44 protein-coding genes and 1 pseudogene are annotated in these 41,906 nt (G+C 60.7%); 20 read left to right on the top strand and 25 right to left on the bottom strand.

Annotated elements, in window-relative coordinates:
* Positions 1 to 59: 59 nt before the first annotated feature.
* A complete protein-coding gene (locus HX855_RS09805; RefSeq protein ID WP_177089320.1) occupies positions 60 to 815 on the bottom strand; it encodes a spermidine synthase in 756 nt (251 codons plus the stop codon).
* A 118-nt stretch (positions 816 to 933) separates the two neighbouring features.
* On the opposite strand from HX855_RS09805, the gene HX855_RS09810 reads away from it, so the two are divergent.
* On the top strand, positions 934 to 2,280 hold the full coding sequence (locus HX855_RS09810) for a class II 3-deoxy-7-phosphoheptulonate synthase (protein WP_177089319.1): 1,347 nt from the start codon (positions 934 to 936) through the stop codon (positions 2,278 to 2,280).
* On the opposite strand, the gene HX855_RS09815 is transcribed toward HX855_RS09810, so the two are convergent.
* Both HX855_RS09815 and HX855_RS09820 read right to left on the bottom strand, forming a co-directional pair.
* Positions 2,260 to 3,489 carry a winged helix-turn-helix domain-containing protein gene (locus tag HX855_RS09815; RefSeq protein WP_177089318.1) on the bottom strand — a complete coding sequence of 410 codons (1,230 nt, stop codon included), beginning with the start codon at positions 3,487 to 3,489 and terminating at the stop codon, positions 2,260 to 2,262. The genes HX855_RS09810 and HX855_RS09815 overlap by 21 nt on opposite strands.
* A 45-nt stretch (positions 3,490 to 3,534) precedes the next feature.
* A complete protein-coding gene (locus tag HX855_RS09820; RefSeq protein ID WP_177089317.1) occupies positions 3,535 to 3,741 on the bottom strand; it encodes a DUF1127 domain-containing protein in 207 nt (68 codons plus the stop codon).
* Between the two features lie 70 nt (positions 3,742 to 3,811).
* Between HX855_RS09820 and HX855_RS09825 the strand changes: the two genes are divergently transcribed.
* Positions 3,812 to 4,693, top strand: coding sequence for a LysR family transcriptional regulator (locus HX855_RS09825; protein ID WP_177089316.1), 882 nt, complete (start codon positions 3,812 to 3,814; stop codon positions 4,691 to 4,693).
* Here the strand turns inward: HX855_RS09825 and HX855_RS09830 are convergent.
* Complete coding sequence (locus HX855_RS09830; RefSeq protein WP_177089315.1) at positions 4,683 to 5,432, bottom strand: sulfite exporter TauE/SafE family protein; 750 nt, start codon at positions 5,430 to 5,432, stop codon at positions 4,683 to 4,685. The genes HX855_RS09825 and HX855_RS09830 overlap by 11 nt on opposite strands.
* A gap of 108 nt (positions 5,433 to 5,540) precedes the next feature.
* On the opposite strand from HX855_RS09830, the gene HX855_RS09835 reads away from it, so the two are divergent.
* The 4 genes from HX855_RS09835 to HX855_RS09850 all read left to right on the top strand — a co-directional run bounded on the left by HX855_RS09835 (position 5,541) and on the right by HX855_RS09850 (position 8,741).
* On the top strand, positions 5,541 to 6,491 hold the full coding sequence (locus tag HX855_RS09835; RefSeq protein WP_177089314.1) for a LysR family transcriptional regulator: 951 nt from the start codon (positions 5,541 to 5,543) through the stop codon (positions 6,489 to 6,491).
* A 77-nt stretch (positions 6,492 to 6,568) separates the two neighbouring features.
* Complete coding sequence (locus HX855_RS09840; protein ID WP_177089313.1) at positions 6,569 to 7,021, top strand: MarR family winged helix-turn-helix transcriptional regulator; 453 nt, start codon at positions 6,569 to 6,571, stop codon at positions 7,019 to 7,021.
* A 253-nt stretch (positions 7,022 to 7,274) separates the two neighbouring features.
* Positions 7,275 to 7,694 carry an organic hydroperoxide resistance protein gene (locus HX855_RS09845; protein WP_177089312.1) on the top strand — a complete coding sequence of 140 codons (420 nt, stop codon included), beginning with the start codon at positions 7,275 to 7,277 and terminating at the stop codon, positions 7,692 to 7,694.
* Positions 7,695 to 7,724: 30 nt separating this feature from the next.
* A complete protein-coding gene (locus HX855_RS09850; protein ID WP_177089311.1) occupies positions 7,725 to 8,741 on the top strand; it encodes an alpha/beta hydrolase in 1,017 nt (338 codons plus the stop codon).
* 159 nt (positions 8,742 to 8,900) lie between these two features.
* On the opposite strand, the gene HX855_RS09855 is transcribed toward HX855_RS09850, so the two are convergent.
* The gene (locus HX855_RS09855) at positions 8,901 to 9,473 is read right to left on the bottom strand and encodes an elongation factor P (protein WP_154743130.1); all 573 of its coding nucleotides are present in this window, start codon (positions 9,471 to 9,473) and stop codon (positions 8,901 to 8,903) included.
* A gap of 49 nt (positions 9,474 to 9,522) precedes the next feature.
* On the bottom strand, positions 9,523 to 10,656 hold the full coding sequence (gene earP, locus HX855_RS09860; RefSeq protein WP_177089310.1) for an elongation factor P maturation arginine rhamnosyltransferase EarP: 1,134 nt from the start codon (positions 10,654 to 10,656) through the stop codon (positions 9,523 to 9,525).
* 131 nt (positions 10,657 to 10,787) lie between these two features.
* Here earP and HX855_RS09865 point away from each other — a divergent pair, with 131 nt between their 5' ends.
* Both HX855_RS09865 and HX855_RS09870 read left to right on the top strand, forming a co-directional pair.
* Positions 10,788 to 11,156: a hypothetical protein gene (locus tag HX855_RS09865; RefSeq protein WP_177089309.1), complete on the top strand. Its 369-nt coding sequence runs from the start codon at positions 10,788 to 10,790 to the stop codon at positions 11,154 to 11,156.
* Positions 11,157 to 11,171: 15 nt separating this feature from the next.
* Positions 11,172 to 11,654, top strand: a complete 483-nt coding sequence (locus HX855_RS09870) for a GreA/GreB family elongation factor (RefSeq protein WP_177026766.1) — start codon at positions 11,172 to 11,174, stop codon at positions 11,652 to 11,654.
* 5 nt (positions 11,655 to 11,659) lie between these two features.
* On the opposite strand, the gene cysB is transcribed toward HX855_RS09870, so the two are convergent.
* From cysB to HX855_RS09895, 5 genes are all read right to left on the bottom strand, one after another.
* Positions 11,660 to 12,634 (bottom strand): HTH-type transcriptional regulator CysB, encoded by a 975-nt coding sequence (gene cysB, locus HX855_RS09875; protein WP_177089308.1) that lies wholly within the window; start codon positions 12,632 to 12,634, stop codon positions 11,660 to 11,662.
* A gap of 104 nt (positions 12,635 to 12,738) precedes the next feature.
* A complete protein-coding gene (locus tag HX855_RS09880; protein ID WP_177089307.1) occupies positions 12,739 to 13,239 on the bottom strand; it encodes a universal stress protein in 501 nt (166 codons plus the stop codon).
* A gap of 63 nt (positions 13,240 to 13,302) precedes the next feature.
* Positions 13,303 to 14,220 (bottom strand): 5'-nucleotidase, encoded by a 918-nt coding sequence (locus tag HX855_RS09885; RefSeq protein ID WP_177089306.1) that lies wholly within the window; start codon positions 14,218 to 14,220, stop codon positions 13,303 to 13,305.
* 15 nt (positions 14,221 to 14,235) lie between these two features.
* Positions 14,236 to 15,198, bottom strand: coding sequence for a putative 2-dehydropantoate 2-reductase (locus HX855_RS09890; RefSeq protein ID WP_177089305.1), 963 nt, complete (start codon positions 15,196 to 15,198; stop codon positions 14,236 to 14,238).
* On the bottom strand, positions 15,195 to 15,587 hold the full coding sequence (locus HX855_RS09895; RefSeq protein ID WP_177089304.1) for a thioredoxin: 393 nt from the start codon (positions 15,585 to 15,587) through the stop codon (positions 15,195 to 15,197). The genes HX855_RS09890 and HX855_RS09895 overlap by 4 nt, the downstream gene beginning before the upstream one ends.
* Between HX855_RS09895 and HX855_RS09900 the strand changes: the two genes are divergently transcribed.
* Both HX855_RS09900 and HX855_RS09905 read left to right on the top strand, forming a co-directional pair.
* Positions 15,586 to 16,020 carry a PilZ domain-containing protein gene (locus HX855_RS09900; RefSeq protein ID WP_177089303.1) on the top strand — a complete coding sequence of 145 codons (435 nt, stop codon included), beginning with the start codon at positions 15,586 to 15,588 and terminating at the stop codon, positions 16,018 to 16,020. The genes HX855_RS09895 and HX855_RS09900 overlap by 2 nt on opposite strands.
* Positions 16,021 to 16,153: 133 nt before the next feature.
* A complete protein-coding gene (locus HX855_RS09905) occupies positions 16,154 to 17,230 on the top strand; it encodes a 3-deoxy-7-phosphoheptulonate synthase (RefSeq protein WP_003218719.1) in 1,077 nt (358 codons plus the stop codon).
* A gap of 113 nt (positions 17,231 to 17,343) precedes the next feature.
* On the opposite strand, the gene HX855_RS09910 is transcribed toward HX855_RS09905, so the two are convergent.
* On the bottom strand, positions 17,344 to 17,625 hold the full coding sequence (locus HX855_RS09910; RefSeq protein ID WP_003189869.1) for a GNAT family N-acetyltransferase: 282 nt from the start codon (positions 17,623 to 17,625) through the stop codon (positions 17,344 to 17,346).
* Positions 17,626 to 18,241: 616 nt separating this feature from the next.
* Between HX855_RS09910 and oprI the strand changes: the two genes are divergently transcribed.
* Positions 18,242 to 18,493: an outer membrane lipoprotei OprI gene (oprI, locus tag HX855_RS09915; RefSeq protein WP_003172710.1), complete on the top strand. Its 252-nt coding sequence runs from the start codon at positions 18,242 to 18,244 to the stop codon at positions 18,491 to 18,493.
* Between the two features lie 132 nt (positions 18,494 to 18,625).
* Here oprI and HX855_RS09920 read toward each other — a convergent pair whose 3' ends face one another.
* The 3 genes from HX855_RS09920 to HX855_RS09930 all read right to left on the bottom strand — a co-directional run bounded on the left by HX855_RS09920 (position 18,626) and on the right by HX855_RS09930 (position 20,624).
* Positions 18,626 to 19,594: a L,D-transpeptidase family protein gene (locus HX855_RS09920; RefSeq protein WP_177089302.1), complete on the bottom strand. Its 969-nt coding sequence runs from the start codon at positions 19,592 to 19,594 to the stop codon at positions 18,626 to 18,628.
* Between the two features lie 72 nt (positions 19,595 to 19,666).
* On the bottom strand, positions 19,667 to 19,960 hold the full coding sequence (locus tag HX855_RS09925; RefSeq protein ID WP_003218723.1) for a hypothetical protein: 294 nt from the start codon (positions 19,958 to 19,960) through the stop codon (positions 19,667 to 19,669).
* A 58-nt stretch (positions 19,961 to 20,018) separates the two neighbouring features.
* Entirely contained in the window at positions 20,019 to 20,624 is a 606-nt protein-coding gene (locus HX855_RS09930) for an arylesterase (protein ID WP_177089301.1), read from the bottom strand.
* Positions 20,625 to 20,634: 10 nt separating this feature from the next.
* Between HX855_RS09930 and HX855_RS09935 the strand changes: the two genes are divergently transcribed.
* Both HX855_RS09935 and HX855_RS09940 read left to right on the top strand, forming a co-directional pair.
* Positions 20,635 to 21,318: an ABC transporter ATP-binding protein gene (locus HX855_RS09935; protein WP_177089300.1), complete on the top strand. Its 684-nt coding sequence runs from the start codon at positions 20,635 to 20,637 to the stop codon at positions 21,316 to 21,318.
* Positions 21,318 to 23,828, top strand: coding sequence for an ABC transporter permease (locus tag HX855_RS09940; protein ID WP_177089299.1), 2,511 nt, complete (start codon positions 21,318 to 21,320; stop codon positions 23,826 to 23,828). Before HX855_RS09935 ends, HX855_RS09940 begins: the two co-directional genes overlap by 1 nt.
* A gap of 46 nt (positions 23,829 to 23,874) precedes the next feature.
* Here HX855_RS09940 and greB read toward each other — a convergent pair whose 3' ends face one another.
* The gene (gene greB / locus HX855_RS09945) at positions 23,875 to 24,348 is read right to left on the bottom strand and encodes a transcription elongation factor GreB (protein ID WP_008437752.1); all 474 of its coding nucleotides are present in this window, start codon (positions 24,346 to 24,348) and stop codon (positions 23,875 to 23,877) included.
* 154 nt (positions 24,349 to 24,502) lie between these two features.
* Complete coding sequence (locus HX855_RS09950) at positions 24,503 to 25,726, bottom strand: hypothetical protein (RefSeq protein WP_177089298.1); 1,224 nt, start codon at positions 25,724 to 25,726, stop codon at positions 24,503 to 24,505.
* A gap of 321 nt (positions 25,727 to 26,047) precedes the next feature.
* Here HX855_RS09950 and HX855_RS09955 point away from each other — a divergent pair, with 321 nt between their 5' ends.
* The 3 genes from HX855_RS09955 to HX855_RS09965 are packed head-to-tail and all read left to right on the top strand — an operon-like array spanning position 26,048 to position 29,517.
* Positions 26,048 to 26,974, top strand: a complete 927-nt coding sequence (locus HX855_RS09955) for an ABC transporter ATP-binding protein (protein WP_177089297.1) — start codon at positions 26,048 to 26,050, stop codon at positions 26,972 to 26,974.
* Positions 26,971 to 27,696, top strand: coding sequence for an ABC transporter permease (locus HX855_RS09960; protein WP_177089296.1), 726 nt, complete (start codon positions 26,971 to 26,973; stop codon positions 27,694 to 27,696). The genes HX855_RS09955 and HX855_RS09960 overlap by 4 nt, the downstream gene beginning before the upstream one ends.
* A gap of 15 nt (positions 27,697 to 27,711) precedes the next feature.
* Positions 27,712 to 29,517 (top strand): Gldg family protein, encoded by a 1,806-nt coding sequence (locus HX855_RS09965; protein ID WP_177089295.1) that lies wholly within the window; start codon positions 27,712 to 27,714, stop codon positions 29,515 to 29,517.
* Between the two features lie 4 nt (positions 29,518 to 29,521).
* Here the strand turns inward: HX855_RS09965 and HX855_RS09970 are convergent, their stop codons facing one another.
* From HX855_RS09970 to HX855_RS09980, 3 genes are all read right to left on the bottom strand, one after another.
* Positions 29,522 to 29,830: a class I SAM-dependent methyltransferase gene (locus tag HX855_RS09970; protein WP_177089294.1), complete on the bottom strand. Its 309-nt coding sequence runs from the start codon at positions 29,828 to 29,830 to the stop codon at positions 29,522 to 29,524.
* A gap of 256 nt (positions 29,831 to 30,086) precedes the next feature.
* Positions 30,087 to 30,521, bottom strand: coding sequence for a DoxX family protein (locus HX855_RS09975; RefSeq protein ID WP_003218737.1), 435 nt, complete (start codon positions 30,519 to 30,521; stop codon positions 30,087 to 30,089).
* Positions 30,522 to 30,624: 103 nt separating this feature from the next.
* A complete protein-coding gene (locus tag HX855_RS09980) occupies positions 30,625 to 32,046 on the bottom strand; it encodes a transglycosylase SLT domain-containing protein (protein ID WP_177089293.1) in 1,422 nt (473 codons plus the stop codon).
* Positions 32,047 to 32,284: 238 nt separating this feature from the next.
* Between HX855_RS09980 and HX855_RS09985 the strand changes: the two genes are divergently transcribed.
* The 3 genes and pseudogenes from HX855_RS09985 to HX855_RS09995 all read left to right on the top strand — a co-directional run.
* Complete coding sequence (locus HX855_RS09985) at positions 32,285 to 33,091, top strand: TatD family hydrolase (RefSeq protein ID WP_177089292.1); 807 nt, start codon at positions 32,285 to 32,287, stop codon at positions 33,089 to 33,091.
* A 96-nt stretch (positions 33,092 to 33,187) separates the two neighbouring features.
* Positions 33,188 to 34,669 (top strand): methyl-accepting chemotaxis protein, encoded by a 1,482-nt coding sequence (locus HX855_RS09990; protein WP_177089291.1) that lies wholly within the window; start codon positions 33,188 to 33,190, stop codon positions 34,667 to 34,669.
* 109 nt (positions 34,670 to 34,778) lie between these two features.
* Positions 34,779 to 35,036, top strand: a pseudogene (locus HX855_RS09995) (terminase); the annotation flags it as partial.
* A 19-nt stretch (positions 35,037 to 35,055) separates the two neighbouring features.
* Here HX855_RS09995 and HX855_RS10000 read toward each other — a convergent pair.
* The 3 genes from HX855_RS10000 to HX855_RS10010 form a co-directional block, all read right to left on the bottom strand.
* Positions 35,056 to 35,853, bottom strand: coding sequence for an acyl-CoA thioesterase II (locus tag HX855_RS10000; protein WP_177089289.1), 798 nt, complete (start codon positions 35,851 to 35,853; stop codon positions 35,056 to 35,058).
* A 100-nt stretch (positions 35,854 to 35,953) separates the two neighbouring features.
* Positions 35,954 to 36,718, bottom strand: a complete 765-nt coding sequence (locus HX855_RS10005; RefSeq protein WP_177089288.1) for a CHAD domain-containing protein — start codon at positions 36,716 to 36,718, stop codon at positions 35,954 to 35,956.
* A gap of 79 nt (positions 36,719 to 36,797) precedes the next feature.
* Positions 36,798 to 37,076 carry a hypothetical protein gene (locus HX855_RS10010; RefSeq protein ID WP_010176194.1) on the bottom strand — a complete coding sequence of 93 codons (279 nt, stop codon included), beginning with the start codon at positions 37,074 to 37,076 and terminating at the stop codon, positions 36,798 to 36,800.
* Between the two features lie 217 nt (positions 37,077 to 37,293).
* On the opposite strand from HX855_RS10010, the gene HX855_RS10015 reads away from it, so the two are divergent.
* Positions 37,294 to 38,331 (top strand): patatin-like phospholipase family protein, encoded by a 1,038-nt coding sequence (locus HX855_RS10015; protein WP_177089287.1) that lies wholly within the window; start codon positions 37,294 to 37,296, stop codon positions 38,329 to 38,331.
* Positions 38,332 to 38,460: 129 nt separating this feature from the next.
* Here HX855_RS10015 and HX855_RS10020 read toward each other — a convergent pair whose 3' ends face one another.
* Together HX855_RS10020 and HX855_RS10025 are read right to left on the bottom strand one after the other, a co-directional pair.
* A complete protein-coding gene (locus tag HX855_RS10020; protein ID WP_177089286.1) occupies positions 38,461 to 39,156 on the bottom strand; it encodes a response regulator in 696 nt (231 codons plus the stop codon).
* Positions 39,157 to 39,193: 37 nt separating this feature from the next.
* Entirely contained in the window at positions 39,194 to 41,845 is a 2,652-nt protein-coding gene (locus HX855_RS10025) for a sensor histidine kinase KdpD (protein ID WP_177089285.1), read from the bottom strand.
* Positions 41,846 to 41,906: the final 61 nt, after the last annotated feature.

Here is a 41,906-nt window from a genome sequence, read left to right on the forward strand (position 1 = left end):
TAAGAGCGGAACCCTAAGCGGCCGTTACCTAAATAACGGATATGTACACCACCAAAAACCTACGTAGCCGGCCGAATCACCTTGATCAACGCCTGCAGCGAATACCCCAACCGCGGCGCCAAAACCTCAGCCCGAGCCGACAACGCAGCCACATCCAAATCCTGATCCAAATCCGCAGGCACCAAAAGAATCACATTCCCCTCCTTCACCGGCAGCTCCCAGTAATGCCGGTGATACAACCCACGCAACAACGCAGCACCCAACGGTTTGCCATCATCCGTAGCCCACTGATTGATCACCAACCAGCCCCCAGGATTCAGCTTCTTCTGGCAATTCTCCAGAAACGTCCAGGCCAGATGCCCCGCCCCCGGCCCGACATCCGTATACAGGTCGACAAAAATCAGATCCGCCGACTCCGCAGTCGGCAACAACTCCAAGGCATCCCCAACGCGAATGTACAGCCGGGGATCATCATCCAGCCCCAGAAACTCAATGGCCAGGCGCGGCACATCAGGCCGCAACTCAATGGCTTCAACATCGTCCAAAGGCAAAAACCTGAGGCACGCCTGGGTCAACGTCCCAGCCCCCAACCCAAGAAACAACGCACTCTCCGGCTGCTCATGGCACAACGCCCCAATCAGCATCGCGCGGGTGTAGTCATACTCCAGCCAACTCGGGTCGGCAGTAAACACGCAACTCTGCTCAATGGCATCGCCGAACTCGAGAAAGCGGTAATCCGCCACTTCCAGCACACGGATCATGCCGAAGTCATCATGGACCTCGGCCAGCAGGCGCTCGACGCGCTCCTCAGACATTGCAACTCCTAACGGCGAGCCAACGGGAAAGGCGGGATTGTGGGCGAACCGGCGGCTGCAGGTCACGTACTAATTGCTGATAACATGGCGCCCCGACCGCCAATCACTCGAGTTCATGATGAGCCAACCCTGGAGCCCCGACAGCTGGCGCGCCCTGCCGATCCAGCAACAACCCCAGTACCCTGACGCCGCGCACTTGTCGCAGGTCGAGCAAAACCTGGCGAGTTATCCGCCGCTGGTGTTTGCCGGTGAGGCCCGGGAGTTGCGCCGTCAGTTTGCCGAGGTGACCCAGGGTCGCGCGTTCCTGTTGCAAGGCGGCGATTGCGCCGAGAGTTTTGCCGAGTTCTCGGCGGCAAAAATCCGCGACACCTTCAAGGTGCTGCTGCAGATGGCAATTGTGATGACCTTCGCCGCCGGCTGCCCGGTGGTCAAGGTCGGGCGCATGGCCGGCCAGTTCGCCAAGCCGCGCTCTTCCAACGATGAAACCATCGACGGCATCACCCTGCCCGCCTACCGCGGCGATATCGTCAACGGCATCGGTTTCGACGAAAAGAGCCGCGTACCGGACCCGGACCGCCTGCTGCAGTCCTACCACCAGTCCACCGCCACCCTGAACCTGCTGCGGGCGTTCGCCCAAGGCGGTTTTGCCGACCTGCACCAAGTGCACAAGTGGAACCTGGACTTCATCGCCAACTCGGCCCTGGCCGAAAAGTACAGCCAACTGGCCGACCGTATCGATGAAACCCTGGCCTTTATGCGCGCCTGCGGCATGGACAGCTCGCCGCAACTGCGCGAGACCAGTTTCTTCACCGCCCACGAGGCGTTGCTGCTCAACTACGAGCAAGCGTTCGTGCGCCGCGACAGCCTGACCAATGACTACTACGACTGCTCGGCCCACATGCTGTGGATCGGTGATCGCACCCGCCAACTGGACGGTGCCCACGTCGAGTTCCTGCGCGGGGTGAACAACCCGATCGGGGTCAAGGTCGGCCCGAGCATGAACCCCGACGACCTGATCCGCCTGATCGACATCCTCAACCCGGACAACGACCCGGGCCGCCTGAACCTGATTGCGCGCATGGGCGCCAACAAGGTCGGCGACCACCTGCCGAACCTGATCCGCGCCGTACAGCGCGAAGGCAAGCAGGTGCTGTGGAGTTCCGACCCGATGCACGGCAACACCATCAAGGCCAGCAGCGGCTACAAGACCCGGGACTTCGCGCAGATCCTCAGTGAGGTGAAGGAATTCTTCCAGGTGCATGCAGCCGAAGGCACTTACGCCGGCGGGATTCATATCGAGATGACCGGGCAGAACGTCACCGAGTGCATCGGCGGCGCGCGTCCGATTACCGAGGACGGGCTGTCGGACCGCTACCACACCCACTGCGACCCGCGGATGAATGCCGATCAGTCCCTGGAACTGGCGTTCCTGATTGCCGAGACGCTAAAACAGGTCAAGCGCTAACAGTGCCACCCGCAACCGCGCTGCACTGGCCCGCTGGCAATTGAGCTGTATCTGCTCAAGCCCGAGCCAGTCGGCCATCTGCCGCAGATTCAGGGCCAGCGCCTGCATGCCCTGCTCGTCCAGCCCCGGTTCTTCCTCGTGAACGGCATGCACCGCCAGGCGTCCGGCCGCCCGCTCCGCGCGTAAATCCACCCGCGCCGCGATCCGCTCATGGTGCAGGAACGGCAACACGTAATAGCCGTACACCCGCTTGTCCTGAGGGGTGTAGATCTCCAGCCGATAGCGGAAATCGAACAAACGCTCGGTACGACTGCGCTCCCAGATCAGCGAATCAAAAGGTGATAACAGCGCACTGGCAGGCACCTTGCGCGGGACTTTAGGCTCGGGCAGGCAATAGGCCGGCTGTTTCCAGCCCTGAACCTCGCACGTGATCAATTGCCCGTCCTCGACTAACTCCGACAGGCGTCCACGGCTGTCGACCGGGTCCAGGCGGAAGTAATCGCGAAGGTCTTTTTCAGTGCCCACCCCCAACGCCGCGGCGCTGTGCAGCAGCAGGCCACGCTGGGCCTCGGCCTCGCCCAAGGGGGCTTGCTGGAGAATGTCGGCCGGGATTACTCGCTCCGGCAAGTCATACAACCGCTCAAAACCACGCCGCCCGGCAACGGTCACTAAGCCTGCGGCGAACAACCATTCGAGGGCGTGCTTTTCATCACTCCAGTCCCACCAGGGGCCGGCACGCTCCTCGCGGGTCGACAAACTGCCCGCACCCAAGGCGCCCTGCTGCTCGACGATGCCCAACACCCGGGCGATGGTGGCCTGCTGCTCGCGACCGAACCGCGCCATTTGCTGATAGATCCCCTGCCCCTGGGCCGCCCGCGCCATGCGCCAGCGCATCAACGGATACAGCGCCATCGGCAACAGCGAGGCCTCATGGCCCCAATACTCAAACAGCGAGCGGCGCCGGCCCGAGCTCCAGGCGGCCTGCTCAAGAATCTGCGGAGCGTAATTGCCCAGGCGGGAAAACAGCGGCAGGTAGTGCGAGCGCACCACCGCATTTACTGAATCAATCTGCAACACGCCCAAACGCTCAACCAGGCGATTGACCTGCGCGGCCTTGATCAACGCCGGCGGCTGGCGCCCGGAAAAACCTTGGGCGGCCAGCGCCAGGCGTCGCGCCTGCTTGAGGGAAAAGGACAGTTCTGCGGGCATGGGCATCTCCTTATGTGCTCGCGAACCACCCTACTGCATCCCGAGTCATTTCCGCAGCGGGTCTTCCCAAAAATGCCGGCGGCTTTCCTGCTCGACATCACCCCGGTTGAGCCCGATATCCTTGAGCGCATCATCGCTCATGCCCATCAACAGTTGGCGTTCACGGTGCACGGCCAGCCACCGGGAACCCAGTTGGAACAGCCCGGAAAGCGGCCGTTTCGCCATCAGCACAAAACCTCTTTGACCTTTCATCATCTCGCCCTCCAGTGGGGATGACTGAAGTCTGTGCCTGGGACTATGATCAATCCAACGAATGTTTCTTATGCAATACATCTCGGAGATTGATCGATTGTCCAGCTACCCGAGTATCGACACCGAAGTCCTGCGCACCTTCGTCGCCATCGCCGATCAGGGTGGCTTCACCCGCGCTGGCGAGCAGGTCAACCGCACCCAGTCGGCGGTGAGCATGCAGATGAAACGCCTGGAAGAAGATGTGTTGCAGCGCAAGTTGTTCGAGCGTGATGGCCGGCAGGTACGGCTGACGCCCGAAGGCCAGGTGCTATTGGGCTATGCCCGCAGGATTTTGAAGCTGCACAGCGAAGTGTTTAATACCCTGCGCGAGCCGCACATGGTCGGGCTGGTGCGCATCGGCACCCCGGACGATTACGTGATGCGCTACCTGCCGGGGATTCTCAAGCGCTTTTCCAAGGCGTACCCGCTGATCCAGATTGAGATGCACTGCGAGTCGTCGCTGGTGCTGATGCAGCGCCGGGACCTCGACCTGACCGTGATCAGCCGCGAACCGGGAAATGAAATCGGCGAACTGCTGCGCCATGAACCCATGGTCTGGGTGGCAGCGCCGTGCTTTTGCTTGGACGAGCACAGCGCCCTGCCCCTGGCCATTTCCGGCCTCGACAGCTTTTGCACGCAGTGGGCACGCGCCGCGCTGGATGCACAAGGGCAGGAGTATCGACTGGCGTATCACAGCTCCAACGGCGCCGCGATCCTGGCGGTGGTGGGCGCAGGCCTGGCCGTCACGATCAACATGGAAAGCCTGGTGACCGAAGACCTGCGCATATTGGGCGCAGCGGACGGTTTCCCGCCGCTGCCGTCGGTCAATCTGCGGCTGTTGCGCAACCCGCGCACCACCTCGCCGATCACCGAATGCCTCGCCGAATACATCCTCGAAGGCTTCAAACTTTAAAGGTCAGCATCACCGCACAAATCGCCAGGAACCCGCAGAACAGCCCGCGCAACAGGCGCTCCGGCATGGCGTGGGCAACTTTCACGCCCCAACTGATGCTGAGCAGGCCGCCGACGGCCAGGGGCACGCCGATCAGCCAGTCCACTTCCTGGTGCCAGGCGTAGGTCACCAGGGTCACGCTGGTGCTCGGCAGGGCCAGGGCCAGTGACAGCCCTTGGGCCACCACCTGGCTGGTGCCGAAAAGGCTGGTCAGCACCGGCGTGGCCACCACCGCGCCGCCCACCCCGAACAAACCGCCCATGGACCCGGACGCCGCGCCCAGTACCCCCAGCCACGGCCAGGAATAGCGCATCTGTGCCGAAGGCGGTGCGTTATGGGTAAACATTCGCAGCAGGTTGTAGGACGCCAACACCAACAGGAACGCGATAAACCCCACCCGCATCACGCCCGCATCAATGCCCACCGCCCAGATCGAGCCCAGCCATGCAAAGGAGAACCCCATCACCCCCAGCGGCAATGCATGGCGCAATTCGATGCGGTTGCGCTGGTGGTAACGCCACAACGCGAGCATCACGTTCGGCACCACCATCACCAGGGCCGTGCCTTGGGCGATCTGTTGGTCCAGGCCGCAAAACACGCCCAACACGGGAATCGCAATCAACCCACCGCCAATCCCGAACAAGCCGCCGACGGTGCCCAACGCCACACCCATGACCAAATACAACGCTAAATCTGCCACCACTTCGCTCCTGCCAATCCCAAGCCTTGCATGCTACGCAGTCCACTCTGGCGCGGAAACGCACAGCAACGCACAATGGCTGTGCCCACTTCGCATAAGCAGCCGCTGATGAACCCCAATCACTTGACCGATCAACTGAGCCTGTTTCTCGATGTGCTGGAAGCCGGCAGCTTTTCTGCCGCTGCGCGCCGTCATCCGCTCACGCCTTCGGCCGTGGCGCGACGCATCGACAGCCTCGAAAGCTCGGTGGGCAGCCGGCTGTTTCAACGCAGCACCCATGCCGTGGTGCCAACGCCTGCCGGGCTGGCGTTTGCCGAGCGCGCCCGGCGGATCGTCAGCGAACTGCAACTGGCCCGGGCCGAAGCAGTGTCACTGAGCCATGCACCTGAAGGGCTGATCCGCGTGGACGCGCCCGCGGCCTTCGGTCGACGGCACTTGGCGCCCGCCATCGCCGATTTTCTGAATGTATACCCGGGCCTCGACGTACACCTGCACCTGATAGACAGCTTTGTCGACATGCAGGGTGAGCATTTGGGCAAGGTCGACCTGGTGCTGCGAGCCGGGCATATCGTCGACACCCGGCTGATTGCCACGCCTCTGGCCAGTATCGTGCGCATTGCCTGCGCCAGCCCTGCTTACCTGAAAAGCCGTGGCACACCCACCCATCCCAGCCAGTTAAACGAGCACGATGGCCTGGATTGGGAAGGCCTGGCACCGATGTTCGCCTGGCGCTTTGAGCTGGACGGGCGCAAAGCCACCTACCGACCGCAACGCATCCGCATCAGTGCCAACAACGCTGAAGCCCTGCTTTCAGGCGCCCTGGCGGGACTGGGCATTGCGCACCTGCCCACCTGGCTCGCCAGTGAATACCTGGTGCGCGGCGAACTGGTACCGCTGTTCTGCGAGAACGGCCTGCCAACACCTGAAACCGCCGGCATCTACGCCCTGCGTCTGGAACAACACGCCAACGCCCGCAGCCGGCTACTGCTGGAATACCTCAAGGCTCGTTTCAGCCCCGTCCCGCCTTGGGACCTGGCCCTGCAAAGTGCCTTTGGTTGACCGACAGGACAGAATTACCTGGCGCGTTAAAGATTTGCCCGCTAGATTTCAGGTCAAACACGTTTTAAGGCGCCCTCATGACCCAGTCCCTCGATACTTGCGAATCTCTGTTGCTCGACAACCAGCTGTGCTTTGCCCTGCATTCCACTTCATTGTTGATGACCAAGGTCTACAAACCCCTGCTGCAAGCCCTCGGCCTGACGTACCCGCAGTACCTGGCCATGATGGTGTTATGGGAAGAAGACGGTTTGACCGTAGGCGAGATCAGCACTCGCCTGCTGACGGATCCCGGCTCCCTGACGCCACTGCTCAAGCGCCTGGAAGCCGAAGGCCTGCTCAGCCGCACCCGCAGCCGTGAAGATGAACGCGTCGTGGTGGTTGAATTGACCGATGCCGGACGTGCCCTGCGGGACAAGGCGATGGATATTCCACAGTGCATTCTGGGCGCCAGTGGGCTGGACATGGAACAACTGCGCAAGCTGCAGGGCGATTTGCTGCAATTGCGAAGCAACCTGCAGGGTGCTATCTAAGGCACCAAAGCAGCAAAAATGTGGGAGCGGGCTTGCTCGCGAATGCGGTGCGTCAGTCAATGTATCTTGCGACTGACACACCGCATTCGCGAGCAAGCCCGCTCCCACATTTGCTTAGTAGCGTCCGCTATCGAGCTCGGCAAAAAATTATTTTGTATATTTATCTTGCGCGCTAATTATTAGCGCGATACATTCATCTCGCCACTTACTTAGCGCGCAAACAATTAGCGCAAATACTGACAAGGAAACCACCATGCAAACGCTCTATACCGCAGTAGCCACCGCCACCGGCGGCCGTGATGGTCGCGCTGTTTCCAGCGACAACATCCTTGATGTAAAGCTCTCCACGCCAAAAGAACTGGGCGGCGCAGGTGGCCAGGCCACCAACCCGGAACAACTGTTCGCCGCCGGTTACTCCGCCTGCTTTATCGGTGCCCTGAAATTCGTCGCCAGCCAGACCAAACGCAAAATCCCGGATGACGCTTCGATCACTGCCCACGTCGGCATCGGTCAAATCCCCGGCGGTTTCGGCCTGGACATCGACCTGCACATCAGCCTGCCCGGTCTCGCCCAGGACGACGCACAAAGCCTGGTCGACGCGGCCCACCAAGTTTGCCCGTACTCCAACGCCACCCGTGGCAACGTCGACGTGCGTTTGCACGTAGCGGTTTAACCCCCAACCCGTCTGCTCCAGGAGAACAACATGAACACATTTGGTAAAGCACTCACCGGTACCCTGCTCGCGCTGTCCGTCACCAATGCCTTCGCCGCCACCGGCGATGTCGAGCACACCACCCAGGCTTTTCTGGATGTGTTGAACGCCGGGACCGGCAAGCCGATGGAACAACTGACGCCGAAGGAGGCCCGTGCGGTGTTGACTGGCGCCCAGGCCGGCGTCAAGTTGACCCTGCCCAAGGCCGACGTCAGCCAGAAGACCATTCAGGTCGATGGCAAGCCGCTGGAGCTGACCATCGTGCGTCCGGCCGGGGTCAAGGGGACATTGCCCGTGTTCATGTTCTTCCACGGTGGCGGCTGGGTGCTGGGTGATTACCCGACCCATGAACGCCTGGTGCGAGACCTGGTGGTGGGTTCGGGGGCCGTAGCGGTGTTCGTCAACTACACGCCCTCCCCAGAAGCGCACTACCCGGTGGCGATCAACCAGGCCTATGGTGCGACCCAATGGGTGGCCGAACACGGCAAAGAGATCAACGTCGATAGCAAACGCCTGGCCGTTGCCGGTAACAGTGTCGGTGGCAACATGGCGGCCGTGGTCAGTTTGATGGCCAAGGACAAGGGCACCCCGGCGATCAAGTTCCAACTGCTGCTGTGGCCGGTAACTGACGCCAACTTCGACACGGGTTCCTACAACCAGTTTGCCGAGGGTCACTTCCTCACCCGAAACATGATGAAGTGGTTCTGGGACAACTACACCACCGATGCCAAGCAACGCGCCGAGATCTATGCGTCACCGCTACGGGCCACCACCGCACAGCTCAAGGGTTTGCCACCTGCGTTGATTCAGACCGCCGGCTCCGATGTGCTGCGTGATGAAGGCGAGGCGTATGCCCGCAAACTGGATGAGGCCGGCGTGCCGGTGACCACCGTGCGCTACAACGGCATGATCCACGACTACGGTTTGCTGAACGTCATCAGCCAGGTACCGGAAGTTCGCTCGGCCTTGCTACAAGCCTCGGATGAGCTCAAGCAACACCTGAAGTAAAACCTAACGCCCAATAAAAAGCCCACTTGTAGGAGCGAACTTGCTCGCGAAGAACTCATAGGCACCGCGTATATCCAGGATATACGCGTTATCGTTGAAGTTTTTCGCGAGCAAGCTCGCTCCTACAGCGGGCTTTTTGTTGTACCGGTGTCGCCAGAATTACTTCTTGGCGCGACCTTTGTACGAACCACCTTCACGGGTGTCGATCTCGATCATGTCGCCGATTTCAATGAAATCTGCAACTTGCAGTTCGGTACCGTTGCTCAGTTTGGCAGGCTTCATTACCTTGCCCGACGTGTCGCCGCGAGCGGAACCTTCGGTGTAGTCGACCTTACGCACGATGGTGGTCGGCAGCTCTACGGAAACCAGGCGCTCTTCGAAGAAGATAGCTTCGCAGACGTCTTCCATGCCTTCTTCAATGAACGGCAGAACGGCTTCGATGTCTTCGGCGTTCAGCTCGTACATGGTGTAGTCGGTGGTGTCCATGAACGTGTAGGTGTCGCCGCTGATGAAGGACAGGGTCGCTTCTTTGCGGTCGAGGATCACGTCGTCCAGTTTGTCATCGGCGCTGTAGACGATCTCGGTCTTGTAACCGGTCAGCAGGTTCTTCAGCTTGGTCTTCATGATTGCGCTGTTACGACCAGACTTGGTGAACTCAGCTTTCTGAACCAGCCAAGGGTCGTTTTCGAGACGGATCACTGTACCGGGTTTCAGTTCTTTACCAGTTTTCATTGCGAATATCCGAAATTTGGATGGGATTTACAAAAATCAAGGTCGCGTATCATATCCAATTTACATAAAACTGTACCAGCGCCGTCGCAAGATCGGTCCGCGAGCCTTGTTCCAGAGCCCATTTTTCGGCATGCGCGGTCACTTCTGGCCAGTGTTCGAGCAGCATTTTCCAACTTTGTGCCATATCGCCATCAGCGTTCCAGGCTTGCCAAAGGGTGACCAACGCAGTTTTTGCGGCGGGGGACAGGCCTTCGGTATACAGCTCAAGGAAAGCATCCAGCTTGTCCAGGTGAATGTCTTCGTCCTGACGATAGATGTGCCACAGCAAAGGTCGCCCGGCCCATTGCGCCCGCACGAACGAGTCTTCGCCGCGCACGGCGTTGAAGTCGCAGCACCACAACAGGCGGTCGTATTGCTCCTGGCGCACGAACGGCAGCACTTGCACGGTCAAGGCATCGCGCTGTTGCACATCGCCCACGCTCAGAGAGTCGACACCCAGCCAGCGCTGCACATCACCCAGGATCCGCCCTTCCGGCACCAACAAATGGGTGGCGCGCCCGTCGGCGGCCAGCACGTCGAGCCAACTGGCCAACCTGGCGTTTTCATAGGCAAACAACGAGATCATTCGCGCGCCGGCTGCCGGAAAAACCCCAAGGGCTTGCAAAAATTGCTGACGGGCAGCGGCGTCTCGCTGGAAGGTATCGCGCTGTTCCAGCAGCCCCGCTTCACGCAGCAACCCGCCGGTGCCAGGACGAAACCCGGGAAAAAAGAAGTACTTTTGCACGCCCTTGAATTTCACCGATGGCAGGCCGTGGCAGCCGACGACCCAGTCTTCGGCGCTCAGGTAGTCCAGGTTCATCCACAACGGCGTGCGTTCGCATGCGGCCATCGCTTCCATATAGTCAGGCGGCAATTGGCAGGCGAATGCAGCGATCACCACGTCTGCCGCTTCGGTCGCCGGCCAGTCGCCAGGCCAGTAGCGCACGTCAACGCCCTCTTGCCACTGCTGGTGCACCTGCACATCAATGTCGGGGCACATGCGCTCGAACGCCCGCAGGTCGTCGACCCACAGGCGCACCGCGCAACCTTGTTCAGCCACCAATTGCCGGGCCAGGCGCCAGGTCACGCCGATGTCGCCGTAGTTATCGACGACGCTGCAAAAAATATCCCAGCGGGCTTTCATTCCGGGCTCCAACGCTCAAAGGCTCGATTGTCCGTATAAATGCCTTGAATGCGAAGGGTTGATCGCGATTATTCTGCACGCGGCTGTGGGACAATCGGCGCCATGCCGCACGTGCCTGCCAGGAGGCCACCATGTCTGATCGTTCGTTCTCGCTGTTCAAGCTCAGTATCGCCGTAGCGTTCGGCCTGTGGTTGGGGTTTATCGCCATTGTGCTGAGCCTGTGGCTGGCGTCCCGCTATTTGCCTGAACAAACCGTGGCACCGGTGGCCCGGGTCGTGCAGCAGTTGGGCAAACCGGCGGAGGTGGTACCGGAGCCGCCGAATCGCATGTTCGAGCAGTACCAGGAGAACCTGCGCAAGCAAGAGCAACAACAGACCCTGGACCAGGCCCGCAACAACCCGCGCAACCTGTCCAACCCCAAATGTCAGTTCTGGTTGCAACAGGACCAGAACGCTCCCAACGACAAGAGCCGGGCCAACGTCCTGCAATTTTGCGATTGATCACCAAAGCCGCCCATGAATAAGCACGCCGTTCACCAACTGGTCCTGGACAAGCTCGCGGTCGATCTCGATATCGCCCAGCGCGCTGCGCAAACTGCCTACGAAACCGCGACCCACGAAGAAAACATCGCCGAGAACAAGTACGACACCCTCGGGCTGGAGGCGTCCTATCTCGCAGCCGGCCAGGCGCGGCGCGTTGAGGAGATCAAGCAGGCGCTGACCCTCTGCCAGAACATGCAGCTGCGTGCCTACGACGACCAGCGCGGTATCGAAGTGGGTGCATTGCTGGGGCTGGTGGATGAAAACGATCGCCAGCAGTGGTTATTCCTGGCGCCGGACGGCGCAGGTTTGAAAGTCGATGTGGTGGGACAACCGGTGACCGTCATCACCCCACGCTCGCCCCTGGGCAAAAGCCTGCTGGGCAAGTTCGAAGGGGATGAGGTGGAGATTCTGGTAGGAGGCGCTCGGCAACAGTTTGCTGTTACCGAGGTGAAGTAAGCCGATCAGTGAACCGGCAGTTCAACGCCGTCGAACAGCTCTTCGAGTTCCTGCTTGTTGTGGCACTGGATGGCCTTGGCCATCACTTCACGCGTGAGGTGCGGCGCGAATTTCTCGATGAAGTCGCACATGAAGCCGCGCAGGAAGGTGCCACGACGGAAACCGATCTTGGTCACGCTGGACTCGAACAGCTCGCTGGCATCGAGCACCACCAGGTCGCTGTCGAGTTTGGTGTCGACCGCCATCTTGGCGACGATGCCAACGCCCAGGCCCAGACGCACATAGGTTTTGATCACGTCGGCGTCGGCGGCGGTGAACACCACTTTCGGCGTCAGGCCACGGTGACTGAAGGCTTCGTCGAGCTTCGAACGGCCGGTGAACCCGAATACGTAAGTCACGATCGGGTATTCAGCCAGGGCTTCCAGCGTCAGCTTCGGCAGCTTGGCCAGAGGATGACCGTGTGGGACCACAACGCAGCGGTTCCAGCGGTAGCACGGCATCATCACCAGGTCGCCGAACAGTTCCAGGGCTTCGGTGGCAATGGCGAAATCGACGGTGCCGTCTGCGGCCATCTCGGCGATCTGCATCGGCGACCCCTGATGCATGTGCAAGGCCACGTCCGGGTACTGCTTGATGAAACTGCTGATCACCGGCGGCAGCGCATAACGGGCCTGGGTGTGGGTGGTGGCGATCGACAGGGTACCCTTCTTCTCGTTGGAGAATTCTTGGGCGATCTGCTTGATGCTTTCGACCTTGCGCAGGATCTCGCCGGCGGTGGTGATGATGCGCTCACCGGCCGGGGTGACGCGGGTCAGGTGCTTGCCGCTGCGCGCGAACACTTCAACGCCCAGCTCGTCTTCGAGCAGGCGGATCTGCTTGCTGATACCGGGTTGCGAGGTGTAAAGGCTTTGAGCGGTAGCGGAAACGTTGAGGTCGTGGTGCGCCACTTCCCAGATGTAGCGCAGTTGTTGAAGCTTCATATGTGTCCCTCAAAGCGGATAGACGCCACGGGTATCAGCGACGGTATATAACTATATTAAAGGTTATACGGATAAATCTAGAACTTTTTATCGTTTTCTAGCCATCACCTGTCGTCACTTCGGCGACGCTGCAACAACGGCACCAGGTACACCGGCACCTGAGACAGCTGCAGCACCCGTGCAGCGGTTCTCCCCAAGGGTGTCGCCACCCCGACCGCCTGGCTGTGACTACCTACGATCAACAAATCCACAGAGAGTTTCTGCGACTGGTCGAGAATCACTTCACAGGGGTCGCCCTGGATCACCCGCACCGAACGGATCAACTTGAGGTCCTGCTCCCCTTCCCCCAACTCCTCGCGAAAGCTGTCGAGCACTCGTTGCTCGATCGTCGCCATCACCGTCGTCAGCCCCTGGGTTTGCCATTCACTCAAGGCCTGCTCATCAAGGTAGCTCTGCAACACCGATTCGGCGAACAGCCCGATGGGCTCGACCACGTGAATCACATACAGATCAGCCTTGAACGTTCGCGCCAGCGCCAGGGCATGTTGCATCACATACGGCGCATAAAGACCCAGGTCAGTGGCGTACAGCATCGAACGAATCATAGAACCTCCTGGACAGCCAGGATGGCGGAGATTGATTCAGCTTAGCAGCGCCTTCGGCAGTGCTCAGCCCTCGGTCTGAATTTTCAACTCGTTACTGATGCCATGGGGGACATGCCCGGTGGCCACGACCTCCCTGGCCTTCTCGCAATGCCCGGCCTGGTCATCGAAAAACACGTCGGCCGCAAACGCTTCGAGGAACGCCGCTTTTTCCAGGCCGCCGAGAAACAGCGACTCGTCGAGACGGATATCCCACTCGCGCAGCGTGCGAATCACCCGCTCGTGGGACGGCGCCGAACGGGCGGTCACCAGTGCCGTTCGGATCGGGCAGGACTCATCGGGGAACTCACGTTGCAACAGATTGAGTGCCGCCAGAAAGCCCTTGAACGGACCGCCACGCAACGGTTCACGGGCAGATTCCCGCTCGCTGGCCTGGAAGGCCTCGAGGCCTCCCGACTGATAGATGCGCTCGGACTCATCGGAAAACAGCACCGCGTCGCCGTCGAAGGCAATCCGCAATTCGGCGCTGGAGGCCCGACGTGCGCCGCCCGACAAAATGGTCGCGGCGGCAAACCCGGCGTCCAGGGCGCTGCGCACATCCTCGGCATGGGTGGACAGGAACAGGTGGCAGCCAAACGCCGCGAGATACGGATAAGGACTGCGCCCGCCGACAAACGCGGCGCGGGAGATATCCAGGCCGTAATGCTGGATCGAATTGAACACGCGCAAACCGGTGTCGGCACTGTTGCGCGACACCAGCACCACCTCGACCCGGGCACGGCCGAGGCTGGCGTTGAGGCTCAGGAGTTTCTTCACCAGCGGGAAGGCATCACCGGGCTCAAGGGTTTCTTCCTCGTGTTCGATCTGGTACTTGCGGTACGCCTCCACGCCTTGGGCCAGGTAGACCTTGTGGCTGTCGCTCAGATCGAACAGCGCCCGCGAAGAAATCGCCAGCACCAGTTTGTCGCCCAATCCCTTTGCCATGCGTGTTCCCCCCAATCAGCGGTTATGCCGATCCATAAAACTTAACGCCTGGTAGAGCGCCTGCATGCGCGGCAATTCGCAACCGGCCGCCTTTGCGGCAGCCAGGGGCCGCGCATAAATCGCCGCCAGTTCCAGCGGGCGCTTGTGTGCGTAATCGTGATACATGCTGGGCAGGTAGTCAGCCATGCTCTCGGTCATGGTGAACATCTGCCCGGCGTAACTGCCAGGAATCTCATGCCCGCAGGCATGGGCACCCTGCACCACCTCGGCCATCAGCGCCTGGATCAGTTCACGGCTGGACTCATCCGCCATCATGGCCGTGGTACCGGTACCGAACAATACCGAGAGACCGTTGTAAGGCACATTCCACACCAGCTTATGCCAGCGCGCCTGATGCACATTGGCCATGGCCTGGGAGTCGATACCGGCCCGGTGAAACAGCGCGGCGCCCTCTTCGACAATCGCCTGCCGGCCGGCGTCATCGTTGGCCGCAGGGCCACTGTGGTAACCCAGGTTGACCCGGCCCAGCGCCTGATGCTCGACAATCCCCGGGCCTGAGCGGTGCACGCCGATGTAGCACAGGCCGCCCAGCAGGTGCAGCGAGGGGGGCAGGTGTTCACGCAGGCTGTCTTCGACGTCGAGGCCGTTTTGCAGCAACACCACTTTGGCGTCCGGGGCCGCGACCTGGGCGATGGTCGGGGCCAGTTCGACATTACCGGTCGACTTGGTGCCCACCAGCAGCCAGTCACACGGCGGCATGTCGGCGGCGCGGGCATAGGCTTGCACCGGGTGCAGGTGCAAGGTGCCGTGGATCGTGCTGTTGAGTTGCAGGCCGCGCTCGCTGACCGCCGCGTACTCGCTGCGCAGCAGGAAATGCACATCGAAGCCGGCACGTGCGAGCATCAGACCGTAAAAGCCACCAATGGCCCCGGTGCCGATAATCCCGATCCGTGGCGACTGCTTTGTTACGTCAATCATGGCAACTCCTCTGGAATTCGTTTGAGCGCCTGCTGCACACCTTGAGTCAGGTCGCTGGCGGTCAGACGTGTCAGTGACGCTAATATTCCATGGAATTTGCCGTCGCACACCACAAACAACGCCGGCAGATGAAAGATCTCGTAGCGCTCCACCGCGCCACCATTGTGACCTGCATCCACCCAGCAGACCCGGTCCACCGGCACGTCCCACCCCGGCAGTTGCTGGTGCAGGAAACGGCAACGGGAACAGCCCTCACCGGTAAACACCACCAGCGAGGTGCCGGGAAGCCCCAATAATTGCTGGTCGATATTCAGATCGGTAAGTTGCAGTTCTTTCACTATACTGCTGCCACCGCCGTCAACTGGACGGTGCTCGGAGTCCGTGTGCATGGGTCGTTTCTTTCCTCACCCTGATGATGTCGCTGTCGAAATAACCCAACGCCCCATTTCCGGCATTTCCCGCCAACGGCTGCACACTATCGGCCTGGGCGGCGTCGCATGCAATTGTCCACGTGCCTGGCGACAGGGCACGGCCATTGAGATGTGCATCCCCTCGCTGGGCCTGACGGCACGCTATCCGGGCTATGTAGCGTGGTGCCGCAAAGCTGAAAACGGCTACCGCGTTGGTGTTGCCTTTACCGATGAACAGGCGCTGTTCGGGGCGCGGATGGGTGAGCAAGTGTGCCAGATCGAACGCTACTGCCGCCTTCACGAAGGCACCCAGCCGACACCCCGGCAGAGCGAAGCCCTCGCCCGACAATGGGTCATGCGCCATGCCGGCGAGTTCTCCCATGAGGCTTTTGTGCAGCCGGTGCTGGATTAAAGCCGCCTTTGCCCATTGTCTCGCAGCCTTGTAACGCGCTAAGGTTCGGCTCCCCGCTGCACTTAAATCATGCTGTGCTCCGCCGCACGGGGATCGCTGGCGGCCGGCACCCGTGACCCTGACGAGTAACACGATGGCTGATTTACCGATCAACGACCTTAACGTCGAATCCAACGAGACCCTGATCACGCCCGATCAGCTCAAGCGCGAAATTCCCCTGAGCGACGCTGCCCTGCAGACCGTCACCAAGGGCCGCGAAGTCATCCGTGAGATTCTCGACGGCACCGACCACCGCCTGTTCGTGGTCATCGGGCCGTGCTCGATCCATGACCTCAAGGCTGCCCACGAATACGCCGAGCGCCTGAAGGTGCTGGCGGCGGAAGTGTCCGACACCTTGTACCTGGTGATGCGCGTCTATTTCGAGAAACCGCGTACCACCGTCGGCTGGAAAGGCTTGATCAACGACCCGTACCTGGACGACTCCTTCAAGATCCAGGACGGCCTGCACATCGGCCGCCAGTTGCTGCTGGACCTCGCGGAAATGGGCCTGCCGACGGCAACCGAAGCCCTGGACCCGATTTCCCCGCAGTACCTGCAAGACCTGATCAGCTGGTCGGCGATCGGCGCACGCACCACCGAATCCCAGACCCACCGGGAAATGGCTTCCGGCCTGTCCTCGGCCGTGGGCTTCAAGAACGGTACCGATGGCGGCCTGACCGTGGCGATCAACGCCCTGCAGTCAGTCTCCAGCCCTCACCGTTTCCTGGGCATCAACCAGGAAGGTGGCGTGTCCATCGTCACCACCAAGGGCAATGCCTACGGTCACGTGGTGCTGCGCGGTGGCAATGGCAAGCCCAACTATGATTCGGTGAGCGTGGCCCTGTGCGAACAGGCGCTGAACAAGGCGAAGATCAAGCCGAACATCATGGTCGATTGCAGTCACGCCAACTCCAACAAGGACCCGGCCCTGCAACCGCTGGTGATGGAGAACGTGGCCAACCAGATTCTGGAAGGCAACCAGTCGATCATCGGCCTGATGGTCGAAAGCCACCTGAACTGGGGCTGCCAGGCGATTCCAAAAGACCTGGCCGACCTGCAATACGGCGTGTCGATCACCGATGCCTGCATCGACTGGTCCGCCACCGAGACCACCTTGCGCAGCATGCACGCCAAGCTCAAGGATGTTTTGCCCAAGCGCCAACGCGGCTGAACAAAGACTGCGGACACAAAAACGCCGGGCCAAGCCCGGCGTTTTTCTTGATCATTCCCTCGCTCCGCGTGGGAATGCCCCAGGAACGCTCCGCGTCCCGCCTACCCTAAATGTCAGAGCTTCGCGGCATGGCGCTGGTGGCGCTCCATGTAACGCTCCACGTAGGAGCAGGACGGGATCACCGTATATCCGGCCTCTTCGGCGAACTTCAACGCTTCCTCGGTGAGTGCGGCAGCGATGCCACGGCCTCGCAGGGCGTTGGGCACAAAGGTGCGATAGATATCCAGGGTCTGCTTCCCAAGGTCCATATAGGTCAGATAGGCACGATGACCGTCCACATTGGTCTCGAACTGATGACCAGCCTGGTCATGGTGGATGGACAACGCCTCGCTCATCACTACTCCTCGCGGGTCTTGGTTTCTGACCCCTACCTTACCGATGTTTTTCCGGCGAAGGAACATCTACGCCACCCGGTGCCGGTTTCGACAACGAGAAATGCCGCCAGTGCCTTGCACTAGCGCTCACAACCAGCCCATGGAAATAGTAGGCACCAATCGCACAATTGCTCAAGGCACACTCGTCATCCCCCTGCGCTGACGGACATAGAAAGGGCCATTAGGTCGATGGCCTGAACATTGCCGGCAGTTGAAGCTTGAGACGAACTCGCGCTCTTAAAGTCACCTCAACATGCACAAAAGATACCGAATGACGAAAAGGCAATCTGAACAATAGTGTCACGGACGATATATAAACTGACTTATGTTTACATGGCTTAACACATGCCGGCCGGCCCTTTCAGGCTGGATCCAATCTCCGGCAGAGTGCAGGAATCTGAGTAAATTTTATACAGACTCTCAAAAGATTAGCCAAAATAGATTGGCCGCGAGAATTTTTTTTGCTTCTTGCGCTACGTCAGTTTACTTACTACAAGTAATGGGTAGTATGTACGCCGGCTATTAGCTCACTCTGAGAAAGTAGCCATTTAATAGAAAGTCCTTGAAGGGGAACACGATGAACAACGTTCTGAAATTCTCTGCTCTGGCTCTGGCCGCAGTTCTGGCTACCGGTTGCAGCAGCGTCTCCAAAGAAACCGAAGCTCGTCTGACTGCAACTGAAGACGCAGCAGCTCGCTCCCAGGCCCGTGCAGACGAAGCCTACCGTAAAGCTGATGAAGCTCTGGCTGCTGCTCAAAAAGCACAACAGACTGCTGATGAAGCTAACGAGCGCGCTCTGCGCATGCTTGAAAAAGCAAGCCGCAAGTAATAATCCTTCGGGGTTGTTATCAAGCCGATCCATTCTTGGATCGGCTTTTTTTTGCCTGGAATTTGGCCAAAATCCGGGCAATAAAAAACCCGTCACGGCCAACGCCAGTGACGGGTTATCCGTCGTGCAGGCTTACTGCTGCAGATCGACCGGCGTACTTGACACCATCGGCGCCCCGCCCGGCACACCGATTTCCGTCGGCAGGCCGTCTTCGGCGGCAACGACGTCACGCACCTGGTCCCAGTTGACCCGCAGGTTGCTGGACAGGTCTTCACGTTTGAGCAAGGCGTTGATCACCGCGGTGTGCTTGTCGACCACCGACGGGGTGCCGTCGTCGTTCAACGGCGTATGGGCTTCCAGATACACCTTGCCACCGGCAGCACCAAACTTGTAGGCATCGTTGATGATCCGCACCGACGTGCCCACCGGCACCATGCTGGCCATTTCCAGCACGTTGTTGTTGAACATGCGGAAGCACCCGTGGCTGGTACGGGTGCCGATACCGAACTTCATGTTGGAGCCGTGGATCAGGTAGCCGGGCGTGCCCAGGGTGAACTTGAACGGCCCCAGCGGGTTGTCCGGGCCAGCCGGCACCACGTTGGGCAGCGGGTCGCCATTGGCGGCGTGTTCGGCCTTGATCGAGGCGGGCGGGGTCCAGGTCGGGTTAGGGATCTTGCCCGTGATGGTGGTGTGGGCCACCGGCGAACCCCAGCCTTCACGGCCAATGCCCAATGGGAACGTGTACACCACGTTCTGGCCCTTGGGGTAGTAGTAGAGCCGGTATTCCGCGAGGTTGATCACGATGCCTTCACGCGGGCCGGGTGGCAGGATGAAGCGCGTCGGCAGCACAATCTCGGTGCCCGCTCCCGGCAACCAGGCATCGACGCCGGGGTTGGCCGCGACCATCTCCGAATAACCCAGGTCGTAAGTGGTGCCCAGGTCGGCGAAGGTATCTTCGTATTTGGCCTTGATCACCTGGACCTGGCCAACGATATCTTCACCCGGTGGCGGCAAAGGCAACTGCAAGGCGGCAGCAGAACCGGCCGCGCAGAGCGCAGCGAGAGACAGGCAGCAGGTGACGGCGGAGAGGCGCGACAACATCCGGGAATTCCTTCGCAGATCGACGGGTAGTAAAAAATGGATTGTACACGGCTGCCCGGCGGGCATCCCTATTCAAAGTTCGAAGCGCAGCTCTGGCCAGATCGGCGGTGTACCGCGCTTTTGCGACTCAAGGATCGCCCGGCACAGAGGGCACAAACGCTGATCCTGGAAGATCGAGCGATCCACCGATGACCAGCGTGGCTGGGCAGGCAATAAAGTACCGCAGAGGGTGCGGTCGATAGACCCGCCCAACTCCAATTGACGCGTCACCAGATGCACCCGGACTTCCTGGCAGGCGAACAGATCCAGCTGCTCGTCAGGCTCGATCAGTTGGTAGGCAAACAGGGACCAGGCAGGACGCGACATCGGGGGCTCCAGATCGGGGGGGCGCCACCTTAGCCGAAAGACCGCTGCTAGAAAAGCGTCATAGCAGTGGTTTTAGCGTTGGCCAGACATTTTCCAGCAACTTGCCTTGTGCGCCAACTGCCGGGTGCAATTGGTCAGCCTGCATCAACTCCGGATGGCCGCCGATGCCTTCCAGGAAAAACGGTACCAGCGGGACGCTTTTTTCCTTGGCCAGGGCCCCATAGACCTCAGCGAACGCGGTGGTGTATTTGGGGCCGTAATTGGGCGGCAGTTGCATCCCCAGCAGCAGTACCTTGGCACCGCCGGCCTTGGACTGGTCGATCATCGATGCAAGATTTTGTTTCAATTGCGCGGGTGGCTGCCCACGCAAGCCGTCATTGCCCCCCAGCTCAATGATCACCAGGTCCGGCTTATGCTCTGCAAGCGCCGCCGGCAGCCGCGCCAGGCCTCCGGCACTGGTGTCGCCGCTGATGGAGGCGTTGACCACTTTATCGTCGAAACCTTCGCTCTTGAGCCGTTGTCCCAACAACGCGACCCACCCTTTGCTGGTATCCAGTCCGAAACCGGCACTGATACTATCGCCAACGATCAGGACTGTACCCGCCGCTGCGTTCTGGGCCATGCACATCAAGGCCAGGCCAGCACTCAAAAACCACGTTCGCATTGGATTCTCCATGGGCACAAGCATTCTCACCGCGCGAAACCTTAGCAAAGTGGTTCCCAGCGCGGAAGGTGAACTGACTATCCTGCACGAACTGAGCCTGGAACTGAACAAGGGCGATAGCCTGGCTATCGTCGGCGCCTCAGGTTCCGGCAAATCTACCCTCCTGGGCCTGCTGGCCGGCCTCGACCTGCCCAGCAGCGGCGAAGTCACCCTCGCCGGGCAAGCCCTGAGCACCCTCGACGAAGATCAACGCGCGCGCATCCGCGCAGCGCACGTGGGGTTTGTGTTCCAGTCCTTCCAGTTGCTCGACAGCCTCAATGCGCTGGAAAACGTGATGCTGCCGCTGGAACTGGACGGCCGCAAGGACGCCCGCGAACGCGCCAGACACCTGCTCGAGCGCGTCGGCCTGGGCCAGCGCCTGACCCACTCGCCGCGCCAACTCTCGGGTGGCGAGCAGCAACGGGTGGCGATTGCCCGGGCGTTTGCCGCCGAACCGGACGTGCTGTTTGCCGACGAACCCACCGGCAACCTCGACAGCCACACCGGCGAGCGCATCAGCGACCTGCTGTTCGAACTCAACAAAGAGAGCGGCACGACCCTGGTGCTGGTGACCCATGACGAGCGCCTGGCCCACCGTTGCCGCCGCCTGATCCGTCTTGAAGCCGGCCTGATGGTCGCGCCCCTGGAGCCTTGATGGCACGCTTGCCCTTGTTGCGCCTGTTCAGCCTTGCCCTTCGCCAGTTGCTGCGTGATGCCCGCGCCGGTGAACTGCGGGTGCTGTTCTTCGCCCTGCTGGTGGCCGTCGCCGCCAGCACCGCCATCGGTTACTTCGGTGCACGCCTGAACGGCGCCATGATGTTGCGCGCCACCGAGTTCCTGGCCGCCGACCTGGTGCTGGAGGGCAGCTCACCCGCCCGCACCGAGCAGATCCAGAGTGGCACCGAGCTGGGCTTGCAGCACGCCCGGGTCGTCGAGTTTTCCAGTGTTATTGCCACTGACAATGGCATCCAGCTGTCCAGCATCAAGGCGGTCAACGACGAGTACCCGTTGCGTGGCGAACTGAAGAGCGCCGCCGAGCCTTTTGGCGAGGAGACCGCCGGGGGTGTCCCCAAGCCCGGTGAGGCGTGGGTGGAAGCTCGGCTGCTGACGGCGCTGGGCCTGAAAATCGGCGACAGCATCGACGTCGGTATGAAGACCCTGCACCTGGCCCGCGTGCTGACCTACGAGCCGGACCGCGCCGGCAACTTCTATAGCCTGACGCCCAGGGTGATGATCAACCTGGCCGACCTCGACGCCACCGGTGTGGTGCAGCCCGGCAGCCGCGTCAGTTACCGCGACCTCTGGCGCGCACCGCAAGGCGGCACGGTGCTGCAAACCTACCGCGAGTTGGTCAAGCCCGGCCTCGCGGCCAACCAGCGGCTGCAGGACGCACGTGACGGTAACCAGCAGATCGGGGGGGCGCTGGGCAAAGCCGAGCGTTACTTGAACATGGCCAGCCTGGTGGCTGTGCTGCTCTCCGGCGTGGCAGTGGCGCTCTCGGCGAACCGCTTCGCCAGCCGGCGCTTTGATGCCAGTGCCTTGCTGCGCTGCCTCGGGCTCTCACGGCGCGAGACCATGCTGCTGTTCAGCCTGCAGCTGACCGTACTGGGGCTGCTGGCCAGCCTGACCGGCGCCCTGCTCGGCTGGCTCGCGCAATTGGGCCTGTTTGCGCTGTTACATGACCTGTTGCCGGCGGACGTCCCGCCCGGTGGGTTGTTGCCAGCCATCGCCGGAATCGGCACCGGGCTGGTGGCCCTCGCCGGCTTCGCCCTGCCGCCACTCGCCGCGCTGGGTCGCGTGCCACCGCTGCGGGTGTTGCGGCGCGACCTGCTGCCCATCCCGTCCAGCACCTGGATGGTCTACGGGGCCGCGCTGTTCGCCCTGGGCCTGATCATGTGGCGCCTGAGCCTCGACCTGGTGCTGACCTTCGCCCTGCTGGGCGGTGGCGTGATTGCCGCGCTGGTTCTCGGCGGCCTGCTCCTGCTGCTGTTGCAAAGCCTGCGACGCCTGCTGGCCCGGGCCTCCCTGCCCTGGCGCCTGGGGCTGGGCCAATTGCTGCGCCATCCATTGGCGGCGGCGGGCCAGTCCCTGGCGTTCGGGCTGATCCTGTTGTCCATGGGCTTGATCGCGTTGTTGCGTGGCGAATTGCTCGATACGTGGCAAAACCAGTTGCCCAAGGACGCCCCCAACTATTTCGCCCTGAACATCCTGCCCGCCGACAAAGACACCTTCGGCGCACGCCTGCAGGAACTGCAGGCGCAGGCCGCCCCGCTGTACCCGGTGGTGCCGGGCCGATTGATCAGCATCAATGGCGCCCCGGTGCAGGAGATTGTGAGCAAGGACTCCAGCGGAGATCGTGCGGTACAGCGGGACTTGAGCCTGACCTGGGCCACCGACCTGCCACCGGGCAACACACTGACGGCGGGGACCTGGTGGACCGCACAGCCTACGGATGAGATTCCGGGCGTTTCGGTCGAGGCCAAGGTCGCGGACAGCTTGAAACTCAAGCTCAACGATCATCTGGTGTTTACCGTCGGCGGGGAAAACCGTGAAGCACGGGTCACCAGCCTGCGGGAAATCAACTGGGACAACTTCCAGCCCAACTTCTTCATGATCTTCCAGCCAGGCACCTTGAAGGACCTGCCGGCCACCTACCTGACCAGCTTCTACCTGGCGCCCGGGCATGACCAGCAGATCGTCGACCTGTCCCGGGCCTTCCCGGCAGTGAGCATCCTGCAAGTGGAAGCGCTGCTTGAACAACTGCGCAGCATCCTGGCCCAGGTCACCCTGGCGGTGGAATACGTGTTGCTGTTTGTCCTGGCGGCGGGGATGGCGGTGTTGTTCTCCGGGCTCCAGGCCACCCTCGACGAGCGAATTCGCCAAGGGGCCCTGCTACGGGCACTGGGGGCCGAGCGCAAGTTGCTGGTCAAGGCACGGCGTATCGAGTTTGGGCTGTTGGGCGCGGTCAGTGGCCTGTTGGCGGCACTGGGCACGGAGTTGGTGACGCTGGTGCTGTATCGTTATGCGTTCGACCTGACCTGGCACCCGCATCCCTGGCTGTTATTGCTGCCGGTGATCGGCGCCGTGCTGATCGGCGGCGCAGGCGTGTTCGGCACTCGCCGCGCGCTGAACGCCAGCCCGTTGACCGTGCTGCGCGAGGGCTGAAAACGCGAACGGCCCGCACTCATTCCAGAGTGCGGGCCGTCCGTTGTTACTTCACATATTCGATAGCGGTGATCCACCAGCACACTTCGCCGCTCGGGGTCTGCACGAGCGCCTCGTCATCCACCTCTTTGCGCAGTAATGCACGAGCCATGGGCGAATCGATGGAGATGTAGTCCATGCGCTCATAGATTTCATCGTAACCCACGATGCGAAAACGCTTGGTCTCGCCCTGCTCATTTTCAATCTCGACCCAGGCGCCGAAAAACACCTTTCCTTCCTGCTCCGGCATGTACTCGACCACGCGCATGTCTTCCAGGCGCTTGCGTAAATAGCGCACCCTTCGATCAATTTCCCGAAGCAGCTTCTTGTTGTACTGGTAGTCGGCGTTTTCGCTCCTGTCCCCCAGGGAAGCGGCCCACGTCACTTTACGAGTGGTATCAGGGCGCTTTTCTCGCCACAGGTAATCAAGCTCCTTTTTCAGGGCTTCATGACCTTCTTTGGTAATCAGCTTGGTGCTCAAAAGCTCTACATCCCCTGGAAGTTTCCATTTTTCAGACCCGCTGCCGCATCAGGCACAACGCATTTAACGCACGATGTCGGCTGTGGGGGTCGATGATAAATGAACACAGGAAAGTAGCCAGACCCACCGATTGATTCCGCTAACCGACACCGCATCAGTCCGTATCCGATTGAAGCAGGCGGCTTTCCGGCTGGCTCTGGCTGCGTCCGGCCTCACTCAACCATGCCAGGGACTCATCCAGGGTTTGAAGCGCGACCTTCAGGTTGTCCCGCAAAACAGGCAATTGAAACAGTGCCGCCGCCAACTGGTGCTCTTTGTGACGAACCTGCAGGTCACGGCTGTGCAACTGGGCTTCCTGGCTTTCCAGATAACGCACACGCTCCTCAATTCGACGTTGCTCTGCCCGGTTTAATGCCGAGCCGTCAGCCAGTTCCTCCTCTCGAGTGGCCAGCGTGTGCGCCAACACCGCCAGGGACGCTTCTTTCTCAGCCATTCTCTCGGCACTGCGTTGACTCTCCTGCGCGATATCCAACGTTTCCTGACGCAGTTCAAGTCGCATCTGCTCAAGCGCTTCTTCTTGTTTGAGTACCGCGAGCTTTTGCTGCGTCAACTCCTGAGCAACACGAGAAAGATTGGCCAGCGTATCGTCCACTTCGAACAACGAGGGGGGGTCCTGTCGCACAAGGGTCGCCGGAGGCGCCGGTTCCTGCTGTTTACTGGCCGGTGGCGGTGGAGCGGCGACCACAGGTGCCTCGACAGGTGCTCGGGGTGGCAATTCAACACGCGGCTCAGCTGTCTCGACCGTATCCATGGGGGCCACGGGGAGCGTTTCAGGCAACGGTGGCGCTGGCTCGGAAGGGTCCTGGGACCTTGGAGGAGAGACCATCCTTGAGGAGAAACGAATCGACGGCACGATCAATGAGCTGCTTTCGATGGCGGGCAAACCGGGCGCCGATGTTCCCAGGGTAATCACCTTCATCACCAGGGATTTCTTGATCGTCAACGAGTGATGATCTTCAGGCCTGGCGGGGGGCAACTTGCAGCCTTTCAGGTCAACGAAGTGATAGGGGATCTGAGTCTCCCCGGTGCTTGCGGACTTTGCCCCGGGCGCAGCGGCAAGCGTCAGGATTTGCTTGAACACATGGGTCGCTATTTGCAGGTCTTCCTTGGACTCTATCGCTCCCAGAAAGTACCGTTCTGACTTTTTACGCAAGGTTGCAATATATACCCGCGAACTACCGGGCTCAGTCTCTTCATCCAGACTATAGGCAAGAAAGTTTGAAGCAACCTGGGCCACCGCAAAACCACAAAGCAGTGCACCGTTGACCGGAGCATCATGCCCGGACTGTTCAAGAACAAGGGTACGTAGAAGCAGCATGACGATCAGGCTCCATTTAAGATTGGCGAAACTTCAACTAAACATCAAATAAACAACAGTCACAATTAAAGCACCAGACACGTAACAATTGTTTCAGCGAGCTATAGTCTGACATGTAGGACTTATCTTATTCAGGTGCTTCAGCGTTTCCAAGAGCGATTATTGAACGTACCATTTTTTAACAGTACGACACTGGACGCGCGCCAATAAAAAAGATTTCAAATTTTGACTTTTCGAAGATTCACAACCTGCCGCTCATGCAGATTAATCGAGGTATCGACTTAATCGAGCCTTGCCCTACCCATTCAGTAGAAAAGCATAATGATCGAGATAACGAGCCTGGCAAAAAACATGGGCGGAAAAAGCATTATTCATGACTTCTCATTCAGCGCCCAACCTCAGGAATGTCTGGGGTTATTTGGAAACGACGGGGCGGGTAAAACAACTATTATCAAAATGCTATCAGGCTCAATGACACCGTCTTCAGGCCATATAAAAATATTCGGTAACGATATAGCCCTCAATGCACGCCAGGCCAAGAACGTTACTGGCTATCAACCCGAACTTCCCTTGAGCCATAGTGCAATGAGCGTAAAGGGTTTTCTTGGTTTTATAGCTGATATACGCGGATTCCACGGCGCAGATAAACGCAAGATGATTGACCGGGCCATCGCACGACTGGAGCTTTGGCGGATACTCAAATGCCCGATCGAAGCCCTCCCGACCGGTTTGAAACGCAAAGTTGCCATCGCTCAGGCAATCCTGCATGACCCGGCCGTGCTGCTGCTGGATGAGCCCACGGATGGTCTGAACGCCGACCAAAAACACAAAATCAGAATGCTCATCAAGTCGCTGAACGACGAAATGACGATCATTGTCGCGTCCCGTACGCCTGAAGAACTGACCAGCATCTGTAGCCGCGCCCTGGTCATCGCCGAGGGTCGATTGGTCGCAGATACTTCCATGCCCGAACTGCAGCGCAGCTCCCGTCATTACCAGGCAGTCACCCTTGCAGCGGACACGCCGCTGGACTTGCTGGCCCTGGCCGTGTTGCCGGGGGTCGCCGGTATAGAGGAAGACCGCGAGACGCCCGGTACGGTGACCGTACTCGCCATGCCGGGACAAACCATTTACCCCCACATCAATGCACTGATCACCCACCGCCACTGGAAAATCAATGCCCTGAACCTGGACCCCGGGCGTGTGGATGACGTTATCCACCACATGAGCCAGGAGGCATCGAATTGAAACTTTTACCGGTGATATTCAAGCGTCAACTTGTCAGCTACTTCTCGGCCCCCGCCACTTACCTGAGTACCGCAGTGTTCCTGACAGCCGCCACCGCCTGTGGCTTCCATACAAGCCAGTTACTGGAGCAAAACAGCGTTGACTTACACGGTTTTTTCCAACTGCATCCGTGGATGTATTTACTGCTGACGCCTGTTCTTTCCACACAATTATGGGCGGACGAACACAAGGCAGGTGCGATGGACTTTCTAAAAACCTTGCCGATCACGTGTTTCGAAATGGTTGTCGGAAAATTTCTGGCCGCCTGGGTTGTTTCGGGAATGGCGTTGCTATTGACCTTTCCTCTGGTCATCACCGTCAATTATTTGGGAAATCCGGACAATACAGTCATTGCGTCCCAATACCTGGCAAGTTGGCTATTGGCCGGAAGCTATCTGTCGGCGGGCTGCTTTATTTGCACGTTGGCACGTCACCGCGCCGTCATATTTACAGTAACACTGTGCTTGCTCCTGGCCGTCAGCGGGCTGTCATCCATCCTGGATGCCATTGAACATCAGGCACCGATCTGGCTCATTGACCGTATTATTTCCCTGAGTCCATCAACGCGCTTTGATGCCATTGACCAAGGTGTCCTGGCTCTTCAAGACAGTTTGTATTTCATCAGCATGATCGTTGCCTTTCTGGCCGCGACGACCATTGCCCTGAATATTAGAAACGGTTGAGAGGGGCACATCACGATGAGAAAGCCACTAAGCGCCAGCATCACCCTTATCATCCTACTGCTGCTCTTTCTCGCCTTTAACCTGGTATGGGCACTGAAGCTTCCGAACATACGACTAGACTTTTCAGAACAGAAAGTCCACACACTCTCTGCGCCTGTACAGACACTACTCGCCTCACTTGAGCGGCCGGTCGATCTGTACTTTTTCAACTCAAGCAAGCATCCGAAAAAGACCCGTACCCTGGAAAGCTACGGTAAACGCGTGACGTTGTTGCTCAAGGAGTATGAAAAAGCGGCAAAGGGCAAAATCAACCTGCACTTCATCGACCCCACACCTTTTTCAGAAGACGAGTACAAAGCCCGGCTGTTGGGGCTTGACGATCAACAAGGGTTCTTCGGCCTGGTCGGTACCAGTATGGGCCATGGCCCCCACAGCATCGAGTCATTCAGCCCGGACCGGGAGTCGCTGCTGGAATATGAAATCAGCCACCTTATCCACAAGGTGATCCATCCAGAGCAGCCCGTCATAGGCCTGATATCCGGCCTGCCATTGGAGGGTGAATGGGATGAGCGCAATGGCATGAGCACATCGCCATGGCAGTTAGGGAAGGAGATCCGCCGCCAATTCAACCTCGTAAGCCTGCAGCCAGGCATTACGCAAATTCCGGAACACATCAAAACCCTGATGGTGGTTCATCCCGGGAGACTGCCCGATCAGACCCTTTACGCGATCGATCAATTTGTATTGGGCGCAGGCAAACTGCTGATGTTTATCGACCCGCTTGCCGGGCTGGTGACCAGCGCCGCACCACCGGAAAACGCCGGGCAGAACGCATTGCTTGCCGCCTGGGGCATCCAGATGCCTGCAAATAAAATAATAGCCGATCACGACTATGCCACCTCGGTGATCATGACCTCAGGCCAGCCACCTGTGCGCCATCCTGCTGCGTTGACCTTGCCCCGCCAGGCAATGGCGCAGGATGACATCAGCACCTGGAAACTGCGCAGCGTCAATGTCCTGAGCAGTGGCGGGCTGACGCCCGTCAAGAAAAGCCGCATGACCTTCACCCCACTGCTCCAAAGCTCGGGGCGCGCCGCCCTGTTTGATGCTGAACGCTTCGCCCTGCCCGCGCAGTTCGACGTGCTGATCGAGGAAGCAGCCACTCGCGGTCAGCCACAGGTGATCGCCGCCCGCGTCGAGGGGCCCGCCTATTCCGCCTTTCCCGACGGGCTCGATGGGCGTGAAGCCCACGTGCAAAAGTCTGCGTACATCCATGTCGTGGTGGTCGCCGACACCGACCTGATCAGCGATCGTGTGGCTGGCATGCTTCAAAATGTGAGTACGACGGGCGGAGCGGCGTCAGATAACGCAATGTTTGTCTTGAACACCCTGGATAACCTGGCGGCGCCCGATGGGCTGATGGACGTTCGCCCTCGCGCAGGCGGCGGTCGAACACTGCAGGTGCTGAAGGCGATGCGCGAAGACGCCGCGCAGGCCTACCGGGAAAAGTCCGCAGAACGGGTGCAGCGTCTGGAACAAACAGAAAAGGAATGGCAATTGCTGAACCCGAAGACCCTTTCGCCAGGGCCCCAGTCGGTAACGCCCAGCGCCTTGCTGCAAGCGCTTAACAAGGAGCGTTTGCGGGTGCCCATGGAAATTCACGCGCTGAAGGTTCAGTCATACGCCGAGGTTCATGCCCTGGAGCGCAAGATAAAGTTACTCAATATCCTGCCCATACCGTTGATACTGTGCGTGATTGCGTGGGGTGTTTTCCTGGCGCGTCGCAGCCGCCGGCACCTGCCTTCAACGGCCTTTTACTGAGGGTTCAACGCCGAGCAATCAGCCCTTGTCGGGCAATACGGGTCAACTGGCGTATCACTTCCTCCGCGTCGCTGGCACTGGGCGCTTGAATAACGGCCAGGTCAAAGCTGTTGGACGCAAACCGCGCGAGGGAGTCGCCGTCTTCGACAAACTGGATCAGGAAGGCCGAAGGCCGCCCCGTGCGGCGCGGCCAGCCGTCCAGATAACGCAGCAGCGTCGGCTGGTGCTTGCCGCCCAGGAGGATTTTCGGATTGCGTTGGGTGAGGTCCGCGGTGATCGGGGCCAGGCGTATGAGGGGGCGTAGTGCATTCATCGTGTCGTGTCTCTGCCTCAAAAGTCTGCGGGCAGGTGAGAGGCAACACCGAACCAGCGCTTTAGCGGAATTTCGAAGCCCGGCGCTTGGCCCTGGTTTCTGTCGGGACTGTGGTCAGTCACCGGTGGCGCCCCGCAATTAGCTGTTTAAATCGGCGCATGGGCAACATCCTAGAGAAGCCTGTGGGGCGGTGTCAAGAATCCCGGGCAACGAAAAGGCCCGCACGGGGCGGGCCTTTAAAGCAGATTTCGCGGTATCAGTGAGTGATGGCGCGGTCGGCAGACAACTTGCCAGCCCCTTCCAGCAACACCGCCAGCGTACCGCCCAGCAACGCCAGGGCGAACTCGTAACCGTTGTTGGCCATGAACAAGCCGTTATGGATATGCACCGAGAAAATCGCCACCAGGGAAATGATCGACAAGCCCAATGCCGCAGGCCGTGCCAACAACCCAATGATCAGCGCGAGCCCGGCAAAGAACTCGGTACCACCGGACAACACAGCCATCAAGGTACCCGGCGCCAGACCGATACTTTCCATCCACTGGGCCGTGCCCGCCAGGCCGCCGCCGCCAAACCAGCCAAAGAGCTTTTGCGAGCCGTGGGCGGCGAAGATGATCCCGACAAAAATGCGCAGAACCGTCAGGCCATAGCCGGCGCGGGTGGAGAGGATGCGGGTGATCAATGGGCTCATGCTGATAATCCTTTTCAAGGTAGGGGTTGGTTGGCCGCTATATTAATCAGTTTAAGCAATGATAAAAGCCGATAAAACGGCTAAAAACAATCGAATTAATTGATTATTTCCGTGAGGCAACTCGCGGCGCTGCCGGCTCCAACGACTCCCGTTCCCGATCAAACGCCAAGTAGTATTTGTTCACGCTATTAACATAGCTGACACCACTCATTCCCACCTGCTCCATGGCAATGCGCTCGACCTGGAAAAACCATTGGTTGGGGTTCAGCCCCCGGCGCCGCGCTTCGGCACGCATTCCCTGGACCCGCTCCGGCCCCATGTTGTAGGCCGCCAGTACAAACGCCATGCGCTCGCGCTCGTTGAGCTTGGGGCTTGAGAAAAACTTGCGCCGGATCATCGCCAGGTAACGCGCGCCCGCCTGCACATTGCTATCCAGGCTTTCGATGTTATTGACCCCAACCCGCTGGGCCGCCGACGGCGTGATCTGCATCAGCCCGGTGGGCCCGCCGCTGCTCCGAGCACCGGGGTCGAAGGCCGACTCCTTGAACGCCAGCGCGGCCAGGTTCAGCCAGTCCATGCCTTGCTCACGGGCATGCTTTTGCAGCACCGGCCGCAGTTTTTCCAGGCGCTGGCGGTCGGCCCGGGCCAGTGGATAACGCACTTGATACAGGCGGCGGTAGATGCGCTGGAACGCCACATCCTGGTCGGACGGCGTGTGGTAGGTCTTGAGGAAACGATCAATGCTGGCTCGCAGCATCGAGGCATCCTGGCGCACGAACCAGTACTCTTCGCCCGGCTCGCTGATGGTCACTTGCCGGTCAAAGCGCAGCTTGGGCAGGATCTTCGCCCAGCGCTCGGCGATCGGCCGCTCGACAATCGTCAGGTGGAAAATCCCGGCCTGGACCATCTCCAGCACGTCCTCCACCGCCAGGCTGGGGTCCACCCATTCCACCTTCACCGGCGGCAACTTGTGCAGCGCCAGCTTTTGGTTGACCTGATTGATCGCATCCGACGCGGCGCTGCCGGTGGTCAGCGCCAGGGTACGCCCAGACAGCTGCTCCAGCTTGGTAAACCGCCGCTCGCCTTTGAGCCCCACCAGCCATAACGGCACGTCGCTGGCAATCGGGTCGCTGGTGGCAATCTTGTGGGCGGCTTTCACGTCCATCAATTCGCCGGGAGCCACCAGGTCACCCTCGCCACGGGCCAACGCGCCGATCAGTTGATCCTTGGCCTTGGGGATGATCTTGAGGTTGATCTCCTGACCGTCACGGGCATGGCCGTTGAGGTATTGCTCGAAAGCGCGCAGGCGATGGTATTCAACGCCGATGGCCTGCCCCTGGACTTCGCCGGAACTGTTTCGGCTCTGGTTGACCAACACCCGCAAGGTGCGGCTGCTGCGGATCTCCGCGAGGTCGCGGACCTTGCCCGGCTTGGTCACTTCCAGCGGCCCGTCCAGACGCGCAACCGCCGACATGGGCAGCAGTAACGTCAGGCACAACATAAGCAACGCCGAGGGTCGGATCATCCGCTCTCCGGAAGAAAGAATACTGCCCATTGCTTCGCGAAAAACGAGGCGTTGGGGGACAGAAACAGAGCGCCATGAGCGCAGGCTTTGGGCGCAAGGGTGGCACGGCAGATGGTTACAAACCAAACACGGTGTTACTTGCGACTTTCAAAGACAGCTTTAACTCGTTGTAGTTCTTGGCTTTTCTTATAAATCTACAGCTCTGATATGCTTTCCGACCGCAGGCGGAGGTAGCACCATGCAACTCATTGATATCGGCGTCAACCTGACCAACCCAAGTTTCGACGAAAAGCACCAGGCCGTTCTCGACCGTGCCTACGCCGCCGGGGTGAGCCAATTGGTGCTCACCGGTACCAGTGTCGACGGCAGCGAACAGGCCCTGGAGCTGTGCCAGCAACTGGACGAAAGCGGCCAGCGGTTGTTTGCCACCGCGGGCATCCACCCTCATTCCGCCAGTGACTGGAACGCCGAAAGCGCCAGGCGCCTGCGCGGTTTGCTCAAAGAAAGCCGTGTACGTGCGGTGGGTGAATGCGGGCTGGATTTCAATCGGGATTTCTCGCCACGTCCCCAGCAGGAAAAAGTCCTCGAAGAGCACCTGGCCCTGGCCGTGGAGTTGAAACTCCCGGTATTCCTCCACGAACGCGACGCCAACCAGCGCCTGCTGGACATCCTGCGGGACTACCGCGATCACCTGTCAGCCGCGGTGGTGCACTGCTTTACCGGCGAGCAGCGTGCGCTGTTCAGCTACCTCGACCTGGACCTGCATATCGGCATCACCGGCTGGATCTGCGACGAACGCCGTGGGACGCACCTGCACCCGCTGGTCAGGGAGATTCCCCGAGGCCGCCTGATGCTGGAAAGCGATGCGCCCTACCTGTTGCCACGGACCCTGCGGCCCAAACCGAAAAACGGTCGCAACGAGCCCGCCTATCTGCCGGAAGTACTGCGGGAAGTTGCCCTGCACCGTGAAGAAACCGTGGAAGACCTGGCACAACACAGCACCGCCTGCGCCCGCGCATTTTTTGGATTGCCTGTGCCGGATTGACGCGGGGCATTGACCCATATCAAAACCTGTTGACTCGATAGCGGCACAATAATGGCACCTTGCCAATGCTGTTTCCGCTATCAGAGAAAACCTTCCATGGGTGCCTGGCTTAGCAACATCTCGCTGAAGTACAAATTCTGGGCCGTCAACGCGGTCGCCTTCATCACCACCTTGCTGCTGGTGTTGTACGCCGTGCAACTGGAACAACAGGCCCGCAGCCAGGCTGCCCAGGCTTCGGCGCAAGCCCAGGGGCGCCTGCTCAAGGCCTGGCCCACCGACCAGCCCCTGCCCAAGGGCGAGCACTGGCTGACGTTTGCCAAGGGCAAAATCCCACAACTGGGCGACCAGGATCTTTCAGCCCTGGCCACCGCCCACGGTTGGGTGGATTTCAATCACCTGCCGCTGTTCGGCGACAACCCGCTGATGGGCGCCGATGTGGTCGCCCGCGCCGACGGCCAGCAGGTAGCGGTGCTGGCCTATGGGCCCAGCTTGAGCCAAGTGTTCGAAGAGCGTTTCGCCAACTATGCGGTGGCGGTCATGATTCTGATGCTGGCCATGCTCGGCGCCTCACAATTGCTGATCCGCTTTCTGCTGAGCCAGCTCAACACCTTGAAAGACGTGATGCTGCATGTGGAGAAAACCGGCGACCTCTCGGCCCGCGTGCCCTTGGCCTGCAAAGACGAAGTAGGCCAGATGGCCACGGCCTTCAACGCGATGCAGGCGGGCTATCAGCGTGTGGTCAACACCGTCGCGCGCACTGCCAGGCAGTTGGACGACGGCGCCGCACGCCTGGCCAGCAGCATGAACGAGGTGCAACACGGCATGCTGGGCCAGCAAAGCGAAACCGACCAGGCAGCCACCGCGATCAACGAGATGACCGCCACGGTCTACCACATCGCCCAGCACGCCGGGGCCACCCGCGACCTGTCCCAGACCGCCGACACCCTCGCCGGCAGCGGCCAGGAAGTGGTCAGCCGGGTGCAACGCTCGATTGCCGGGCTGTCCACCGGTGTGCAGCAAACCGCCGAAATGATCCAGAAGCTGGCCGAGGACAGCCAGAAAATCAACAGCGTGGTCGGGGTGATTCACAGCATCGCCGAACAGACCAACCTGTTGGCCCTCAACGCCGCCATCGAAGCCGCCCGTGCCGGCGAAATGGGCCGGGGTTTTGCCGTGGTCGCCGACGAAGTGCGCAACCTGGCCAAACGGGTACAAAGCTCCACCGATGAAATCACCCGCATGGTGTCCGCCCTGCAAGCCGGCACCCGGGACGCGGTGGACTTTATGCAAGAAAGCTCGTTCAAGGCCGACGACTGTGTGCAACAGGCTCAAGAGGCCGGGATTGCCCTCGCCGAAATCACCGGCGCCGTGGCGCAGATGCGCGAGAGCAACACGCAGATCGCCGTGGCCGCAGAACAGCAAAGCCATGTGGCCGAGGAAATGAATCGGGCAGTGGTGAGCATTCGCGACGTCACCGAGAACACCGTGCAACAGACCGTGGATTCAGCCACCACCAGCAATGAGCTGGCAACCTTGGCCGGCGAACTGAGCAAGGCCATCGGACAGTTGAAGCTGTAAAACCCTGAAGGGATGGCTATGACGTCCATAGTCATCCTTGATTCGCCGCCCCGCCCTGCCCGGCCTACACTCTGTTCAAGATGTTTCAACGGACAGAGGAATCACGATCATGGGCAAACGTCATCCGAATCTCCCCGCCTGGCAATGGCGCAACCACCCGCAAAACCCACAGCATGCGACCAATCACGTGTTGCAACTGCTTGCGCTGCCACTGATGGTGATCGGTTTTCTGTTGATGGTGTCCGGAGTGTTCAGCGAGAACATGTCGAGTGTGGCCATCGGGGTTGTCGGCATTCTGGCCGCATTGGCCCTGCAGCATCACGGTCGCCGCCTGGAGGCACACGCCAGCGACACCTCCAGTGACCAACACCTGTTGGTCTAAGGGTTCAGGCGAACACCACCACCGACTGGCGACTGATGGCGATCAATTGGCCGTCAGGGCTCCACAGCTGCGCGGCCGCGTGGCCGTAGCCGTCCCGGGCATGCTCGATGTGAACCAAGTATTGGCACCAGTCCAGGGTGCTGAGGGTTTGCAACGGCTGCACGAACTCAATGGTCCAGGTCAGGGTGCTGCCCGCCGCCGGTTGGGTCAGGTGCGGTAACACCGACGGAGGCCACGCATCCACCAGCGCGAGAATGTGCGCCTCGGTCAACGGTTCTTCCTTCACATCCCCACGCAAGCGCACCCAGCCGCCCATCTCACGGGATTTATTGCCGGTGAACGGCAGGCCACCCACGCTCCAGCGCATCGCCAGGTGACGCATGAATTCCGGTGTCACCCCTTTGACGTAGGGCAACTCCTGGCATTCATCCCAATGTTTGAAGGTGGGCGCCGGTTCGGCTTCAACATCGATCTGCGATGGCCGTGAGGCGCCAAAACTGGCCTGCACCAGGGTCATCGTTTCACCGTTCTGCACCACACGTCCCAGCAGTTGGCTGACGGCCTTGCCTTCGCGCAGCACGTCGACTTCGTAGCGGGCAGACACATCCGGCGCCACCGGGCCGACGAAGGTAATCGCCAGCGAGCGCAACGGGCGATCCGCCGGAACCTGTGCACGCAGGGCTTCGTATTGCAACGCTACCACCAGGCCGCCAAAGGTGGCACGGCCCTGGGCCCATTCGGCAGGGATCGAAACGTCCAGGGGATGGTTGCGGGCAGCGTCGAGCAAATCACTAAAGCGCATGGCGATCTCAACTTGAAGAAGGATTGAGGGATCTTAACCACCCGGCCTGCGCCGCACAGCACCTATTCCAGCCAAAAGTCCGGACAGATAGGCCGCAGGTTCAAGCGAAGCAGTCGGCGCTCAATTTATCCAGCACACGATCGGCCTGCCCTTCGGCCTTGGCCATGGTGCGGTGCCAGCCGGGTACGCACGGTTGCAGGTCGGGCTCGTGCCCGGCTTGCGCCAGCCACTGCCAGCAATCATGCCAATCGCCGAGAGCGCCCTGGGCCGCCTTGAGACGGGACACGGCTTTGGAGGGCAGCTTGTCCAGCTCGGGATAGGCTTCGGCCGCATAGCGCACCCGCTTGATCAACAAGCGCAGGCGGTGACGGTCATGGTTGGGGTCGCGTAACGCCTCGCCGAGGTTTTTCCATTGCTTGGCCAGGCGTTTTTCAATGCGTGCGCGCAAGCCCTTGAGCAATTTCTGCCGTTGGGAGGCGCGGATGAAGCGGGGGAATGCCTCGAGAATCAGCAGTAACTGCGCCAGCTCCGGCCCTCGCGCGACGGCACGGTAAGTGCCCGCCTGCTGCCGGGTGCGCCGGTCAGCCGCCTCGTGATAGCCGTGCTGATGGAGGTAGGCCGCCAACACTTCGCGGTCACGAAAGGGGGTGGTCAGTTGGCCCACGGCACTGGCGGCCGCTTCGAGTTGCTCGACACCGGGCAACCCGCGCAATGGCCGCAACAGGCTGCGCAAACGCCGCACGGTGGTGCGCAGATCGTGCAGCGCCTCGTCGTCCGTGACGGCGGCGAGGCGCGCCTGGCAGTTCAGCAACCCTACTTCCAGGCCAATGACCTGAGCGACTAACTGATCGACCAAGGCTGACATCCTTTCCTCCTCAATGATTAATCTTTACTGAGCTTGAGGCCGCCGACGCAGCCTCGTCGCACTCGACAGCGGCTACGGATCAACGCCCTGCACGAGACTCACGAATATAGAAGCGGGCCTTTTCGGCCTTGTTGGAGCAGCCTTCAAAGGCTTCGAACTGCTGCTGGGTCTTGGCGCCAGTCAACAAGGACAGGGCCTTGGAGTAACTCACAGTGCCGGCAAAACCTTCGGCCTTGGCCAGGTCCAGTTCGTGCCACGCAGCATCCAGTTGCGTGCCGCAGCTGTCGCGATAAGCGGTTTTCCCGGCACAACCGGCCAGGGCCAACACAATCACAGGCACACACATCCAGGCTTTCATCAAATGACACCTCAAGAAAAGAAAAAACAGTCACAGGTGTAGACGTTGCCTACACCGAAAAGTGCCTTATACGACTGCCTGAATCCACAGTGCCGATTGCCAGAGCATACCCGAGCAGAGTAGCCCTCTCGCGAAAATAATCGGTTGTGGCCGTGATGATTGAAGCGCCCCCCTCGATGGGTGCATTGTGGTCACCTGTTTTGCGAAGGGGCAGGTCATGAAGAAACGTGTTGCATTGGTGCTGGGTTCCGGTGGCGCCCGGGGCTACGCCCATATCGGCGTGATCGAAGAAATCGAAAAACGCGGCTATGACATCGCCTGCATCGCCGGCTGTTCCATGGGCGCCGTGGTGGGCGGGATCTATGCCGCGGGCAAGCTGGACGAGTATCGGAACTGGATCGAAAGCCTCGACTACCTGGACGTGCTGCGCCTGGTAGACGTGAGTTTTCGCCTCGGGGCAATCCGGGGCGAAAAGGTCTTCGGGCAAATCCGCAAGATCGTCGGCGAGATCAACATCGAAGACCTGCGAATTCCCTACACCGCCGTGGCCACCGATCTGACCAACCAGCAGGAAATCTGGTTCCAGGAAGGCTGCCTGCACCAGGCCATGCGCGCCTCGGCGGCGATTCCCAGCCTGTTCACCCCGGTGATGCAAGGCAACCGCATGCTGGTGGACGGCGGCCTGCTGAACCCTCTGCCGATCGTGCCGGTGGTGTCGAGCCATTGCGACCTGATCATCGCGGTCAACCTCAACTCCACCAACCAGAAGCACTACACGCTTCCCGTGATCCAGCGTCCGCCGGCGTTCAAGAGCCGCTTCGATAGCCTGGTGCGTTCACTGGGTTCGCACTTGCCGTTTCGTCGCAAGCAGGCCGAACAGTTGTTGATGCTGGAGCAGGAGGCGCTGCTGGCCCAGGCCGCCGATATCAACCCGTGGCTGGAGTCTGCCGAACCCGAGGCGCAGCAGCCGGCTGCCGCCCCGGAAAAGGCCGGGGCGCCGAAGTCGGCGACCGGTTCGTTCATCATCGATAACGTGGGGCCGGCGTCGCTGCTGGATTTGATCAACCAGAGTTTCGAGGTGATGCAGACGTCATTGGCGCAGTACAAGATCGCCGGGTATCCGCCGGATATCCTGATCAACGTGCCGAAGCGGGTTTGCCGGTTTTTCGAGTTCTACAAGGCGCCGGAGCTGATCGCGTTGGGGCGGGAAATCGCCAGCGATACGCTGGATCGGTATGAGAGTGAGCAGCACTGAAGTTTTATCAGCCGGGATTGTGTGGCGAGGGAGCTTGCTCCCGTTGGGCTGCGTAGCGGCCCCAAAATCCTTGGAGCGCTGCGCACTCCAACGGGAGCAAGCGCCCTCGCCACAGGTTGAGCTAACGCTTCAGGCTTCGGTGTTCAATAGCCGATACCCAACGCCGGCCTCAGTCACGATAAACCGTGGCTGAGTCGGGTCATCTGCCAGCTTCTGGCGCAGGTGCCCCACCACAATCCGCAGGTAATGACTGTCTTCGGTATGGGTCGGTCCCCAGATATCCTTGAGCAGTTGCTGCTGGGTAATCACCCGGCCGGGATGCCGTGCCAGTTGGGCCAGCACCGCATATTCCTTGCGGGTCAGCGCCACTTCGGCGCCGTCCAGCAGCACCCGGCGATACGCCAGGTCTACCGTCAGCGGGCCGAAACGCAACGCCGCTTCCTGGGCCTCTCCCGCCGGCGCCTGGCGCAGCAACGCGCGCACCCGCGCGAGAAACTCCTGGATGCCAAACGGCTTGGTCACGTAGTCATTGGCACCGTTGTCCAGCGCCTCGACCTTTTGCACTTCACTGGCGCGCACCGACAGCACCAGCACCGGCACCGTGGACCATTCACGAAACTCGCGCAGCACTTGTTGGCCATCCATGTCCGGCAGGCCGAGGTCGAGCACCAGCAGGTCCGGTTTACTCAAGGCTGCCTGGGCCAGGCCTTCGTTGCCGGTGCCGGCCTCAATCACTTTGTAGCCCTGGGAGGCCAGGCTGATACGCAAGAACTTGCGGATCTGCGGTTCGTCGTCAATGACCAAAATCGTTGCGGTCTGGCTCATGGTGTCCAATCAAAATCCGTGAAGAAAAGAGGGTAGCTCAAGGTTCGCTTTCCAGGCCAGGCTGGGCCTGCAATGGCAGGAATAAAGTGATGCAAGTACCCCGGCCCTCGATGCCGTCGGCCACGCTGATATGCCCGCCGTGAGCCCCCACCATGCCCTGGCAGATAGCAAGTCCAAGCCCCGTGCCCTGCCCGCCGCGATCACCTCTTGCGGCGGTGTAGAACATGTCGAAAATCTTCGCCCGCTCCTCCTCGGGAATCCCCGGGCCTTCATCGGCGACGGCAAAAAACAACTGGTTATCCCGCACGCCGGCACTGAGTTGCAGGCGGCCTTGGGGCGGCGAGAAGCGTGCGGCGTTTTCCAATACGTTGACCAGCGCTTGCTCGATCAAGGCGGCGTGCACGTAAAGCAGTGGCAGCTCGGGCGGCAGGTCGGTGGACACTTGCAGCGGCGCCAATACCGCACGCAAGCGGCCCAGGGAACTGCCGACGATATCGCCGGGTGACACCCAATCCCGCGCCAGTTTCAGCGCGCCATGGCCCAGGCGGGTCATGTCCAGCAGGTTCTGGATGTAGCGGTCCAGACGCTCGGCTTCATCGCGGGTGCCTTCCAGCAACTCCCGGCGATCCTCCAGGGGAATCGCCTCGCCGAGGGCCAACAGGCTGTCGATGCTGCCACGCATGGAGGTCAACGGTGTGCGCAGGTCATGGGACACCGAAGCCAGCAACGCGCTGCGCAATTGCTCGGTTTCACCGTGCAGACGTGCGGCTTCCAGCTCCTGGGCCAGTTGCGCCCGGGCCAGGGCCTGGGCCAACGGTTGGCTCAAGGCCGTGAGCAGGCGACGGCGCTGGCCGCTCAATTCGAGCCCGGCTTTCGGGCTGACACCCAGCAAGCCCAGCGGGCCTTCTTCACTGGACAACGGCCACCACCACCAACGGCCAAACGGCAACGTACCGGTGCCCATGCCTGCCGGCTGGTCGTGCTGCCAGGCCCAATCGGCGGCGGCGCGTTCGGCTTCGGTAAAGGTGATCGGGCCGCCGGTCTCGACCTTCCAGTCGCCCTGACCGTCCCGGTTGACCAGGCACAATTGCAGGTCGCTCCAGCCTTCCAAATGATGCGCGGCGGCACTGATCACCGCCTGGCGGTCCGTGGCGGCGGTGAGCTTGCGGGACAGGTCGAGCAACTCGGTGGTTTCTTCCTGGGTATCGCGCAATGCCTGCAACTGCCGGCGCTGCCGCGCGGCCAGGTTGCCGGTAAGCGCGGCCATCAGCAGGAAGAACAACAGGGTCAGCACGTCTTCTTCACGCTGGATCGCGAAAGAGAAATTCGGCGGAATAAACAGGAAGTCATAGCTCAGGAATGACAGCGCCGCACACACCAGCGCTGGCCCCAGGCTGCTGCGCACCGCTACCAGCAATACGGCGGCCAGGAACACCAGCGAGATGTTCGGCAACGGCAGCAGACTGGCGACACCCCAGGCCACCGCAGCCGCGATCACCGTTGCCACCACCGCCAGGGCATAGTCGAACCACACCAGCCCGCGTACATCGGGCAGGCGCGGCGGGGCCGGTACTTCATCGCTGTCGAGGACGTTGATTTCCAGGCCCCGGGCATTGCGCAGCAAACGTGACGCCAAGCCACCACCCAACAAGGTGCGATGCCAACGCGGCCGCGACTGCCCCACCAGAATCAAGCTGGCGCGGCGTTCGCCAGCGTGCTGGATCAGGGTCTTGGCCACCTCTCCCGCCCGCAGCAACACCACTTCGCCGCCTAGGCGCTCCGCCAGTTGCTGGGCATTTTGCAGGCGCAAGCGCGATTGTTCATCGCGCACCCGGCCGTTATCCACATGCACCAGGCTCCACGGTAAATGCCGGCGCTGGGCTACACGGCTGGCGTGACGCACCAGGCGTTCGGCCTGGGCGTCGCCGTCCACGCCCACCAGCAGCCGGCCTCGCACGGCGGGCGCGGCCTGGCCCAATTGGCGATAACCCTGGGCCAGGTCATCGTCGACATGGGCCGCAGCGGTTTGCATCGCCAGCTCCCGCAGGGCCATGAGGTTGGTCTGGGTGAAGAACGCATCGATGGCGGCGCGGGCCTGTTCCGGGACGTAGACCTTGCCGTCGCGCAGGCGCTCCAGCAGTTCCCGGGACGGCAGGTCGATCAGCAGCAGTTCGTCGGCTTCCTGCAAGACCCAGTCGGGCAGGGTTTCACGCACGTGCACACCGGTGATGCCGCGCACCTGGTCGTTGAGGCTTTCCAGGTGCTGGACGTTGACCGTGGTGAAGACGTTGATGCCGGCGGAGAGCAGTTCCTGAATGTCTTGCCAGCGTTTTTCGTGGCGGCTGCCGGGGGCGTTGCTGTGGGCCAGTTCGTCCACCAGCACCAGTTTGGGCTTGGCGGCGAGCAGACCGTCGAGGTCCATTTCCTCCAGCATCACGCCGCGGTATTCGGTGCGCAGCAGCGGCTGCTGCGGCAGGCCGCTGAGTAAGGCTTCGGTCTCGGCGCGGCCGTGGGTTTCCACCACGCCGGCAATCAGCCGCACGCCCTGGCGCAGTTGGGTGTGGGCGGCCTGGAGCATGGCGTAGGTCTTGCCCACGCCGGGGGCGGCGCCGAGGAAAACTTTGAGCCGGCCACGGCCGTCCCGGGGTAGATCGGCTAACAGGGCATCGGCGCGGCCGGAGTCGCTCATGCGGGCAGTCTTCCTTCAGGTGTTGATGTGGATTTCTTATGGCCGCCTTCGCGAGCAAGCC

The organism is Pseudomonas sp. IPO3778, from assembly GCF_013386825.1.
Taxonomy (GTDB): Bacteria; Pseudomonadota; Gammaproteobacteria; order Pseudomonadales; family Pseudomonadaceae; genus Aquipseudomonas.

Coding starts and splice junctions, on each gene's coding strand:
- cysB (WP_177089308.1), bottom strand. CDS start 12,634: ATGAAGCTTCAACAACTGCGCTACATCTGGGAAGTGGCGCACCACGAC.
- HX855_RS09855 (WP_154743130.1), bottom strand. CDS start 9,473: ATGAAAACTGGTAAAGAACTGAAACCCGGTACAGTGATCCGTCTCGAA.
- HX855_RS09955 (WP_177089297.1), top strand. CDS start 26,048: ATGATCGAGATAACGAGCCTGGCAAAAAACATGGGCGGAAAAAGCATT.
- HX855_RS09850 (WP_177089311.1), top strand. CDS start 7,725: ATGAACACATTTGGTAAAGCACTCACCGGTACCCTGCTCGCGCTGTCC.
- HX855_RS09925 (WP_003218723.1), bottom strand. CDS start 19,960: ATGTCGCGTCCTGCCTGGTCCCTGTTTGCCTACCAACTGATCGAGCCT.
- HX855_RS09865 (WP_177089309.1), top strand. CDS start 10,788: ATGTCTGATCGTTCGTTCTCGCTGTTCAAGCTCAGTATCGCCGTAGCG.
- HX855_RS09905 (WP_003218719.1), top strand. CDS start 16,154: ATGGCTGATTTACCGATCAACGACCTTAACGTCGAATCCAACGAGACC.
- HX855_RS09900 (WP_177089303.1), top strand. CDS start 15,586: ATGGGTCGTTTCTTTCCTCACCCTGATGATGTCGCTGTCGAAATAACC.
- earP (WP_177089310.1), bottom strand. CDS start 10,656: ATGAAAGCCCGCTGGGATATTTTTTGCAGCGTCGTCGATAACTACGGC.
- HX855_RS10000 (WP_177089289.1), bottom strand. CDS start 35,853: ATGCGCTTTAGTGATTTGCTCGACGCTGCCCGCAACCATCCCCTGGAC.
- HX855_RS10025 (WP_177089285.1), bottom strand. CDS start 41,845: ATGAGCGACTCCGGCCGCGCCGATGCCCTGTTAGCCGATCTACCCCGG.
- HX855_RS10010 (WP_010176194.1), bottom strand. CDS start 37,076: ATGAAAGCCTGGATGTGTGTGCCTGTGATTGTGTTGGCCCTGGCCGGT.
- HX855_RS09885 (WP_177089306.1), bottom strand. CDS start 14,220: ATGGCAAAGGGATTGGGCGACAAACTGGTGCTGGCGATTTCTTCGCGG.
- HX855_RS09985 (WP_177089292.1), top strand. CDS start 32,285: ATGCAACTCATTGATATCGGCGTCAACCTGACCAACCCAAGTTTCGAC.
- HX855_RS09940 (WP_177089299.1), top strand. CDS start 21,318: ATGGCACGCTTGCCCTTGTTGCGCCTGTTCAGCCTTGCCCTTCGCCAG.
- HX855_RS09975 (WP_003218737.1), bottom strand. CDS start 30,521: ATGAGCCCATTGATCACCCGCATCCTCTCCACCCGCGCCGGCTATGGC.
- HX855_RS09930 (WP_177089301.1), bottom strand. CDS start 20,624: ATGCGAACGTGGTTTTTGAGTGCTGGCCTGGCCTTGATGTGCATGGCC.
- oprI (WP_003172710.1), top strand. CDS start 18,242: ATGAACAACGTTCTGAAATTCTCTGCTCTGGCTCTGGCCGCAGTTCTG.
- HX855_RS10015 (WP_177089287.1), top strand. CDS start 37,294: ATGAAGAAACGTGTTGCATTGGTGCTGGGTTCCGGTGGCGCCCGGGGC.
- HX855_RS09815 (WP_177089318.1), bottom strand. CDS start 3,489: ATGCCCGCAGAACTGTCCTTTTCCCTCAAGCAGGCGCGACGCCTGGCG.
- HX855_RS09910 (WP_003189869.1), bottom strand. CDS start 17,625: ATGAGCGAGGCGTTGTCCATCCACCATGACCAGGCTGGTCATCAGTTC.
- HX855_RS09820 (WP_177089317.1), bottom strand. CDS start 3,741: ATGAAAGGTCAAAGAGGTTTTGTGCTGATGGCGAAACGGCCGCTTTCC.
- HX855_RS09835 (WP_177089314.1), top strand. CDS start 5,541: ATGAACCCCAATCACTTGACCGATCAACTGAGCCTGTTTCTCGATGTG.
- HX855_RS09895 (WP_177089304.1), bottom strand. CDS start 15,587: ATGCACACGGACTCCGAGCACCGTCCAGTTGACGGCGGTGGCAGCAGT.
- HX855_RS09890 (WP_177089305.1), bottom strand. CDS start 15,198: ATGATTGACGTAACAAAGCAGTCGCCACGGATCGGGATTATCGGCACC.
- HX855_RS09805 (WP_177089320.1), bottom strand. CDS start 815: ATGTCTGAGGAGCGCGTCGAGCGCCTGCTGGCCGAGGTCCATGATGAC.
- HX855_RS09935 (WP_177089300.1), top strand. CDS start 20,635: ATGGGCACAAGCATTCTCACCGCGCGAAACCTTAGCAAAGTGGTTCCC.
- HX855_RS09845 (WP_177089312.1), top strand. CDS start 7,275: ATGCAAACGCTCTATACCGCAGTAGCCACCGCCACCGGCGGCCGTGAT.
- HX855_RS09980 (WP_177089293.1), bottom strand. CDS start 32,046: ATGATCCGACCCTCGGCGTTGCTTATGTTGTGCCTGACGTTACTGCTG.
- HX855_RS10005 (WP_177089288.1), bottom strand. CDS start 36,718: ATGTCAGCCTTGGTCGATCAGTTAGTCGCTCAGGTCATTGGCCTGGAA.
- HX855_RS09840 (WP_177089313.1), top strand. CDS start 6,569: ATGACCCAGTCCCTCGATACTTGCGAATCTCTGTTGCTCGACAACCAG.
- HX855_RS09870 (WP_177026766.1), top strand. CDS start 11,172: ATGAATAAGCACGCCGTTCACCAACTGGTCCTGGACAAGCTCGCGGTC.
- HX855_RS09920 (WP_177089302.1), bottom strand. CDS start 19,594: ATGTTGTCGCGCCTCTCCGCCGTCACCTGCTGCCTGTCTCTCGCTGCG.
- HX855_RS09950 (WP_177089298.1), bottom strand. CDS start 25,726: ATGCTGCTTCTACGTACCCTTGTTCTTGAACAGTCCGGGCATGATGCT.
- HX855_RS09990 (WP_177089291.1), top strand. CDS start 33,188: ATGGGTGCCTGGCTTAGCAACATCTCGCTGAAGTACAAATTCTGGGCC.
- HX855_RS10020 (WP_177089286.1), bottom strand. CDS start 39,156: ATGAGCCAGACCGCAACGATTTTGGTCATTGACGACGAACCGCAGATC.
- HX855_RS09965 (WP_177089295.1), top strand. CDS start 27,712: ATGAGAAAGCCACTAAGCGCCAGCATCACCCTTATCATCCTACTGCTG.
- HX855_RS09810 (WP_177089319.1), top strand. CDS start 934: ATGAGCCAACCCTGGAGCCCCGACAGCTGGCGCGCCCTGCCGATCCAG.
- HX855_RS09825 (WP_177089316.1), top strand. CDS start 3,812: ATGCAATACATCTCGGAGATTGATCGATTGTCCAGCTACCCGAGTATC.
- HX855_RS09970 (WP_177089294.1), bottom strand. CDS start 29,830: ATGAATGCACTACGCCCCCTCATACGCCTGGCCCCGATCACCGCGGAC.
- HX855_RS09880 (WP_177089307.1), bottom strand. CDS start 13,239: ATGATTCGTTCGATGCTGTACGCCACTGACCTGGGTCTTTATGCGCCG.